Genomic DNA, 56,183 nt, shown 5'->3' on the forward strand with positions numbered 1-56,183 from the left:
TGCCCTGGATGCTGGACACCGTGTCGGTGATCTGGCTCAACGCATGCCCCGCCTTGCGGCTCAGCTCCACACTCTGCTCGGTCAGGTTCTTGCTGTTGTCCAGCAGGCGGGTCACTTCGTCGGTGCCGTTGTGCAGGCTGTCGATCAGTTGGCCGATTTCCTCGGTCGCCGTCGAGGTGCGCTGGGCCAGACCGCGCACTTCATCGGCCACCACGGCAAAACCACGCCCGGCTTCACCCGCCCGTGCTGCTTCGATCGCCGCGTTCAGGGCCAGCAGGTTGGTCTGCTCGGACACTGACTTGATCACATCGAGGATGCTGCCAATGCGCTGGCTCTCGCCCGCCAGGTGCTGCATGGCCGCCAGACAATGGTCCATCTGCCCGGCCAGCTGTTCGATACGGCCAATAGCTTCGGCCACCACCTGGTCGCCGACCTGCGCCTGCTGGTCGGCGTTGGTCGCCGCCAGCGAGGCCTGTTCAGCGTTCTGCGCCACTTCCTGCACGGTGGCGCTCATCTGGTTCATGGCTGTGGCCACCTGGTCGGTTTCCTCGCGTTGCTGGTTGATGCGCAGCTTGGTGTCTTCGCTGCTGGCCGCCAGCTGTGTGGCGGCCTGTGACAGGTGGCCGACGCCCTGGTCGATGCCACCGATCAGCTCGCGCAGGCTCAAGGTCATTTCGCGCATGCTGGTTTGCAACTGGCCCATCTCGTCGCGGCGTTGCACAGGTTCGACCTGGCTCAGGTCGCCCTTGGCGATGCGCCCGGCCACGGCCAGGGTCTGGCGCAAAGGCTGGGTGATCTGCAGGGTGATCAGCCAGCCGGCCACAACGCCTACGACCAACGCCAGCAGGGCTACAGTGGTCAGCAGCGAGCGGGCCTCAAGGGCTTCCCTGTCGCGCTGCTCGACCTTGCGTTTGCCAAGTTCCAGGCTGACCGCGCGCAGCTCGTTGCCCATGTTCTCCATATTGTTTTGCAGCTGTTCGACACGCACCGCAGCCCGACGATACTCATCCAGGCTGGCGCGGTACTTGGCCAGCTGCTCCCCGGGCTGCTGGGTGAGCGCACGGGGCAAGCCAAGTGGAGCAAGGCCTTTGAGCAGTTGCGCAAGGCTGCTGGCGGCGGCATCCAGGGAGCTGTCGCCGACCTTGGCGAAGCTTTCCACAGGGGAGAAGGTATAGGCCGGCACCAGGCTCTGCTGGTTGGCACCGTCGACATGTCGGCCAAGCGTGTCCATCAGCCCCAGCACACCGCCTTGCTGGCTGTCGGCAGGCATCCTCAGCAAGACCTGGGTCTGGAGATCGTCGATCACTTCGGTGAGCTTCTGCTCATGGGCCTGCATGGCCTGGCGCAGGGCGATACGCTTGGCGACAGTATTCTCCAGCTCGCTGAAATCGTCGCGCAGGCGCTGCAGCAACGTCAGCTTTTCGGTCAGCATCTGCCGGGATTCATCCACGCTGCTACGTTGTTGCAAGGTGCTCAGCATGCTGTTGAGCTGGTCGAGAATGTTGGCTATCCGCGTTCTGCTGGCGTTGTCGTTGAGTACGCGGTAAGTGATGCGCTCTGCGCGCAGGTCTTTGGTCAGGTCGTTGATCAGACCGATTTCGCTGAGTTGCTGCGAGCGCACAATGGCGTCATCCAGTGCACGCCAGCCACTGACGGTGGTGGCCAGGGTAAGCAGCAGGACTACGGCAAAGCCGAGGGCGAGCTTGGCTGCGACACTGATGTTGCCGAGCTTGCGGTTGAGGTAGCCGAGCATGAGGAATCTCCGTGCGATTGGGGGCGAGGATGCAGGCGCATTGCTGGCATCACACCTTTGCCAATCGGCAGCGGAGCTGTAGGACTTGACCTGATAATCAGGTAGGAAATTTCACTTCATTGGGTGGGATTTATTGCCTGTACCGGCCTCTTCGCGGGCTCGCCCGCTCCCACAGGGATCGCACAGGCTTCAAGGGCCATGCAGTGCCTGTGGGAGCGGGCAAGCCCGCGAAGAGGCCGGCACAGATGGCTCATGCTTCAGATCACAGCCTGAACCGCCCCACCAACCCTTGCAGGTGGGTGCCCAACCGCGCCAGCTCCACGCTGGAACTGGCCGTCTCTTCACTGGCCGCCGAGGTCTGGTCAGAAATATCCCGCACGTTCATCACGCTGCGGTTGATCTCTTCTGCCACGGCCGTCTGTTCTTCCGCTGCAGTGGCAATCTGCTGGTTCATGGCCTGGATCGACGATACGGTCCGGGTGATGGTTTCCAGCGAGCTGCCGGCACGGCGGGTCAGTTCGACGCTGCTGTCGGTCAACTGGCGGCTGCTGTCCATCACGCTGGCCACGCGCTGGGTGCCGCTCTGCAGACCGGCAATCAGTTCTTCGATCTCTTCGGTCGACTGCTGGGTGCGCTGCGCCAGGCTGCGCACCTCATCGGCCACCACGGCAAAGCCACGCCCGGCCTCGCCGGCACGGGCCGCCTCGATCGCCGCGTTGAGGGCCAGCAGGTTGGTCTGCTGGGCCACCGACTTGATCACGTCGAGCACGCTGCCGATCTTGTCGCTTTCGGCCTTGAGCTGGTTCATCGCTTCGCTGGAGTTGACCACTTCGCCGGCCAGGCGCTCGATCTGCGCCACCGCCTCGCCCACCACACGATCGCCTTCGCGGGCCTGCTGGTCGGCCATCAACGCAGCTTCCGAGGCTTGCTCGGCATTGCGCGCCACCTCATGCACGGTGGCGGTCATCTGGTTCATGGCGGTCGCCACCTGATCGGTCTCGACCTTCTGGTTGTTGACCCCGGCACTGGTCTGCTCGGTCACCGCCGACAGCTCCTCGGCAGCACTGGCGATCTGCGTGACGCCATCACCGATACCGCTGATCAGTTCGCGCAGGCCCTGGGTCATGCGATGCATGCTGGCCTGCAACTGGCCCAGTTCGTCGCGGCGTTGTACCTGCGGGTTCAGGGTCAGGTCGCCACTGGCCACGCGTTCGGCGGCGTGCAAGGTCTGGCGCAGCGGGACGATGATCTGCCGGGTGATGGCCCAGGCCGCCAGCAGGCCGAGGGCCAGCGCCAGCACGGTGGCCACGGCAAGCATGGTCTTGGCCTGGGCCGCCCCGGCGTCGCGCACAGCGGTTTGCGAGGTGGTCATCGCCTGGCTGGTCTGCAGCAGTACCGTGCCGTGCTCGACCATGCTCTGCAGGGCCTGCTCACTGGCGGCCTGGGCATTGCCGAACTGGGTGACCGCGTCGCGGTAGCCTGCCAGGGCGGTGGTGGCATCGTCCAGGCTGGCAGCGTGCTCCGCCGGCACTTTGGCCGGTAGCGCGCGTAGCTCGGCCAAGGCCTGGTCGATGGCCTTCAGCGCCGTTTGCTGGTAGTCGGCGTTGCCGCTGTAGGTGTAGCCGCGTACCTGGAAGCGCGCCTGTTGCAACAGGGCGCTGACTTCCACCGCGTGCTGGTACTGGCTGATATCGCCACCCTGCAGCAGGCCGCGTTGCACCCGGCCAATCAGCTCCGCGGCCTTGTCGGCAGTGTCGCCTAGCACGGCGCGGCTGGCCTCGCGGCGTTGGCCGGCCTGTTTCAGCTCGTTGAACGCCTGCTGGTAGCCGCGCACGGCCTCGCGCTGCTGCTCAAGGCGCTGGCTGTCAGCCGGCTGCTCGATCTGCCCGAGCATAAGCTGCACCTGGCGCTCGAGATTGCCCAGGGCTTTTTCCAGCTCTGCCACCGAGGCTTCGTCCGGCTGGCGCTGGTAATGCTGGCGAGCGATGCGCAGTTCCTGGGTGTACTGCTGGATGACCGAGATGTTTCCCAGCTTGTCGCCACGGTTGATGATGCTGTCCATGCCGTGCCAGCCGGCCAGGGTGATGGCCAGGGTCAACAGCAGCACCAGGCCGAAGCCCAGCCCCAGTTTGCGATTGACGCTCACATTGCCCAATGATTGGGCGAACCATTGATACATGTACGACTCCCCGGCGCCTTGGCAGCACGATTAATTGTTGTGTTGCCAAGACAATCGGCCTGGGGAAGGGAAACTTTATGGGTAAAAGTTGACTCTAGTGTCAGAAAATCCGTGAAAGCAGCGCTGTCACCGCGGTCTCGACCCGCAGGATGCGGTCGCCCAGCTGGACCGGAGCCAGGCCTGCCTTGCCCAGCAGGTCCACCTCGTAGGGGATCCAGCCGCCCTCAGGGCCGATGGCCAGGGTCACGGGCTGCTCCACGGCGCGCGGGCAGGCGGGGTAGGGGCCGGGGTGGCCGACCAGGCCCAGGGTGCCTGCGGCGATGGCCGGCAGGCGGTCTTCGACGAACGGCTTGAAGCGCTTCTCGATGATCACTTCGGGCAGCACGGTGTCGCGGGCTTGTTCCAGGCCCAGGATGAGGTTCTCGCGAATGCTGTCCGGGTGCAGGAACGGTGTTTGCCAGAAGCTTTTCTCGACCTTGTAGCTGTTCAGCAGGATCAGCCGCGGCACGCCAAGGGTGGCCACGGTCTGGAACAGCCGGCGCAGCATTTTCGGCCGAGGTACGGCCAGCACCAGGGTCAGCGGCAGCTTGGCCGGTGGCTGCTGGTCAAAGGCGACTTCCAGTTCGGCTTCGTGCTTTTCCAGGCGCAGCACCGTGGCCTTGCCCATCAGGCCGTTGATACGGCCCACGCGCAGGTTGTCGCCCACCGCCACACGGTGGATGTCCTGCATGTGGGTGAAGCGCCGGTCTGCGAGAACGACGCGGTCGGCCGAGACGAAGTCGGCCTCTTCAAGGAGCAACAGGTTCACGGTTGGGTCGCTGGTGGCTGGTCGTTGTGGTCGTTGGCGGTTTCGTCGTGGGTGCTGCGCTTGCGGATCAGGCTGCCGCACAGCACGCCGATCTCGAACAGCAGCCACATGGGTACGGCCAGCAGGGTCTGGGAGAAGATGTCCGGTGGGGTGAGGACCATGCCGACCACGAAGCAGCCGATGATCACGTAGGGGCGAATCTTCTTCAGGTACTTCACGTCGACCACGCCGATCCATACCAGCAGCACCACCGCCACCGGGATTTCGAAGGCCACGCCAAAGGCGAAGAACAGCGTCATCACGAAGTCGAGGTAGCTGGCGATGTCGGTCATCATCGACACGCCTTCCGGCGTGGCGCTGGCGAAGAAGCCGAAGATCAGCGGGAACACCAGGAAATAGGCGAAGGCCATGCCGGCGTAGAACAGGAAGATGCTCGACACCAATAGCGGAATGGCGATGCGCTTTTCATGGCGGTACAGCCCGGGTGCGATGAAGCCCCAGATCTGCTGGAGGATGAACGGTATCGCCAGGAACAGCGAGACGATCATGGTCAGCTTGAACGGCGTGAGGAACGGCGAGGCCACGTCGGTGGCGATCATCGTCGCATTGGCCGGCAGGTGCTCGCGCAGCGGCGCGGAGACCAAGGTGTAGATCTGCTGGGCGAAGGAGAACAGCCCGGCAAAGATCAGGAAAATGACGGCAACGCAGCGCAAAAGGCGGGTGCGCAGTTCGGTCAGGTGCGAAACCAGCGGCATTGGCTGGTCGTGTTCCGGATTTTCGCTCATGGGGCTCGCGGCGGTTGAGGCGGTTCAGAAGGCGTGGCCGGGGTGGCAGCGGTCTCGACCGGCCTGGCTTCGAGCCCGGCGGGGGGCTGAACGGTTGCGGTGGTGACAGGCGGCTGCGCCGGTGGCGCCATCGGGTTGAGGATGCGCTTGGCTTCCTCTTCCATCTGCAGGATGTGCTCATTGTGCAGCTGGCGGCGGATTTCGTCGGCGCCGATTTCGCGCTCCACTTCCATCTTGATGCTGTTGAAACTGCGCTTGAGCCGGCCGATCCACAGGCCTGCCGTGCGCGCGGCACCGGGCAGGCGCTCGGGGCCGAGCACCAGCAGGGCGACCAGGCCGACGAGCAGCAGCTCGCTGAAACTGATGCCGAACATGGGTCAGTCTTTCCGCTGCGGCTCTTGAGCCGGCTGGGCCTGGCCTTCGATGGTGTGGCCCTGGTTCTGCTGGGCAGTGTTCTGCACCGGTGGAACGGGTTGGGCAGGTGGCGGGGTCTGCTCGGCCGGCTTGTTCTCTTCGTCGCTCATGGCCTTGCGGAAGCCCTTGATCGACTCACCCAGGTCACTGCCGAAGTTCTTCAGCTTCTTGGTGCCAAACACCAGGACCACGACCACCAGCAGGACGATCCAGTGTTTCCAGTCAAAGATACCCATTTCGTACTCCTGAAAAATGTGTGTACAGCAAATCGATCCGGCAACGCGGCCCCTGTGGGAGCGGGCATGCCCGCGAACACCGGCGTAGCCGGTGCCATGCACCGCGTCGCATTCTTCGCGGGCACGCCCGCTCCGACAGGCGCCCCAAAATACGTCAGGCAGAAGGCGTTCGTGCGGCCTTCTCATCATGCCCGGAAAGCCCGAAGCGGCGTTCCAGCTCATCGAGCACGGCTTGCGGATGCTGGCCCAGCGCGCTGAGCATTACCAGGCTATGAAACCACAGGTCGGCGGTTTCGTAGATGACATCGCTGTAATCCTTGCTGACCGCGGCGTCCTTGGCGGCGATGATCGTCTCGACCGACTCTTCGCCGAGCTTTTCGAGGATCTTGTTCAGGCCCTTGTGGTACAGGCTGGCCACGTAGGAGCTGTCGGGCGCCGCTTGCTTGCGTTCTTCAAGCACTTCGGCCAGGCGGTTGAGGGTGTCGCTCATGTCAGTGTCCTGCGCTGTAGATGGCATCCGGGTCTTTCAGGACCGGGTCGACGGTTTTCCACTGGCCGTCTTCGAAGACGCGGTAGAAGCAGCTTTCACGGCCGGTATGGCAGGCGATATGGCCCAATTGCTCGACCATCAGGATGATCACGTCGGCATCGCAGTCCAGGCGCATTTCATGCAGCTTCTGCACATGCCCGGATTCCTCGCCCTTGCGCCACAGCTTGCCACGCGAACGCGACCAGTAGATGGCGCGTTGCTCGGCGGCGGTCAGGGCCAGCGATTCGCGGTTCATCCAGGCCATCATCAGCACGCGTCCGGTCTTGTGGTCCTGGGCGATCGCCGGTACCAGGCCCTCGCTGTTCCACTTGATCTCGTCCAGCCAGTCTTTCATCGTCGACTCCAAAGCGGGCCCGCTCCTGTGCCGGGCCCTTTGCGCTAGTGTGCCAGCCATGGGCGCGGCTGGCTATTGGCGCACGATCAGGTAAAGGCCGGCGGCCAGCATCAGCCAGGCCGGCCAGGCGGCAGGGGCGGCCAGGCTGGTGGCCGCGGCGGCACCAGCGGCCAGTACCGCACCACCGCCGAGCAGGCCGGCGCCGAGCAGGCGCAGCGCCCAGCGGTCGCCCTGGCGGCGCCGCTCCGGCAGTTGCGGATCGTGCAGGTGCGGTTGCGACAGGCGCTCGAGCAGGTCGCGGGCCATGTCGGCCAGGTGCGGCAGTTGCTCGACCTGGCTGTGGATGTTGCCGAGCACTGCCTTGGGGCTCATGCGGTCGCGCATCCAGCGTTCCAGGAACGGCTTGGCGGTGCTCCACAGGTCCAGGTCTGGGTACAACTGGCGGCCCAGGCCCTCGATGTTGAGCAGGGTCTTCTGCAGCAACACCAGCTGCGGCTGCACTTCCATGTTGAAGCGCCTGGCGGTCTGGAACAGGCGCATCAGCACCTGGCCGAAGGAAATATCCTTTAACGGTTTTTCGAAGATCGGCTCGCACACGGTGCGGATCGCCGCTTCGAACTCGTTCACCTTGGTGTGCGCCGGCACCCAGCCCGAGTCGATGTGCAACTGGGCGACGCGGCGGTAGTCACGCTTGAAGAAAGCGATCAGGTTGCGCGCCAGGTAGTCCTGGTCCTCGGCGGTCAGGCTGCCGACGATACCGCAGTCGATGGCGATGTACTGCGGGCTCCATGGTTTGACCGTGCTGACGAAGATGTTGCCGGGGTGCATGTCGGCATGGAAGAAGCTGTCGCGGAACACCTGGGTGAAGAACACCTCCACACCCCGTTCGGCCAGCAGCTTCATGTCGGTGCGCTGGTCGGCCAAGGTGGCCATGTCGGTCACCGGCACGCCGTAGATGCGCTCCATCACCAGCACCTTGGGGCGGCACAGGTCCCAGTACACCTGGGGCACGTACATCAGCTCGGAGCCTTCGAAGTTGCGCCGCAGCTGGCTGGCGTTGGCCGCTTCCCGCAGCAGGTCGAGCTCGTCGTAGATGGTTTTTTCGTAGTCGCCGACGATTTCCACCGGGTGCAGGCGACGGGCATCGGCCGAAGCGCGCTCGGCGGCCTTGGCGATCAGGAACAGCCAGGCCAGGTCCTGGGCGATCACCGGCTTCAGGCCCGGGCGCACCACCTTGACCACCACTTCCTCGCCACTTTTCAGGCGCGCAGCGTGCACCTGGGCCACCGAGGCCGAGGCCAGTGGCTCGACGTCGAAGCGGCTGAACAGTTGCGTTACCGGGGCGCCCAGCTGCGCCTCGATCAGTGCCACGGCCTGCTTGGGGTCGAACGGCGGCACGCGGTCCTGCAGCAGCATCAGCTCATCGGCAATGTCGTTGGGCAGCAGGTCGCGGCGTGTGGACAACAACTGGCCGAACTTGATGAAGATCGGCCCCAGGTCCTGCAGGGCCAGGCGCAGGCGCGCGCCACGGCTGAGCTCGGACGGCTTGCGCGGCAGCCAGCGCCACGGCATCAGCAGGCGCAGGCTCATCAGCCACCAGGGCAGCGGCAGGTCGAACAGCAGGTCATCGAGACGGTAGCGGATCACCACACGCTGGATGCGAAAAAGACGGCGGACGGCGAGCAGCTTCATGCGTTATCGCTGGTATCAAGGGATCGGGAGAGGCGCTTGAGGCGCGCCTCGAGGCGTTCTGTATCGAGCTTCAGGGCATCGAGCTCGCTGAAGGCGGCTTCGGCTTCGCGCTTGCCGACCAGGGTACGGGACTCTTCGGCCAGGTACTCGGAAAGGTTCTGGCTGAAGCGCGCCAGGCCCTGGCGGGTCCAGCGTGCACGCAGGCGGATGTGGCCCGCCAGCAGCGCCGTGGCGACCGGGCCGAGCCAGCGTTGCAGCTCGTGCTCCCAGTCCAGCTCCAGGTCCTGCAGCACACCGAACAGGTCGAGCAGCACGGCGCTGTCGCCATGCAGTTCGACTTGCGGGCTGTGCAGCACGGCGGTCTTGTCCCTGGCCAGGGCCAGCTGCGCCAGGCTGCCGGCCGGGGCGCGCAGGCTGCAGTCGACCTCGCCTTGCCAGTGGGCGGCGAGCATCAGGCCCTCTTCATCGGGCAGGATGAACACCTGCAAGGCTGGCTGGCGGCAGTCGATCTCGATGACCTTGCCCTCCAGCGCGGCCAGCCGCGGCAGGGCCGTGCTGTCCATGCGCAGGACGCGGTTCAGGCCATGTTCGGCGCTGGCGAGCAGCCCGGCCAGCAGCATCAGGGCTTGATCCCCCGGTGCACGGCAACGATGCCGCTGGTCATGTTGTGGTAGGTGACGCGGTCGAAACCGGCCTCGACCATCATGGCCTTCAGGGTTTCCTGATCGGGGTGCATGCGGATCGACTCGGCGAGGTAACGGTAGCTCTCCGAGTCGTTGGTGATCAGCTTGCCGGCCAGCGGCATGAAGGCGAACGAGTAGGCGTCGTAGGCCTTGGACATCAGCTTGTTGGTCGGCTTGGAGAACTCCAGCACCAGCAGGCGACCGCCCGGCTTGAGCACGCGCAGCATCGAGCGGATGGCTTCGTCCTTGTGGGTGACGTTGCGCAGGCCGAAGGCGATGGTCACGCAGTCGAAGTGGTTGTCCGGGAATGGCAGCTTCTCGGCGTCGGCCTGGACGAACTCGATGTTGCCGGCCACGCCACGGTCGAGCAGGCGGTCACGGCCGACCTTGAGCATCGACTCGTTGATGTCGGCCAGCACTACCTGGCCGGTCGGGCCGACCAGTCGCGAGAACTTGGCGGCCAGGTCGCCGGTACCGCCGGCGATGTCCAGTACACGGTTGCCGGCGCGTACGCCCGACAGCTCGATGGTGAAGCGCTTCCACAGGCGGTGCATGCCGCCGGAAAGCACGTCGTTCATCAGGTCGTACTTGGCCGCTACCGAGTGGAACACCTCGGCGACTTTCTTCGCCTTCTGGCTTTCAGGGACGTCCTGGTAACCGAAATGGGTGGTGGGTTCGGCGTGGTCGCCTTTGCGCTGGTCGTTCATATCGCTTCACCGGAAAAAATTACCGCCATTCTAGGGCGAACGGGCGGATTTGTCTTGGCGGGGTGTGCCAGTGGGCAGGGGCGGGCATAATGCCAATTATGTCTTCACTTTCAGGAACACCCGCATGACCCAGATCAGCGTCGAACGCAAACATTCCCTCGGCCGCGATGCCGCCCGTGCCAAGGCTGAAGCGCTGGTCGACAAACTGACCCGCGAATACGACCTCAAGGCCACCTGGAACGGTGACCGGGTCGACGTGGCGCGCAGCGGTGCCAACGGCAGCGTGCACATCTTCGATGACCGCATCCGCGTCGAATTGAAGCTGGGGATGATGCTGTCGATGATGAGCGGCACCATCAAGGGCGAGATCGAGCGGGCTCTGGACAAAGCCCTGGCCTGACACCCCTTCCCGGGGCCATGCTCGTTCACCTTAGGGTGAAGATTCTAATTTCCCTCTCTACCTTGTGCTCAAGCCCAACCTCCATGGGCGGTTCCTCCTCCACTCATGAGCATGAGGTACAGAGCATGGCCAAAGTGACTGTGAAGAAAAAGGACGACGCCCCGGGTACGCTGGGCGAGGTGCGCGGCTACGCGCGCAAGATCTGGCTGGCGGGCATCGGCGCCTATGCGCGCGTGGGCCAGGAAGGCTCCGACTACTTCAATGAGCTGGTCAAGGCCGGCGAAGGCGTCGAGAAGCGTGGCAAGAAGCGCATCGACAAGGAGCTCGATGCTGCCAACAACCAGATCGACGAAGCGACCCAGGAAGTCAGTCGCGTACGCGGCAAGGTCGAAGTTCAACTGGACAAGATCGAAAAAGCTTTCGACGCGCGGGTAGGTCGCGCCTTGAATCGCCTTGGCATTCCGTCTAAACATGACGTTGAGGCGTTGTCCATCAAGCTTGAACAGCTGCACGAGCTGCTCGAGCGCGTCGCGCACAAACCATAAGGAGAGCAGGATGGCTGGCAAGAAGAATTCCGAGAAAGAAGGCAGCTCCTGGGTCGGCGGGATCGAGAAGTACTCCCGCAAGATCTGGCTGGCGGGGCTTGGTATCTATTCGAAGATCGACCAGGACGGCCCGAAGCTGTTCGACTCGCTGGTGAAGGATGGCGAGAAGGCCGAGAAGCAGGCGAAGAAGACCGCAGAAGATGTTGCTGAAACTGCCAAGTCGTCGACCACTTCGCGTGTGTCGGGCGTGAAGGACCGTGCGCTGGGCAAGTGGAGCGAACTCGAAGAGGCCTTCGACAAGCGCCTGAACAGTGCCATCTCGCGCCTTGGCGTGCCGAGCCGCAACGAGATCAAGGCCCTGCACCAGCAGGTGGACAGCCTGACCAAGCAGATCGAGAAACTCACCGGCGCTTCGGTTACCCCGATTTCGTCGCGCACTGCAGCCAAACCGGCTGCGAGCAAGGCGGCGGCCAAGCCACTGGCCAAGACGGCAGCGGCCAAGCCTGCGGCAAAAACCGCGGCAGCCAAGCCGGCAGCCAAGGCCGCAGCGGCTAAACCTGCTGCCAAGACTGCGGCGGCCAAGCCTGCGGCGAAACCGGCAGCGGCCAAACCGGCTGTGGCGAAGAAGCCTGCAGTGAAGAAAGCACCGGCCAAGCCGGCAGCCGCCAAGCCGGCAGCTCCGGCGGCCAGCGCCGCTCCGGCCGCTAGTGCAGCTCCGGCGCCAACTGCGGCTCCGGCCGCTAGTGCAGCTCCGGCGCCAACTGCGGCTCCGGCCAGCAACCCACCTTCGGCACAGACAGGCACCGGTACCCTGATCTGATACCGCGTCGCCTTCTTCGCGGGCTTGCCCGCTCCCACAGGTCCTGTGTGCACTCGAGCACTGCATTTCACCTGTGGGAGCGGGCATGCCCGCGAAAGCCGCGACACCGAAACAACAGGCTTACCCCTCCAGATACCGCACCGCCAACTGCTCCGCCGCCCCCCGCGCCTGGGCCTGCAGATGCGGCGCCACCAGCATCATCACCTGGTACACCACAATCCCCACATCCCCCTCGCGCCCCAGTACCCGCTGATAATCCAGCGAGAACATCAGTGTCAGGGTGATCTGCTCCACCAGTTGCCCCAGCGCCTGGGTCTCGCTCTCTACCAACCCCTGGCCCTTGAGGCTGGCTAGCAACGCCGCCAGTGTGCGCTTGAGCGCGTTGATCAGGTTGCGCATGCCGCGGGCCAGTTTGGGCAGGCGCCCGGTCAGGTTCGACAGGTCCTGGAACAGGAAGCGGTACTGCGCCATGCGTTCGACGATCAGGTGCAGAAACAGCCAGTAATCCTCGGCGTCCAGGCGTACCTCCAGCGGCGGGTCGAGCAAGGGCATCAGCGCTTCTTCAAAGCGCTCGAACAGCCCCAGCACCAACGGCTCCTTGCCGTGGAAGTGGTAGTAGAGATTGCCAGGGCTGATGCCCAGTTCGTTGGCAATTTCCAGGGTGGATACGTTCGGTTCGCCCTGCTGGTTGAACAGCTGCAGGGCACATTCGAGGATACGGTCGCGAGTCTTCATCCAGTCGGCATGCTCATCGGGTCAGCACGTAGGTGCCCGGCGCGGGGCCCAGCGGTGGGTAGGTGGCATTGCCCAGTTCGCTGCGCGGTGCCTTGAGCGGGCCGGAGCGCGGGGTGATCCACTCCAGCCACAACGGCCACCAGCTGCCTTCGCTGCGCTTGGCGTCGTGGAACCAGGCACGCGGGTCGCTGGATAGCTTGGGGTTGGCCAGGTAGTAGGCCTTGGGGTTGCCGGGCGGGTTGATGATGCTCTGGATATGCCCGCTGTTGGCCAGCACGAAGCGCCGGTCGCCACCCAGCAGCAAGGCCGAGCGGTACACCGCATCCCACGGGGTGATGTGGTCGTTGCTGCCGGCCACGGTGAAACTGTCCAGCTCGACCTTCTGCAGGTCGATGGGGGTGCCGCATACCTCCAGGCCGGCGGGGTGGGTCAGCGGGTTGAGCTTGAAGAAGTCCAGCAGGTCGCCATGCAGCGCGGCGGGCAGGCGCGTGCTGTCGGCGTTCCAGTACAGGATGTCGAAGGCTGGTGGTGTCTTGCCGAGCAGGTAGTTGTTGACCCAGTAGTTCCAGATCAGGTCGTTGGGCCGCATCCAGGCGAAGATCCGCGCCACCTCGGCGCCATCCAGCACGCCGCGCTGGTAGGAGCGGCGCTTGGCGGCCTCGATGGTCTGCTCGTCGGCGAACAGGCTGGCGGGGCTTTCGAACTTGCTGTCCAGCAGGCTGACCAGGTAGGTGGCGCTGCGCACCCGGCGCAGCTGGTGCTTGGCCTGCAGGTGGCCCTGCAGCGCGGCCATGGTCAGGCCGCCGGCGCAGGCGCCCATCAGGTTGGGGTCGCGGTTGCCGCTGATGCTGCGGCAAGCGTTGAGCGCTTCTTCCAGGGCCTGAACGTAGCTGGACAGGCCCCATTCGCGGTGGCGCGGGTCGGGGTTGCGCCAGCTGACCATGAACACCTGCAGGCCATTCTTGAGCATGTACTGGACGAAGCTGTTGGTCGAGCTGAGGTCGAAGATGTAGAACTTGTTGATCTGTGGCGGCACCACCAGCAGTGGCCGGGCGTGCTGCTTTTCGCTCATCGGTTTGTACTGGATCAGCTCCAGCAGCTCGTTGCGAAACACCACGGCGCCGGCGGTCGCGGCCAGGTTGCCGCCCACTTCGAAGGCGCGCTCGTCGACCTGGCGTGGCAGGCCGTCATTGTGGCGCAGGTCATCGAGCAGGTGGGCCACACCGCGCACCAGGCTCTGGCCACCGCTGTTGAACAGTTCCTTGACTGCCAGCGGGTTGAGCAGCGAGTTGCTCGGCGCCAGGGCATCGTTGATCAGGTTGAACAGGAAGTGCGCACGGGCCCGGTCATCGTCGTCCAGGTGGCTTTCCTCGATCCACAGTCGGGTCTGCTTCTGCCAGGCCAGGTAGGCCTGCAGGCCGCGACGGTAGAACGGGTTCTGGCTCCATGTCGGGTCATTGAAGCGCGTATCGCGCGGGTTCGGCTGAAGCGGTGTGTCACCCAGCATCACCCGGCCCAGCTGGCCACCCAGGGCCAACAGGTGATGTGCGGTGTGCAGCGGGTGACGCAGGCTTTGGCGGCTGACATTGCGCAGCGTGGAAATCAGGTCACGGCCGCGCAGGCCGAGGATGGCGTTCTGCACGTTCATGCTGGTGGCGGGAAGCGTTGGCGTTCCTTTGGCCGGTTTGTCTTTCATGGCAACACTCCCTCGTCCTGACCTGGTGCCTCATGACTAAACATATTCACTGATCTAGCAGGGTCTCTGTGGGAGCGGGTTCACCCGCGAACACCGGCGAAGCCGGTGCCATACACCGAGTTAATTTCTTCGCGGGTGAACCCGCTCCCACAGGGTCCCAAATCGCCTTCACACACCCGAAGCCGGGCGAGGGTGCATGACGGCGCGCTGTCGTTCTTGCTGAAGGAACTTCATGATGATCGGGGCGACGGCCTCGGCCCGGGTGATCAGGAACAAATGACCGTCGTCGATAATGTGTAGCTGGGCATTGGGAATCCGCCAGGCCAGCAGGCGCATGTTGATCAGCGGGATCAGTGGGTCGTCGTCGCCGGCCAGCACCAGGGTCGGTTGCTGGATCTTGTGCAGCCAGTGGATGCTGGTCCAGCCGAGCCCGGCGAACAGCTGCCAGTAGTAGCCCATCTTGCCGCCGGAGCGCACCTTGGCGGCGTGCTGCATGGCCAGTTCGGGGTCACGCCGGAAGCCGCCGCCATAGATCGTCGGCGCAATGCGGATGACATGCGACGGCTGCACGTAACGCCGTGGGCTGGCCATCATCCACAACACCTTGGGCTTGCCTGGCACCATCACCGCACCGGCTGCGGTGGCGGCCAGCACCAGTTTCTTGCAGCGTTCGGGGTAATCGTGGGCGAACTGCTGGGCCAGGGCGCCGCCCCAGGACACACCGATGACATTGACCTGGCCGTAGTCGAGGTAGTCGAGCATGCGTGCCGTCAGCTTGGCCAACCCGGGGAAGCGGTACGGGTGGCGCGGCGTGGACGAGCCGCCGACCCCGGGTACGTCAAAGGCAATGACTTCCAGGTCCGGATCCAGTGCTTCGATGAACGGAAACACCAGCTCCAGGTTGGCACCGATGCCGTTGAAGATCAGCAGCGGCGTCAGGTGCGGTTTGCCCGGGCGGACGGCGGTGCGGATGGACTGGTTGTCCAGCTCGACGGTCCTGAAGATGTAGGGTTGCGGCATGCGCGTGACTCATGGGGTGAAATGAACACCGTGGCGCCCCGCAGGTGGCCACGGCGCTGCAGCTCAACGCTCGTGAACGTAGGTGCCCGGGGATGCCTCGCCAGCGGCATAGGCACGGTTGCCCAGGCGGGTCGGCGCCTTTTTCAGCTCGCCGGCACGCTCGCCCAGCCAGCTTTGCCAGTGCAGCCACCAGGAGTCGGCATGCTTGGTGGCGTTTTCCTGCCAGGCCACCGGGTCACCCGGGCGATCGGCACCGGTCATGAAGCGCGCCTTGGGGTTGCCTGGCGGGTTGAGGATGCTCTGGATGTGGCCGCTGTTGGACAGCACGAACTCGATCTTGCCGCCGAACAGATGCGCCGAGCGGTAGCACGACTGCCACGGGGTGATGTGGTCGTTGGTGCCGGCAAGGCTGTAGATGTCGCATTTGACCTGTTTCAGGTCGATCGGGGTGCCGCACACTTCCAGGGCGTCCGGCCGGGTCAGCGGGTTGCTCTTGAACATTTCGATCAGGTCGCCGTGGAAGGCGGCCGGCAGGCGCGTGGTGTCGTTGTTCCAGAACAGGATGTCGAACACCGGCGGCTCGTTGCCGAGCAGATAGTTGTTGACCCAGTAGTTCCAGATCAGGTCGTTGGGGCGCATCCAGGCGAACACCTTGGCCATCTCGCTGCCTTCGAGCACGCCGGCCTGGTAGGAGTGGCGCTTGGCGGCCTCCAAAGTCTGCTCGTCGACGAACAGGGCGACCTGGTTGTCCATGGTGGTGTCCAGCACGCTGACCAGCAGGGTCAGGGCATTGACCTTGTTTTCGCCGAGGGCGGCATAGTGGCCGACCAATGCCGTGCAGGTGATGCCGCCGGAGCAGGCACCGAGCATGTTCAGGTCCTTGCTGCCGGTAATCGCCAGCACCGCGTCGACCGCCTCCTTGAGCGCGTCGATGTAGGTGGACAGGCCCCATTCGCGCTGGGCTTTGGTCGGGTTGCGCCAGCTGATGATGAAGGTCTGCTGCTGCGAGCGCAGGCAGTAGCGCGCCAGGCTCTTTTCCGGGCTCAGGTCGAATACATAGAACTTGTTGATCTGCGGCGGCACCACCAGCAGCGGGCGGGCATGCACCTGCTCGGTGATGGGGCTGTACTGGATCAACTCCAGCACATCGTTGCGGTACACCACGGCGCCTTCACTGGTGCCCAGGTTCTTGCCCACCTCGAAGGCGTCCATGTTTACCTGGCTGGGCATGCCACCGTTGTTGACCAGGTCCTTGGCCAGGTTGGACAGGCCATCGAGCAGGCTCTTGCCGCCGGTTTCGAAGAAGCGTTTGACCGCTGCCGGGTTGGACAGGGTGTTGGTCGGAGCCATGGCTTCGGTCATCAGGTTGATGACGAACTGGCCGCGGCTGATGTCCTGGGGCGACAGGTCACTGTTGCCGATCCAGTCCTGCAGCTCCTTGCGCCAGGCCAGATAGGTTTGCAGGTAGCGGCGGTAAAGTGGGTTGTTGCTCCATGCCGGGTCATTGAAGCGACGGTCGTCGCTTTCCGGGGCAAGGCTGGACTTGCCCAGCAGCACGTTCTTCAGCTCCAGGCCAAAGTGGGCCACATGCTTGGCGCTGTGCAGCGGTTGGCGCACGGCCTGGCGCAGCACGGTGCGTGCCGAGCTCAACAGGTCTTTGCGGCGGATACCGATGACCGGGTTCAGCCCCAGGGTGTTTTCCGAGGCCTGCCGCTGCAGCTCATCGTTGTTCTTGTTACTCATCTACGACGCTCCGTTGTCCTGAGACGAGTACCGGTTGCTGTGGCGGGTGCACAGTTCTGAGCCCGGTACTGCTACTCGGGTGACCAGTGATAAGGAACAGCGGTGCTGCGAGGGTTCTGACTACCTGCAATTTGATGCAGGGAACTTGCCACCCCCATTGGTTACCCGACTTTCATGTAATGCGCAAGACAGCCCGTCACTGGGCTGTCTGTAAGTCATTCAAACAGATGATTTTAGAAAATGCGCTCTAAATCCTGCAGGCCTTGCGCTAGAGCATGAGTTTGACCACCGACTCGGCGGGGTCGCGGGATTTCCCGGCCTTGTGCAGTTCGTCGAGGTACTCGGCCCACAGCTGTTCCTGGCGCAGGCACAGCTGCTCGAGATATTCCCAGGTGAACAGGCCGCTGTCATGGCCGTCGTCGAAGGTCAGTTTCAGTGCGTATTGCCCGGCTGGCTCCAGGCCGCTGAGGCCGACGTTGATCTTGCCGAACTGGAGGATGGGGTTACCGTGGCCCTGGACCTCGGCGGAGGGGGAGTGCACGCGCAGGAATTCGGCGGGCAGGTGGTAGACCTCGCCGGGGGCGTAGGTGAGGCTGAGGGTTTTCGAAGCTTTGTGCAGGTTGATGGCGGTGGGCAGGCGGGCCATAGGCGGAATCTCTCGGGAGCTGATGAAGCAAGCTTCCAGCTTATGATGGAGGGATTCAAGGGCCTCTTCGCGGGCGCGCCCGCTCCCACAGGATCACCACATGCTTTGGGTCTGTGGTGATCCTGTGGGAGCGGGCGTGCCCGCGAAGCTGTCGACGCCGGTTTTACAGGATGTAACGCGACAGGTCTTCGTTCTGCGCCAGCTCACCCAGGTGGCTGTTCACATACGCCGCGTCGATCTGGATCGGCGCTTCGTCATGGGTGCTGGCCAGGTCGCCAGCGCTGAACGACACCTCTTCGAGCAAACGCTCGAGCAGGGTGTGCAGGCGGCGGGCGCCGATGTTCTCGGTCTTCTCGTTCACCTGGTAGGCAATCTCGGCCAGGCGCTTGATACCGTCGGCGAGGAACTCGATGTTCAGGCCTTCGGTCTTGAGCAGGGCCTGGTACTGTTCGGTCAGCGACGCGTGCGGCTCCTGCAGGATGCGCTCGAAGTCTTCCGGGGTCAGGGCCTTGAGTTCCACACGGATCGGCAGGCGGCCTTGCAGCTCGGGCACCAGGTCGCTCGGCTTGCTCAGGTGGAACGCACCCGAGGCAATGAACAGGATGTGGTCGGTCTTGACCATGCCCAGCTTGGTGTTGACGGTGCAGCCTTCGATCAGCGGCAGCAGGTCGCGCTGCACGCCTTCACGGGACACGTCGGCGCCGCCAACATTGCCGCGCTTGGCAACCTTGTCGATTTCGTCGATGAACACGATACCGTGCTGCTCGACAGCTTCCAGGGCCTTGGCCTTGAGCTCTTCCTCGTTGACCAGGCGGCTCGCTTCTTCATCGCGAACCATCTTCAGCGCCTCTTTAACCTTCAGCTTGCGCGCCTTGCGCTTGCCTTTGCCCATGTTGGCGAACAGGCTCTGCAGCTGGTTGGTCATTTCTTCCATGCCGGGCGGCGCGGCAATTTCGACGCCCACGGCATCGGCCACCTCGATCTCGATTTCCTTGTCGTCCAGCTGGCCTTCGCGCAGGCGCTTGCGGAACAGCTGGCGGGTGTTGGAGTCGGTGCTGGTCTGCGCGGCTTCCTCGGCGAAGCTGCTGACCCGCGCCTGCGGCAGCAGGGCGTCGAGGATGCGGTCTTCGGCGGCGTCTTCGGCGCGGTGGCGCACGCGGATGATCTCTTGCTCACGTAGCATCTTCAGCGCGGCATCGGCCAGGTCGCGGATGATCGACTCGACGTCGCGGCCCACGTAGCCCACTTCGGTGAACTTGGTGGCTTCGACCTTGAGGAACGGCGCGTTGGCCAGCTTGGCCAGGCGGCGGGCGATTTCGGTCTTGCCGACGCCGGTAGGGCCGATCATCAGGATGTTCTTCGGGGTCACTTCGGCGCGCAGCTCGGTGGGGAGCTGCATGCGCCGCCAGCGGTTGCGCAGGGCGATGGCCACGGCGCGCTTGGCGTCGTCCTGGCCGATGATGTGGCGGTTGAGTTCGTGGACGATCTCGCGGGGGGTCATGGACATGATGAAAATGGTCCTCGGGCGGAATGAATCAGCGTGGAAAAACCCCATCACCGGGATGAGGCGCCAGAACAGCTGATCAGTCGGCCAGGTCCTGCTCCTCGATGGTCAGGTTGTGGTTGGTGAACACGCAGATGTCGCCGGCGATGTTCAGGGCGGTCTCGGCGATTTCACGGGCCGAGAGGTCGGTCTTGTTCAGCAGGGCGCGGGCTGCGGCCTGGGCGTAGGCGCCGCCGGAACCCATCGCGATCAGGCCGTCTTCGGGTTCGACCACGTCGCCGTTGCCGGTGATGATCAGGGAGGCGTCCTTGTTGGCCACGGCCAGCATGGCCTCCAGGCGGCTCAGGGAGCGGTCGGTACGCCATTCCTTGGCCAGCTCCACGGCAGCGCGGACCAGGTGGCCCTGATGTTTCTCGAGCTGGCCTTCAAAGCGCTCGAAAAGGGTGAACGCATCGGCGGTGGCGCCGGCGAAGCCCGCGATGACCTGGCCGTGGTACAGGCGGCGCACCTTCTTGGCGTTGCCTTTCATCACGGTGTTGCCGAGGGATACCTGGCCGTCGCCGCCCATGACGACTTTGCCGTTACGGCGGACAGAAACGATGGTGGTCAAGGGGAGAGTCTCCACGCAGCGGGGCGAAAGTGCCTGATGCAGACTCATATGGGGGTGGGGGGAAGGATTTCAACCGTGGGGGATGAATGGTAGGTGTTCCCTTGCACTGGCCTCATCGCCGGCAAGCCAGCTCCCACAGGGATATCACAGGCCTTGAGGGCAGTGATTTCCTGTGGGAGCTGGCTTGCCGGCGATGAGGCCAGTGAGGGTTACTCAGGCCTCGTGGCAGACATGCCCATCGACCAAGGTATAACGCACCGCGCCCGGCAGGCAGTGGCCGATGAACGGGCAGTTCTCGCCGCGCGAGAACCACTGCTCGCCGGCCACGGTCGAGGCTTGCGGGTCGAACAGCACCAGGTCGGCCGCGCCACCCACTTTCAGCTCGCCGGCCGGCAGGCGCAGGGCCGCCGCCGGGCCGCTGCTCAGGCGGGCCAGCAAGGTTGGCAGGTCGAGCAGGCCGTCCTGCACCAGGGTCATGGCCAGCGGCAGCAGCAGCTCGACGCTGCTGATGCCCGGCTCGGTGGCGCCGAACGGGGCCAGCTTGGCGTCGCGCTCGTGCGGCTGGTGGTGGCTGGAAATCGCCTGGATCACCCCCGACTTCACCGCCTCGCGCAGGCCGTCGCGGTCAGCGGCGGTGCGCAGCGGCGGCTGCACGTGGTACAGGCTGGAGAACTCGCGCAGCGATTCGTCGGTGAGGATCAGCTGGTACAGCGCCACATCGGCGGTCACCGGCAGGCCCAGGGCCTGGGCCTGGGCGATCAGGCGCGCGCCGCGGGCGCTGGTGATCTGGGTGAAGTGCGCACGCACGCCGGTCTGTTCCACCAGCAGCAGATTGCGCGCCAGGGCCACGGTCTCGGCGGTTTCCGGAATGCCCGGCAGGCCGAGGAAGCTGGCCATGGCACCTTCGTGGGCCAGGCCACCCTGGGCCAGGTCGCGGTCCTGGGAGTGGAACACCACGGTCAGGTCGAAGGTGGCGGCGTATTCCAGGGCGCGGGCCAGGGTACGGTTGTTGGGGATCTCCTTCAGGCCATTGCCGAAGGCCACGCAGCCGGTGTCGCGCAGGGCCACCAGCTCGGCCAGTTGCTCGCCTTCCAGGCCCTTGGTCAGGGCGCCGATCGGGTAGACCTTGCTGTTGGCGGCCTCGCGGGCGCGGTCGAGGATCAGTTCGGCCACGGCCGAGGTGTCCAGCACCGGCTTGGTCTGCGGCGGGCAGCACAGGCTGGTGACACCGCCGGCGACGGCGGCGCGGGTCTCACTGGCGATGTTGCCTTTGCGGCTGTAGCCCGGCTCGCGCAGGGACACGCCGAGGTCGACCAGGCCGGGGGCGGCGACCAGGCCATCAGCCTGGATCGTGCGGCTGGCGCTGAAGCCGGCCGGGGCTGCACCGATGGCGGCAATGCGGCCGCCGTCCAGGTGCAGGTCGGTGACCTGGTCCAGGCCGCTGTTGGGGTCGATGACCCGGGCGCCGAGAATACTGATGGTCACTGGGCGTTCTCCTGGTCGAATTGACGTTGCGCGTTCTGCCCACTCATGGCCATGGACAGCACGGCCATGCGCACGGCGATGCCGTAGGTGACCTGGTTGAGGATCACCGAGTGCTTGCCGTCGGCCACCGCCGACTCGATTTCCACGCCGCGGTTGATCGGGCCCGGGTGCATGACGATGGCGTCGGGCTTGGCCCCGGCCAGGCGCGCGGTGGTCAGGCCGAACAGGCGGTAGAACTCGCCTTCGCTGGGCAGCAGGCCACCGGCCATGCGCTCACGCTGCAGGCGCAGCATGATCACCACGTCGACATCCTTCAGGCCTTCGGCGAGGTCGGTGTACACCTTCACGCCGTACTGCTCGATACCGATCGGGATCAGGGTTTTCGGGCCGATCACGCGGATGTCCGGGCAGCCCAGCGCTTTCAGCGCCAGCATGTCGGAGCGGGCCACGCGCGAGTGCAGGATGTCGCCGACGATGGCCACCGACAGGTTCTCGAAGCTGCCCTTGTGGCGGCGGATGGTGAGCATGTCGAGCATGCCCTGGGTCGGGTGCGCATGGCGGCCGTCACCGCCGTTGATCACGGCAACTTCCGGGCACACGTGCTCGGCGATGAAGTGCGCGGCCCCGGAGTCGGAGTGGCGCACCACGAACATGTCGGCGGCCATGGCTTCGAGGTTGCGCAGGGTGTCGAACAGGGTCTCGCCCTTGCTGGTCGAGGAGGTCGACACGTTCAGGCTGATCACGTCGGCCGACAGGCGCTGGGCCGCCAGTTCGAAGGTGGTACGGGTACGGGTGGAGTTCTCGAAGAACACGTTGCACACGGTCTTGCCGCGCAGCAACGGGACTTTCTTCACGGCCCGGGCACCGACTTCCAGGAAGGAGTCGGCGGTGTCGAGGATCTCGGTGAGCAGTTCGCGGGGCAAACCGTCGAGCGAGAGGAAGTGGCGCAGCTGGCCCTGATCATTGAGCTGCAGCGGGCGCTTGGCGTCGATTGGCGTCATCGCGGGGGACTCTTAAAGGGCGGAAGCGGAGGCGAGGTCCTGGCGCTCGAGGGCGAGCGGTGCGGGTCCGGTCAATTTTACCCGTTCATGGGCGGCCAGCGACAGGGTGGCGCCGAGTACATTCGGGCGGATTGGCAGTTCGCCGGCATCCAGGTCCAGCAGGCAGACCAGGGTGACGCTGGCCGGGCGGCCATAATCGAACAGTTCGTTGAGCGCGGCGCGCACCGTGCGGCCGCTCATCAGCACGTCATCCACCAGCACCAGGTGCTGGCCCTCGACCTCGAACGGCAGCTCGGACGGGCGCACTTGCGGGTGCAGGCCGTTCTGGCTGAAGTCGTCGCGATAGAACGACACGTCCAGAGTGCCCATGGGGCTGGTGTCGCCCATGGCTTCCTGCAGGGCCTGGGCAACCCAGACGCCGCCGGTGCGGATGCCGATGTAGCGTGGTTCGGTAATTGCCCGGCGGGCCAGGTGGGCGCGAAGGTCGACGGCCATCTGCCGAATCAGTTCGGCTGGATCGGGTAGGCTCATTGCAGGCTCCTCGGAAGGGTGCGCCGGGCGGGCCCGGCGGCAAAGATGATCAGGTATTGGCCTCCAGCCAGCCTTGCAGCAACAGGGCGGCGGCGATGGCATCGACCGGGTTGTCGCGGTAGCTGCCGCGCTGGCCGCCACGGGCCATGCGCTCGCCCTTGGCCTCGAAGGTGGTCAGGCGTTCGTCGTGGGTGTGCACGGGCAGGTTGAAGCGGCCGTTCAGGCGGCGGGCGAACTTTTCTGCGCGGGCGCTCATTTCGCTGGGGCTGCCGTCCATGTTCAGCGGCAGGCCGACGACGATGGCGTCGGGCTTCCATTCGGCAATCAGCTTTTCCACCTGGGCCCAGTCCGGCACGCCGTTCTGTGCCTTCAGGGTGCAAAGCTCGCGGGCCTGGCCGGTGACCACCTGGCCGACGGCTACGCCGATCTGTTTGCTGCCGTAGTCGAAGCCCAGCAGCAGACGCAGTTCAGGGTGCAGTTCGGCCATCAGGCGTGGCCCGCCTGGCTGGTCAGCAGGTTCAGGTTGATCCCCAGGCTGGCGGCGGCGGCTTCCAGGCGCAGGTCGCTGGTCAGGCCGAAGATGATTTCCGGGTCGAACGGGCAGTTGAGCCAGGCGTTGTCGGCAAGCTCCGCTTCCAGTTGGCCCGCTTCCCAGCCGGCATAGCCCAGGGTGATCAGGCTCTGTTTCGGGCCTACCCCGGCGGCGATGGCAAGCAATATATCCTGCGAAGTGGTCAGCGACAGCCCTTCCAGCGCCACGGTGGCCTGGAAACTGCATTCGCTGCTGTGCAGCACGAAGCCACGGTCGGTCTGTACCGGGCCACCTTGGTAGATCGGCACCTGCAAGGTGCTGGCCGGTGGCATTTCGTCCGGGCGCAGCTGCTCGAGGATGTCGGCCAGGTTCAGCTCCTGCGGCCGGTTGACCACCAGGCCCATGGCGCCATGGGCGTTGTGCTCGACGATGTACGTGAGGGTCTGGGCGAAGTTCGGATCGGCCATGTGCGGCATGGCGATCAGGAACTGATGCTTGAGGTAGCTCGGCGTGAGGGTTTTCATGGGGGATAGTGTGGCGCCAGGTGGCGAGGCTGACAAGGTGCTCGGCATGGCTGTTTTGGGGCTGCTGTGCAGCCCATCGCCGGCAAGCCAGCTCCCACACCGATCGCATTGATCTCAAGCCATGTGCTATCCCTGTGGGAGCTGGCTTGCCGGCGATGGGGCGCGAAGCGGCCCTGATTCAGTTACTGGACAGACGGTCCCCACGGGCAAAGCGCCAGGTGCGGATGATCTCCAGCCGGTCAAACTCGGCCAGGTCCCCGGTAAACGGCGCAAACGGCGCCGCCAGCCGCACGATGCGCTGCGCCGCCTGGTCCAGCACCGGTTGCCCGGACGACTCCAGCACCAGCACCTCGTACAGCGAGCCATCGCGGTTGATCGACACCATCATGCGCAGGTTGCCGTAGATCTGTTGCCGGCGCGCTTCATCGGGGTAGTTCAGGTTGCCCACCCGCTCGACCTTCTTGCGCCACTCTTCCTTGTACCAGGCCCCCTTGTCGCGCATGGTCGAGGCGGCATTGAGCCGGTGGATGCGCGGGCGCTTGGCGTACATCTGCTGTTCGTTGGACAGCTCCGCCTCCAGGCTGGCGATCTGGCTGGACAACTGCGAGCTGTCGAAGTCCGGTGCCGGGGCTGCCGGCTTGGGCTGTGGCTTGCTTTCCCTGGGCTTGGGCTCGACCTTCTGTTGCTTGGGCGCCGTGGTCACTACCGCCGACTTCTGCGGGACAGGGGGCGGTACCACCTCGGGCTTCGCGGCGGGTGGCGGGGTGATCTTGTTGATCTTGCTGTCCTGGAACGGTGCCAGTTCGGTGGTCCTGGGCACCGCTTTCTTGTCCAGGGTGCCGCTGCCCTGCTGGTTGTCCTGGGCCTGGAAATCGGCCTTCTCCGGCGGTTTCTCGCTCTTGAAGGTGGCCAGGGTGATGTCCATGGTGTGGCGGATTTCGGCAGGCTTGACCACGCTGAAGCCGACGCCGAGGATCAGCGCCAGGTGCACCAGGGCAGCCAGGAACAGGGTAAAGCCGAGCCGGTCCACCGGGCGAACACGGGGGGGCAGCAGGTCGGCGGGGATGTCAGCGGGCAGCGTCATCAGGTTTCCAGCAACCGCAGGGCGGGGTAGCAGGCCAGGCCAAAAGGACCCGCATCATACCCCACTCTGGGTTGTTGCCGTGCGTCGGCGGTCAGCGCGCCTTCAGCTGGCGATCAATGGCATCCATCAATTGCCCGCCGATATCGGTGTTGTAGGCGGCATCGATCTCGCGGATGCAGGTGGGGCTGGTGACGTTGATTTCGGTGAGGTAGTCGCCGATCACGTCCAGGCCTACGAACATCAGGCCCTTCTCGCGCAGGGTCGGGCCGACCTGGGCGGCGATCCAGCGGTCGCGGTCGGTCAGCGGGCGTGCTTCGCCACGGCCACCGGCGGCCAGGTTGCCACGGGTTTCGCCGCTGGCCGGGATACGCGCCAGGCAGTAGTCCACCGGCTCGCCGTCGATCATCAGGATGCGCTTGTCGCCGTCGACGATCTGCGGCAGGTATTCCTGCGCCATGATCTGCTGGTTGCCGTGCTGGGTCAGGGTTTCCAGGATCACCGACAGGTTAGGGTCGTCCTTGCGGTGGCGGAACACCGAGGCGCCGCCCATGCCGTCCAGCGGCTTGAGGATCACGTCACCACGGCTGTTGGCGAACTCGCGCAGGATGTCGACACGGCGGCTGACCAGGGTCGGCGCCATGCACTGCGGGAACTGGGTGGCGAACAGTTTTTCGTTGCAGTCGCGCAGGCTCTGCGGGCGGTTGACCACCAGCACGCCTTCGCGCTCGGCCTGCTCCAGCAGATAGGTGCTGTAGACGAACTCCATGTCGAAGGGCGGGTCCTTGCGCATCAGGATCACGTCCAGCTCGGCCAGTGCGCTGTCCTGCTCCTCGCCCAGCTCGAACCAGCGGGCCGGGTCGGCGAACACTTTCAGCGGGCGCATTTGCGCACGCGCCTGGCCGGCGCCCAGGTACATATCGCGCTGTTCCATGTAGAACAGGCTCCAGCCGCGTGCCTGGGCGGCCAGCAGCATGGCCAGCGAGCTGTCCTTCTTGTAGGAGATGGACGCGATGGGGTCCATGACAATGCCGAGGCGAACGCTCATGGGGGTGGTTCCTCTTGGCGGCGCGTGGCCGCGATGGATCGAAAGAAAAGTGGCTCAGGGTGGCGCCGTGAACGCCGCCGGTCAAGGGGCGCCGCAGATGGAACGGCCACCCGGAGTGTGCTAAAAATGCCAGTCATAGCGCTGAATGACAGGCCCATGGGGGCTGCTGCGCAGCCCTTTCGCGACGCAAGGCCGCTCCCACAACGGCCCCAGGATTTCGGCAAATGGTAGCCCAACAGATGGAACAACCCCTGAAGGTGATGGTGATCGACGATTCGCGCACGATCCGCCGCACCGCGCAGATGTTGCTCGGTGAAGCGGGCTGCGAGGTGATCACCGCCAGCGATGGCTTCGATGCCCTGGCCAAGATCGTCGACCACCAGCCCAGCATCATCTTCGTCGATGTGTTGATGCCGCGCCTGGACGGCTACCAGACCTGCGCGGTGATCAAGCACAACAGTGCCTTCAAGGACACCCCGGTCATTCTGCTGTCGTCACGTGACGGCCTGTTCGACAAGGCCCGCGGCCGGGTGGTCGGCTCCGACCAGTTCCTGACCAAACCGTTCAGCAAGGAAGAACTGCTCGACGCGATCCGCGCCCACGTGCCCGGTTTTGCCGCAGCCCAACAACACGCACCCTGACCGCGCCCCGCCATGGCACGGTCTTTCTTTCCTGATGGGGAACCAGCATGGCCCGAGTTCTGATTGTCGACGACTCGCCGACAGAGATGTACCGATTGACCGAATGGCTGGAAAAGCACGGCTACCAGGTGCTCAAGGCCAGCAACGGTGCCGATGGCGTGGCCCTGGCCCGGCAGGACAAGCCCGACGCGGTGCTGATGGACATCGTCATGCCCGGCATGAACGGCTTCCAGGCCACCCGCCAGCTCAGCAAGGACCCGGAAACCAGCGCCATCCCGGTGATCGTGGTCACCACCAAGGACCAGGAAACCGACCGTATCTGGGCCACGCGCCAGGGCGCTCGTGACTTCCTGACCAAACCGGTGGAAGAGGACGCGCTGATCGCCAAGCTCAAAGAAGTGCTGGGGGCTTGACCACCCGCCCGCAGGGCGCGTCGCTGACCGCCTTCGAGTTGTTGCTGGACATCGACCGGCGCTGCCGCCTGCTGGTCGCCGACCAGCCGCCGCAGGACAACCGCCTGCAACAGTGGAGCGGCATTGGCTTTCGCATTGCCGGGCAATGGTTCGTCGCGCCCATGGGCGAGGTGGCCGAGGTGCTGCGCGAGCCGCGCAGCAGCCGCGTCCCCGGTGTGCAGCCGTGGGTGTGCGGGGTAGCCAACCTGCGCGGCCGGCTGTTGCCGGTGATGGACCTGAGCAGCTTCTTCGGCCTGGGCCACGCCGCCCCGGGCAAGCAGCGGCGGGTGCTGGTGCTGGACCACGAGGACCTGTTCGTCGGCCTGCTGGTGGACGAGGTGCTGGGCCTGCAGCACTTTGCCCTGGACAGCCTGCAACTGTCGCCACCACAGCCCCTGATCCGCGCCGCTGCACGTTTCGTGCAGGGGCACTTCCCGCGTGAACGCAACTGGGCGATCTTCAGCCCCTTCGCCCTGGCCCAGGCGCCGGGCTTTCTCGATGTGGCGTTATAGGACCTGCGAACGTGAACAAGCCTGCCACCCCCGTCACCACCGTGACCCCACGTACCCGCAGCATCGCGCAGATCACCGTGCTGTTCCTGATCCTGATCCTGTCGATCATCCTGCTGTTCGCCAACTTTGCCTACCTGAACACCCAGTCCAACTACGACAAGCAGTACATCGGCCACGCCGGCGAGCTGCGGGTGCTGTCGCAGCGCATCGCCAAGAACGCCACCGAAGCCGCCACCGGCAAGGCCCTGGCCTTCAAGCTGCTGTCGGACGCGCGCAACGATTTCGAACGGCGCTGGGGCTACCTGCGTGAAGGTGACAAGTCCACCGGCCTGCCACCCGCGCCGCCCATGGTGCGTGACGAGATGGAAGCGGTACGCCGCGACTGGGAAAACCTGCGCAAGAACACCGATACCATCCTGGCAAGCGAGCAGACCGTGCTGTCGCTGCACCAGGTGGCGGCGACCCTGGCCGAGACCGTGCCGCAGTTGCAGGTGGAATACGAGAAAGTGGTCGAGATCCTGCTGCAGAGCGGCGCCCCGGCCAGCCAGGTGGCGGTGGCCCAGCGCCAGTTGCTGCTGGCCGAACGCATCCTCGGCTCGGTCAACACTGTGCTGGCCGGTGACGACACCGCGGCCCAGGCTGCGGATGCCTTTGGCCGTGATGCCGGGCGCTTCGGCCAAGTGCTGGAAGGCATGCTCAGTGGCAGCGCGGCGATCCAGGTGACCCGTGTCGAGGACGCCGACGCCCGTGCGCGCCTGGCTGAAATTGCCGAGCTGTTCCAGTTCGTTGCCGGCTCGGTGGATGAAATCCTCGAAACCTCGCCAGAACTGTTCCGCGTGCGCGAGGCTGCCGGCAACATCTTCAGCCTGTCGCAAACTTTGCTCGACGAGGCCTCGCACCTGGCCAACGGTTTCGAGAACCTGGCCGGCGGGCGCACCCTCGACACTGTCGGCGGCTATGTCCTGGGCCTGCTGGCGTTGGCTTCGATCATCCTCATCGGCCTGGTCATGGTGCGCACCACCAACCGCCAGCTGCGCGAGACGGCGGAAAAGAACGAACGCAACCAGCAGGCGATCATGCGCTTGCTCGACGAAATCGAAGAGCTGGCTGACGGCGACCTGACCGTGACCGTATCGGTGACCGAAGACTTCACCGGCGCCATTGCCGATTCGATCAACTATTCCGTGGACCAATTGCGCGACCTGGTCGCCACCATCAACCACAGCGCCGTGCAGGTCGCTGCCGCCGTACAGGACACACAGAACACCGCACGCCAGCTGGCCAAGGCCTCTGAACACCAGGCCGAGCAGATCAGCGAGGCATCCGAGGCGGTCGGCGACATGGTCGAGTCGATCGACCGGGTTTCGGCACATGCCTACGAGTCGGCCAAGGTTGCCGAGCGCTCGGTGGCGATCGCCAACAAGGGCAACGAGGTGGTGCACAACACCATCAACGGCATGGACAACATTCGCGAGCAGATCCAGGACACCGCCAAACGGATCAAGCGCCTCGGTGAGTCTTCCCAGGAAATCGGCGATATCGTCAGCCTGATCGACGACATTGCCGACCAGACCAACATCCTCGCCCTCAACGCGGCAATTCAGGCCTCGCTTGCCGGCGAGGCCGGCCGTGGGTTCGCCGTGGTCGCCGACGAAGTGCAGCGCCTGGCCGAGCGCTCGTCGTCGGCCACCCGGCAGATCGAAGCGCTGGTGCGCACCATCCAGGCCGACACCAACGAGGCGGTCATCTCCATGGAGCAGACCACCGCCGAAGTGGTGCGCGGTGCCCGCCTGGCCCAGGATGCCGGGGTGGCGCTGGCCGAAATCGAAGGCGTATCGCAGAACCTCGCCGACCTTATCCACAGCATCTCCGATGCCGCCCAGCTGCAGACTTCGTCTGCCGGGCAGATCTCCCACACCATGGCAGTCATCCAGCAGATTACCGCGCAGACCTCCGCCGGCTCCGGTGCCACCGCCGACAGCATCCGCCACCTGGCACGCATGGCCAGCGAGATGCGCCGTTCGGTGTCCGGGTTCACCCTGCCGCCACCAGCAGAGCCCAAGTGAAGAGCCCTACTGATGAGCTCTACTGAAAAGCCGCGCCGAGGAGTGCCCATGGCTGTAGCAGCTGTAAGCCCCGAGCGCCACGACACAGTGGCGCTGGCCTGGACCAAGGCCGCCATCCTCGACTGCCTGGGCCAGGCGCGCCAGGCGCTGGAGCGCTTTGCCGGCGAGCCTGGCGACCTGTCGATGCTGGCATTCGTGGTCGACAACCTGCACCAGGTGCACGGCTGCCTGCGCATGCTCGAACTGCGCGGCGCCACGCGCCTGGCCGAAGAACTGGAGCTGTTCGCCAGGGCCCTGGCCGATGGCCAGGTCAGCCCCCGCGGTGATTGCCTGGGCGCGTTGTTCCGCGGCCTGGAGCAATTGCCGTCGTATCTGGAGCGCCTGCGCGGCGCCCGCCACGACCTGCCACTGGTGATGCTGCCGCTGCTCAACCAGCTGCGTGCCTGCCGTGGCGAGGAGCCGTTGGCCCAGGCCAGCCTGATCAGCGGCGCCACCCAACGCTTTGCCGGTGCCGACGACCTGGCCAACCTCGACCTGTCGCTGGGCAACTGGCGCGAGCAGCTGCAGGCAGGGCCTGGCCGCGATGCCCTGCGCTCGGTGGTGACCGCGCTGTGCGACGACCTGATGCGCATCAAGGAGCGCCTGGACCAGTTCGTGCGTGGCGACCGCCAGCACAGCGAGCAGCTCGATGCCCTGCTGGCACCGCTGCGCCACGTGGCCGACACCCTGGCGGTGCTTGGCTTCCAGCAGCCACGCCGGGTGATCATCGACCAGGTGCTGGCGTTGCAGGCCCTGGCCCAGGGCGAGCGGGCCGTGGACGACGCGGTGTTGATGGATGTAGCGGGGGCCCTGCTGTACGTGGAGGCCACGCTCAATGGCATGGTCGGCCCGCTGGAGGAAAACGGCCAGGGCGGCCTGCCGGGCTCGGACCTGGCCGAAATCCGCCAGCTGGTGTTGAACGAGTCGCTGAACGTGCTGCAGCAGGCCAAGGACCTGATCGGCGATTGCCTGGAGTCCGGCTGGCCGCGGCAACGCCTGCAACCCTTGCCAGGGCTGTTGCAGCAGATTCGCGGTGCGCTGGCGATGTTGATGCTGCCGGCCGTGGCCGAGCTGTTTGCCGGTTGCGCCAGCTATGTACAGCGCTGGCTGCAGCACCTGGACGTGGAGCCGCCTGCCGATGAGCTGACGCACCTGGCCGAGGCCCTGAGCGCTGCCGAATGCTACCTGCAATGGCGGGTGGCGGACCCATTGGCGGATGGCCAGCCCTTCATCGACATGGCGCGCGCCAGCCTGGCGACGCTGGGTGTGCACTGCGCGCTGGTCGAGGCCACCGCGGGCCACGATGGCAGCGCTGATGGCATCGATGACGAGTTGCGTGAAGTGTTTCTCGACGAGGCCGGTGAGCTGCTGCCGGAAATCGAGCGCCACTGGCTGCGCTGGCGTGCCGACAACCAGCAGCGCGAGGCACTGGGAGAAGTGCGCCGCGCCTTGCATACGCTCAAGGGCAGCGGCCGCATGGTACATGCCGAGGCGGTGGCCGAGCTGGCCTGGGGCGCCGAGCACCTGCTGAACCGGGTACTCGAGGGCCGCAGCGTGCTCAGCCCGGAAGGCGTGGTGGCCCTGCAGCAGGCATTCGTCTACCTGCCCGACCTGTTGGCCGACTTTGCCGCCGGCCAGCTGCCACAACTGACGGAAATCGAGCAGCTGGCCGGGCACCTGCATGCCCTGGCCGAAAACGATGCCCCGGTGGCGGCCGACATCGACGGCCTCGACCCGCAATTGCTCGACATCTTCCGCAGCGAGGCGCAGGGCCACCTGGCCAGCCTGGATGCTTTCCTGCAGGGCGCCGACGGCCACGATACGCAGGTCAGCGATGGCCTGCAGCGCGCCCTGCATACGCTCAAGGGCAGTGCCGCCATGGCCGGGGTGATGCCGGTCGCCGAACTGGCCACCGCCTTCGACCGCCTGGCTCGTGAATACAAGGGCCACCAACTACCCCTGCAAATGGCCGAGATCGAATGGCTGGAAGCTGCTCGCTCGCTGTTCCACCTGGGCCTGGCGCAACTCGACAGCACGCCGCTGGCGGCCATCCCCGGTGCCGCGGAGCTGATCGAGCAGGTCGGCCAGGCTGTGGACGCGCACCTGGCCAGCTTGCATGGCGACCCGCAGCATGCGCGGCGCAGCAAGCGCGACCCGCAGTTGATCGCCAGTTTCCTGGCCCAGGCCATGGATATCCTGCTGGATGCCGAGTCGTTGCTGTCGCGCTGGCAGGAACAGCCCGGCCAGCGCGATGCACTGGACACCCTGCTCGACGAACTGACCACCCTGGGCCATGCCGCACACTTGGCCGACCTGTGGCAAATGGATGACGTGTGCGAGGCCTTGCTCGACCTGTATGGCGCCGTGGAGGAGGGCAGCCTGCCCGCCGATGCGCGCTTCTTCGCCCACGTGCAGCGGGCCCATGAAGCCCTGCTGGACATGCTCGACGAAGTGGCGGCCGGGCAGGACATCCCGCCAAGGCCGGAGCTGGTCGACAGCCTGCGCAACCTGCTGGGCCAGGCTCTGGCACCGGAGGCCACTGGCCTGGTGGGCATCGACACGGTCACGCCGCTGCACCCGGACATGGACCTGGCCGATACCCTTGGCCTGGGGGCGGCGCACAACCCTTTGCTGCCGGCTGTGGCCGAGCCGCTGGTCGAAGAGCCGGAAAGCCCAGGCGAAGAGCTGCTGGAAGTCTTCCTCGAAGAAAGCTCGGACATCGTCGAGAGTGCCGCCGCAGCCCTGGCGCGCTGGCAGGCCGACCCGCGCAACAGCGTGGAGGTGGACAACCTGATGCGCGACCTGCACACCCTCAAGGGTGTGGCGCGCATGGTCGAAATTGCGCCGATCGGCGATCTGGCCCACGAACTGGAGTTCCTCTACGAGCTGCTGGCCGCTGGCCGTATGCCGCCGAGCGCGCCACTGTTCGCCTTGCTGCAGAACTGCCATGACCGCCTGGCGCACATGCTCGATGCCGTGCGCCTGGGGCAGCCGTTGCATGCCGCCACTGCGCTGATCGACTACATCCGCAACTTCAGCTTCTCGGCCCTGGCCGACAGCGCCGCTGGCCAGGGGCCTGTCGAGGCCGCGACCAGTGAGGCGCCGGCGGCGGCGCCGGAGCGGGCGCCGGGCGACATGGTGAAGGTCGATGCCGAGTTGCTCGACGAGCTGGGCAACCTGGCCGGTGAGCACTCGATCATCCGTGGGCGCATCGAGCAGCAGGTAAACGATGCGCAGTTCACCCTCAACGAGATGGAAACCACCCTCGAACGCATGCGCGACCAGTTGCTGCGCCTGGATATCGAGACCCAAGGGCGGATGTCCAGCCGGCAGCAGTTCGAAGGCGATGCCTATGACGACTTCGACCCGCTGGAAATGGACCGCCACTCGCAACTGCAGCAGCTGTCGCGGGCCCTGTTCGAGTCTGCCTCGGACTTGCTCGACCTCAAGGAAACCCTGGCACAGCGCGCCCAGGAGGCCTACAGCCTGCTGCAGCAGCAGGCGCGGGTGAACAGCCAGTTGCAGGAAGGCCTGACCGCGACCCTGATGGTGCCCTTCGAGCGCCTGGTGCCACGCTTGCAGCGCGTGGTACGGCAGGTGGCCAGCGAATTGGGCAAGCAGGTGGAGCTGGTGGTGGGCAATGCCGAGGGCGAACTGGACCGCAGCGTGCTCGAACGTATGGTGGCGCCGCTGGAGCACATGCTGCGCAACGCCGTCGACCATGGCCTGGAAAGCCGCGAAATGCGCCTGGCCGCCGGCAAGCCGGAGCAGGGCACCATTCACCTGAATCTGCTGCACGAAGGCGCGGACATCGTTATCGAAATGACCGACGACGGTGCCGGCGTGCCACTCGAAGCGGTGCGCCGCAAGGCCATCAAGCGCGGCCTGCTGGACCCGCAGGCGCAGTTGAGCGATCACGAGATCCTCCAGTTCATCCTGCGCCCGGGCTTTTCCACTGCCGAGAAGATCACCCAGATTTCCGGGCGTGGCCTGGGCATGGACGTGGTACACGAAGAGGTCAAGCAACTGGGGGGCTCGATGAGTATCGAGTCGGCCCAGGGCAAGGGCGCGCGCTTCCTGATCCGCCTGCCGTTCACCGTGTCGGTCAACCGTGCGCTGATGGTGCATCTGGGCGAAGAGCAGTACGCCATTCCGCTGAACACCATCGAGGGCATCGTCCGCGTGCCGCCGGCCGAACTGGCGGCGTGCTACCAGCTGGACGCCCCGCGTTATGTGTACGCCGGCCACGAATACGAGCTGCGCTACCTGGGTGAACTGCTACAGGGCATGCCGCGCCCGGCATTGCTCGGGCAGAGCGTGCCGCTGCCGGTGCTGCTGGTGCATTCCCAGGAGCAGTCGTTCGCCATCCAGGCCGACAGCCTGTCGCCCAGCCGCGAGATCGTGGTGAAGAGCCTGGGGCCGCAGTTTGCCGCGGTTGCCGGGTTGTCGGGGGCGACGCTGCTGGGCGATGGCCGGGTGGTACTGATTCTCGACCTGCTGGGTCAGTTGCGTGGCCAGCAGCGGCGCCTGGCGCGCCTGCCGGGCGGCGGTGCGGCCCGGCGCCAGGTGTTCGGCCCGGCGCCACGGCGGGCGTTGCTGGTAATGGTGGTGGACGACTCGGTGACTGTGCGCAAGGTCACCAGCCGCCTGCTGGAACGCCACGGCATGAGTGTGCTGACGGCCAAGGACGGGGTCGATGCCATGGCCCTGCTGGAAGAACACCGCCCCGATGTGTTGCTGCTGGACATCGAGATGCCGCGCATGGACGGCTTCGAGGTGGCCACACGTATCCGCCGTGACGAGCGGCTGAAAGACTTGCCGATCATCATGATTACCTCGCGCACCGGGCAGAAGCACCGCGACCGTGCCATGGCCATCGGCGTCAACGAATACCTGGGCAAGCCGTACCAGGAGTCGGTCCTGTTGCAGAGCATTGCCCACTGGAGCCAGACCCATGCTTGAACTGATCGCCGGCCAGCGCAGCAGCCTGACCGGGCTTTTGCTGCCGTTGGGCGACCGTACCCTGGTGTTGCCCAACGTGGCGGTGGCCGAACTGAGTGGCCAGCGCAACCTGGTGTGCCAACGCGGCGAGCCGGCCTGGCACCTGGGCTGGATCGACTGGCGCCAGCAGCGCCTGCCGCTGATCGGCTTCGAAGCCGCGTGCGGTGGCGAGACACCCTGCGGCGAGCGGGCACGCGTGGTGGTGCTCAATGCCCTGGGTGATACCGGCCTGCGTTACCTGGCGTTGTTGCTGCAGGACATACCGCGCTCGTGCAAGCTCGACAGCCAGCTGAACTACGTGGACGTGGCGCTGGGCCGCCTGGAGCTGGCGGCGGTGCAGGTGGGTGAGCAGGTGGCACGGGTGCCGGACCTGGTCGGGCTGGAACGGCTGGTGCGTGACGCGGAACTGCAACCTGAGCTTGGTTAGGATGCAAGGCACAGGGCCCTTTCGCGGGCACGCCCGCTCCCACAGGAAAATCATACACTTCAAGGCAAGTAGATAACCTGTGGGAGCGGGCATGCCCGCGAAGAGGCCATCAGCATCACATCAGGAACCCAGCCCACCTCAGGAGGTCTGTGTTTGCATGTACTACGGTGAACGCTTCAACGCCTGGACCCACCTGGTCGGTGCCGTCCTGGCCTGTATCGGTGCCATCTGGCTGATCGTGGTCGCGGGCCTGCAGGGCGACCCGTGGAAGATCGTCAGTTTCTCCATCTACGGCAGCACCTTGCTGTTGCTGTACAGCATTTCTACCCTGTACCACAGCACTCGCGGGCGGGCGAAGGTGATCATGCGCAAGCTCGATCACCTGTCGATCTACCTGCTGATCGCCGGCAGCTACACGCCGTTCTGCCTGGTCAGCCTGCGCGGGCCCTGGGGCTGGAGCCTGTTCGGGGTGGTCTGGGGGCTGGCGGTGATCGGCATGCTGCAGGAGATCAAGCCGCGATCCGAGGCGCGCATCCTGTCGATCATCATCTATGCGGTGATGGGCTGGATCGTGCTGGTGGCGGTCAAACCATTGCTGCACTCGCTCGGCAGCGCAGGCTTTGCCTGGCTGGCCGCTGGCGGGGTGTTCTACACCGTCGGCATCATCTTCTTCGCTTTCGACAGCCGCTTCCGCCACTGGCATGGCATCTGGCACCTGTTCGTGATCGCCGGCAGCCTCATGCACTTCGTGGCGGTGTCGTTCTACGTGCGCTAGTTAAAAGTCGCCCCACAGTTGCTGTGCCACCGACAGTGCCACCACCGGTGCGGTTTCGGTGCGCAGCACGCGTGGGCCCAAGCGTGCTGCGTGGAAACCGGCAGCCTTGGCCTGGTCGACCTCCGCTTCGCTCAGGCCGCCTTCGGGGCCGATCAGGAAGGCCAGGGTGGCAGGCTTGGCATGGCTGGTGAGCGGTTCGGCCACCGGGTGCAGGACCAGTTTCAAGTCGGCCTTGGCACTGTTCAGCCATTCAACCAGGGTCACTGGCGGGTGGATGACCGGCAAGGTCGAGCGGCCGCATTGTTCGCAGGCGCTGATCGCCACCTGGCGCCAGTGGGCCAGGCGCTTGTCGGCGCGCTCGTCCTTCAGCCGCACTTCGCAGCGTTCGCTGACGATCGGGGTGATTTCGTTGGCGCCCAGTTCGGTGGCTTTCTGGATCGCCCAGTCCATGCGCTCGCCACGGGACAGGCCTTGGCCGAGGTGCACGTGCAGTGGTGAGTCGGCCTGGCCGGCGAGGGCCTGGTCGAGGCTGACGCGCACGGTTTTCTTGCCCACTTCGAGCAACTGGCCGCGGTATTCCTGGCCACTGCCGTCGAACAGCTGCACGGCGTCGCCGGGGGCCATGCGCAGTACGCGGCCGATGTAGTGGGCCTGGGCTTCGGGCAGGTCATGCTCGCCAAGGCTCAGGGGGGCGTCGATGAAAAAGCGGGACAGTCTCATGGGTTTGCTCGGTAGAAGAGAGACGCAGATTCCCTGTGGGAGCGGGCGTGCCCGCGAAGCAGGCACCGCGGTGCATGGCAAGGGCTTCGCCCTTGTTCGCGGGCATGCCCGCTCCCACAGGGAACGTGGTATGGCTAACTGTCCGGGCTTAGCCCGGGTCGCGGAAGTCGGGGTGGAAGTTGGCCGGTACGGCCACGCTGACGCTATCGCGGGTGGCAATGTCGATGCCTTCGCTGGCCACTTCTGCCAGGAAGTCGATCTGCTCTGGCGTAATCACATACGGCGGCAGGAAGTACACCACGCTGCCCAGCGGGCGCAGCAGGGCGCCACGCGTCAGGGCATGCTCGAACACTTTCAGGCCACGACGCTCTTGCCACGGGTAGGCAACCTTGCCGGCCTTGTCCTGGACCATCTCGATGGCCAGGGCCATGCCGGTCTGGCGAATCTCGGCCACATGCGCGTGGTCGGCCAGGTGCGCGGTGGCGCTGGCCATGCGGGTGGCCAAGGCCTTGTTGGCCTCGATCACGTTGTCCTGCTCGAAGATGTCCAGGGTCGCCAGCGCCGCGGCGCAGGCCAGCGGGTTGCCAGTGTAGCTGTGCGAGTGGAGGAATGCGCGCAGGGTCGGGTAGTCGTCGTAGAACGCCTGGTACACCTTGTCGGTGGTCAGGCAGGCGGCCAGCGGCAGGTAGCCGCCGGTCAGGGCCTTGGACAGGCACAGGAAGTCCGGGCGAATGCCGGCCTGTTCACAGGCGAACATGGTGCCGGTGCGGCCGAAGCCCACGGCGATCTCGTCGTGGATCAGGTGCACGTCGTAGCGGTCGCAGGCCTCGCGCAGCAGCTTGAGGTACACCGGGTGGTACATGCGCATGCCGCCGGCACCCTGGATCAGCGGTTCGACGATCACCGCGCTGATCGAGGCGTGGTGCTCGGCCAGGGTCTGTTCCATGGCCTGGAACATGGTGCGCGAGTGCTCTTCCCAGCTCGTGCCCTCGGGGCGCAGGTAGCAGTCGGGGCTGGGCACCTTGAGGGTATCGAGCAGCAGCGCCTTGTAGGTTTCGGTAAACAGCGGCACATCACCGACCGACATGGCGGCGATGGTTTCGCCGTGGTAGCTGTTGGTCAGGGTGACGAAGCGCTTCTTGCCCGGCTTGCCGACGTTCTGCCAGTAGTGGAAGCTCATCTTCAGCGCCACTTCGATGCACGACGAACCGTTGTCGGCATAGAACACCCGGTCGAGGCCGGCGGGGGTCATGGCTACAAGGCGCTCGGACAGCTCGATCACCGGCTGGTGGCTGAAACCGGCCAGGATCACGTGCTCCAGCTGGTCGACCTGGTCCTTGATGCGCTGGTTGATACGCGGGTTGGCGTGGCCAAACACGTTGACCCACCAGCTGCTCACCGCATCCAGGTAGCGCTTGCCTTCGAAGTCTTCCAGCCACACGCCTTCGCCGCGCCTGATCGGGATCAGCGGCAGCTGCTCGTGGTCTTTCATCTGGGTGCAGGGGTGCCACAGGACCTTTAGGTCGCGTTGCATCCACTGATCATTGAGGCCCATGGGCACTTCTCCTGGCTTTGCGGCTTGGTTCGACCGCGTAAGCCTAAGCAATGCCGCAGGGCAGGACAACCGCCGCTTTTCATCGGCTTGCCAGCTGAGCTTGCCACCGCGTGGAATCGCTGCAGGCAAAAATGTCAGTGGCGAAAAGGACTTGATGTCACTGCGCTGGCAGGGTCGGCGGACCTGACGTATTCTTAACGCATCTCTCCCGGGGCATTCCTGCCTCTCCCCATTTCTGTAACCCCCTGACTCGGAGTTCGCCGACATGGCTGCTGCTTGGGTGCGCCTGTGCGCGTTGGTATTGATTGGTGTGTCCAGCGGCGCCGCGCTGGCAAAGGACAAGACACCTTCGGCGATCGTAGTGGGTGGCGGCCTGGCGGGCCTGACGGCCGCCTACGAGCTGCAGAACAAAGGCTGGCAGGTGACGCTGCTGGAGGCCAAGGCGGGCATGGGCGGGCGCTCGGGCCTGGCCACCAGCGAGTGGATTGGCAACGCCAAGGCGCAGCCGGTGCTCAACCAGTACCTCGACCGTTTCAAACTTGAAACACTGCCGGCACCAGAGTTCGTGCGTACCCCCGGTTACCTGATCGATGGCGAGTATTTCAGCGCCACCGACCTGGCCACCAAGCAGCCGGCTACTGCCGATGCGCTCAAACGTTACGAGAAAACCCTCGATGACCTGGCCCGTTCGATCGACGATCCGCTGAACCCGCAAGCCAACAGCACGCTGTTCGCCCTCGACCAGATCAACGTCTCTAGCTGGCTGGACAAGCTGCAACTGCCGACCACCGCCCGTCAGCTGGTCAACCAGCAGATCCGTACCCGCTACGATGAGCCATCGCGCCTTTCGCTGCTGTACTTTGCCCAGCAGAACCGCGTGTATCGCGGGGTCAGCGACCGTGACCTGCGTGCCGCGCGCCTGCCCGGCGGCAGCCCAGTGCTGGCCCAGGCGTTCGTCAAGCAACTGAAGACCATCAAGACCAGTTCGCCGGTGACCTCCATCGTCCAGGACAAGGACGGTGTCACGGTCAAGGTCGGCAGCGTCGGCTACCAGGCGGATTACCTGGTCATGGCCGTGCCCCTGCGCGCCCTGGCCAAGATCCAGATGACCCCGGGCCTGGACAGCCAGCACCTGGCGGCATTGAAGGGCACCAACTATGGCTGGCGCGACCAGCTGATGCTCAAGTTCAAGAAGCCGGTGTGGGAAAGCCGCGCGCGCATGTCGGGCGAAATCTTCAGTAACGCAGGCTTGGGCATGCTGTGGATCGAACCCGCGCTCAAGGGTGGCGCCAACGTGGTGATCAACCTGTCGGGCGACAACGCCCGTCTGCTGCAGGCGTTCGGCGACAAGCAGATGGTCGATCAGGTGCTGATCCGCCTGCATGCGTTCTACCCACAGGCCCGTGGCTCGTTCACCGGCTACGAGGTCAAGCGCTACAGCACCGACGCCGGTACCGGCGGCGCCTACCTGGCCTATGGCCCGGGCCAGATCAGCAAGTACTGGCGCCTGTGGGAGCGCCCGGTGCAGCGCATCACCTTTGCCGGTGAGCATACCGACGCCCTCTACCCAGGCACCCTGGAAGGCGCCCTGCGCAGTGGCCAGCGCGCGGCCAGCCAGGTGCAGGACCTGCTGGCCGGCAAGTCGTTCGACCCGGCCAAGTCGGCACCGGTGGCGGCGGCAGCAGCTGCAGGCGCCGTAGCGGCCAAGGAGAGCAAGGGCGGGTTCTTCTCCAACATGTTCGGTGGTTCTTCCGACAAGGGCGACAAGGCTGACAAGGCCCCGGTCAAGGCCGAGCCGAAGCCGGTCGATGAGGCCAAGCAGGACAAGCCGGGCTTCTTCAAGCGCCTGTTTGGTGGGGCGGACAAGCCTGAGGTGAAGGCCGAGCCGATTGCCAAGGCCGAGGAAGTGGCGCCAGCACCTGTGCCAGCCCCGCAAGCTGCGCCGGCCCCGGTTGCACCAGCACCAGTGGTCAAGGAAGCGGCGGCCAAGCCTGCTGCTACCAAGGCTGCACCTGCCAAGCGTGCACCGGCGCACAAGCCAGCCCAGACCAAAAAGGCGACTGCCAAGTCCGAACCGGCCAAGAAAGCTGTGGCCAATACCCAGGCCAAAGCGGGTTGATTTGTTGACTTTGCTGGCCCTATCGCCGGCAAGCCAGCTCCCACAGGATCATCATAGGTTCGAAGGCCTGTGCAATACCTGTGGGAGCTGGCTTGCCGGCGATGAGGCCAGTACAGGCAGTACAAGACTGCTCCCACAGGTTGGCCTGCTCCTGAGCTTGATGCTGGCCTTGTGGGAGCTGGCTTGCCGGCGATAGGGCCGGCACTGGCATCCGCTGATTACCCAACTATCGTTAATGTTTCCTTAATGGGAAGCTTACAGAATACATATCGGATTTCTCGATAATCCAAAGCAATTTTTTACGCTTTTATTCGATGCGTTACGCGTTAGTCTGTGCACAGCTTTCACGGGGAAACACGTCAACATGCAACTGCGCAATTCATCTTCTCGCTACGGCGTGGTCAGCATCGTCCTGCACTGGGGCGTGGCTCTGGCAGTCTTCGGCCTGTTCGGCCTGGGCCTGTGGATGGTCGGCCTCGACTACTACAGCCCTTGGCGCAAGGCCGGCCCGGACCTGCACAAGAGCATCGGCCTGGTGCTGCTGGCGGTGATGCTGCTGCGGGTGGTCTGGCGCTTCATCAGCCCGCCACCACCGGCACCGGCCAACCACGGCGCACTTACCCGCCTGGCAGCCAAGTTGGGCCACCTGGCCCTGTACCTGGGGCTGTTCGCGGTAATGATTGCCGGTTACCTGATTTCTACCGCCGACGGTGTCGGCATTCCGGTGTTCGGCCTGTTCGAAGTGCCGGCACTGGTCAGCGACCTGCCCGACCAGGCAGACCTGGCTGGCGTGATTCATCTCTGGCTGGCCTGGGGCTTGGTGATTTTTGCCGTGCTGCATGGCTTGGCAGCGCTCAAGCACCATTTCATCGACCGTGACGCGACCCTGACCCGCATGCTGGGCCGCAAAGCTTGACTCTCAACCTCAATTGCATAGGAAGGAAGTAAGGATGTTGAAAAAGACTTTTGCCGCTCTGGCGCTCGGTACCGCTCTGCTCTCCGCCGGCCAGGCCATGGCTGCCGAGTACAAGATCGACAAGGAAGGCCAGCACGCGTTCGTTGACTGGAAGATCAGCCACCTGGGCTACAGCTTCATTCACGGTACCTTCAAGGATTTCGACGGCAACTTCACCTGGGACAGCGCCAAGCCTGAAGCCAGCAAGATCAACGTCGACCTGAAAACCGCCAGCCTGTGGTCGAACCACGCCGAGCGTGACAAGCACATTTCCAGCGCCGACTTCCTCGATGTGAAGAAGTACCCGGAAGCCAAGTTCGTCTCCACCAGCGTCAAGTCGACTGGCGACAAGACCGCTGACGTGACTGGCGACCTGACCATGCACGGTGTGACCAAGCCGGTCACCTTCAAGGCCACCTTCAACGGTGAAGGCAAGGACCCATGGGGCGGCGAGCGCGCTGGTTTCAACGCCACCACCACGCTGAACCTGAACGACTTCGGCATCAAGGGCCCGGGCGCTACCTCGCAGACCCTGGACCTGGATATCAGTGTTGAAGGTGTGAAGCAGAAGTAATTCTTACCTGCTGAAAACTGAGGGGGCCGCTTTGCGGCCCTATCGCGACACAAGGCCGCTCCTACAGGGAATTACGTAACCCTGTAGGAGCGGCCTTGTGTCGCGATAGGGCTGCGAAGCAGCCCCCTCGGTGCTTCTGTCAGCCCTTGCGGGTCAACAGCGCCGGGCGCTCGCCGCGCGGGCGGCTCGGCAGGTCATCCAGTTGCTCTGGCGTCGGATAACGGTCGAGCTTGGATTCCTTGCGGATGATCACTGGCTGTTTTTCCGGCTGGCGCGGGTTGCGCACGGCCGGTTCCTGCCGGGCAGCATCGTCACGGGCCGGGCGACCACGGCCACCACCATCACGACGGGCGCCGCCACCATTGTTGGCGCGGGCCGGACGTTTCTCGCCGCCACCGCCGCCGCTGCGCGGCTGGCCGCTATTGCGACCCTGGCCACCGGCGTTGCTGCGCTGGCCATTACCCTGGGCCTGACCTTGGCCGGCATTGCCACCCGGGCGGCGATTGCGGCCCTGGTTCTTGCCCTGGTACGGGCTGACATAGTCGGCACGGTTGCCGAAGTTGTCGATATCGTCGTCCAGGAACTCTTCAGGATCACGGTCGGCAGGCACTTTCGGCACGCTGCCGTTGCTGGCCTGCTGTTGCTGCTGGCGCGGCTTCTTGTCACGCGGCTTGCGTTGCTGCTGTTGCTTGTCGCCGCTCTTTTCCTTGTCGGCCGGCTTGTCAGCAGCCTGTTGCTTGGCCTTGCCTTTATCCTTGCCCTTGTCCTTGCGGCCGCCGTTGGCGTCTTTGCCGCCTTCGCCGCGGGCCTGCTGGTTGCGGCCACCACGGCCGTTGTTCTGCTGGCGTTCGCGTACTTCAGGCTTTTCGGCCTCTACCTGGCTGGCGTCGAAGCCCATCAGGTCGCCGTCCGGGATCTTCTGCCTGGTCACCCGCTCGATGCTCTTGAGCAGCTTCTCTTCATCCGGCGCGACCATGGAAATGGCCTCGCCCGAACGCCCGGCACGGCCGGTACGGCCGATACGGTGGACGTAGTCTTCCTCGACGTTCGGCAGCTCGAAGTTGACCACGTGCGGCAACTGGTCGATGTCCAGGCCACGGGCGGCGATGTCGGTGGCGACCAGCACGCGCACGCTGTTGGCCTTGAAGTCGGCCAGAGCCTTGGTGCGGGCGTTCTGGCTCTTGTTGCCGTGGATCGCGGCGGCGGTCAGGCCGTGCTTTTCCAGGTACTCGGCCAGGCGGTTGGCGCCGTGCTTGGTGCGGGTGAACACCAGTACCTGTTCCCAGGCACCCTGGGTGATCAGGTGCGCCAGCAGCGCGCGCTTGTGGCTGGCGGGCAGGCGGTAGACGCGCTGCTCGATACGCTCGACGGTAGTGTTCGGCGGGGTGACCTCGATACGCTCCGGGTTGTGCAGGAGCTTGTCGGCGAGGTCGGTGATGTCCTTGGAGAAGGTGGCTGAGAACAACAGGTTCTGGCGCTTGGCCGGCAGGCGGGCGAGGACCTTCTTGACGTCATGGATGAAGCCCATGTCGAGCATGCGGTCGGCTTCGTCCAGCACCAGGATTTCCACGTGGGCCAGGTCAACCTTGCCTTGGCCGGCCAGGTCGAGCAGGCGGCCCGGGCAGGCGACCAGCACGTCCACACCCTTGGCAATGGCCTGGATCTGCGGGTTCATGCCGACACCGCCGAAAATGCAGGCGCTGACCAGTGGCAGGTCACGGGCATAGACCTTGAAGCTGTCATGCACCTGGGCTGCCAGTTCGCGGGTCGGGGTCAGGACCAGCACGCGAGGTTGGCGCGGGCCATGGCGCTGCGACTTGTCGGGGTGGCCGGCCGGGAACAGGCGCTCGAGGATCGGCAGGGCGAAACCGCCGGTTTTACCAGTACCTGTCTGTGCGGCGACCATCAGGTCGCGGCCTTGCAACACGGCGGGAATCGCCCGCTGTTGCACGGGGGTCGGCTGGGTGTAGCCCGCAGCCTCGATAGCGCGGACAAGAGCCTCGGAGAGACCGAGGGAAGCAAAGGACATGGGCAATCCTGTTCTCGTGTGGGCTGGGCCCGTTTGGGATGTTCTGCCTGGCGCGACGGGCATCGGAGGGATGCGATCGCGTCCGGTCCAGCTGGGCTTTCACTGCACATCCGGTTAGCGGAGGGTGGACGCGAAGGCGCGTCGATGCCGATCGGGATGCCTGTTGCGAGGCCGAGCGTCCGGGCGTGAGCCGGGCGGGAAGGCCCGAGTATAACAGAGCTATCGCGCTGTGCTGCTTTCCTGCTGCTCAACGGCGTTGAGAATGTTTCCGATGTCGCCTGTGTAGCGGTTGCTGATCGCTGCATAGGCCGGTTCCTGCTTGAAGCGCCGCAGTTCCGCGGCGAAGGCCTGGGCCAATGCCTCCCGCCCCGGCTTGCGCGCCAGCCCCAGGTACTGCGCCTGGCGGCTTATCACCAGCGGCAGCTCCTCGACCTGCTGTTGCAGGCCCAGATGCCGCAGCAGGTATTGGCCGACCCTGCGGTCGGTGATTGCCAGGTCGATGCGGCCCAGCATCAGTTTGCCGAAGTTGGCTTCATGGGTAGGCGCGGCTTCGCGCCTGAAATGTACGGCCTCGTTGAACGCGGCACCATAGGCGTAGCCGGGTGAGGTGCCGACGGTGAGGCCGGCAAGGTCATCCAGCGCCTTGACGGCATGGCGACGTGCGCTGGCCTGGAACAGGACGAACTCGACCTCCGACATGGGCTCGGGGGCGTACACCAGGTAAGGCTGGCGTGACTCGGTCTGGAAGATGTCCATGATGCCGTCGGCCAAGCCCTGCTCGATCATTGCCAGGCAGCGCTTCCATGGCAGGAACTCCCACTCCACCTCGACGCCAAGGCGTTCGAACACCTGGGTGGTGACTTCGTAGTCGATGCCGCGCGGCTGGCCGTCGTGCTGGTACGCATAGGGTGCCCAGTCGTCGGTCACCAGGCGCAGGCGCTCGCCCTGGGCCAGCGGGCTCAGGCAGGCGAGCAACAGGATCCAGAACAGACGGGCGACGTGTGGCATGGCCGGAGATTACGCGCTCGGCCGTTGCATGGCCAGAGCCCCGAAATTGAACGCGGCAATTGCCATAATCGAGTACTTAAAGGCATGCGCGATCCCTGTGGGAGCGGGCATGCCTGCGAACACCGGCGAAGCCGGTGCCATCCACCGCGTCGCCTGATTCGCGGGCATGCCCGCTCCCACAGGGGTTGCGCAAGGCAGTGGTTCTGGGTGCCTCAGCCGTGGGAGGTGCGCAGCAGATGCGCTTCGATATCCTTGCGCCGCTCGCCCAGTGACAGGCGCAACCCCGGGTGACGCAGGCACTGGCGCAGTTGCTCGGGCTCCATGTGGCCATGGCGGGCGTTGAGGTTTTCCAGGGCCTTGTCCCACCAGGCCGGCGCGCAGGCACGGTCGAACTCATTGGGGTAGGGGTAGCAGCCATACAGCAGCTCGCGGGCGAACTGGCGCTCGTGGCTGGGCAGGGTCATGCTCAGCGCCTTGTAACCCAGGCGTTGCAGGGCCGGCGGCCGTGGCAGCTGGTCATTGACCAGGGACACGTCGGCCAGCGCCGCGTGGCTCAGCGGATCATGGCCGTGCTTGCGCAGCCAGGCCTGGATCTTGGCGCGGAACTGCGCCTTTCGGCTCCAGTAGTGGTGGATGACATCTGTGCATTCGGCCAGCTCCAGCGTGCGGTAGGCTGCCACCGCCAGGCAGAACTCCTCGAGGGTATAGGCCTCGCGAGCCAGGGGGTGGAACTCGTCCATCATGGCGATGGAGCGGTCCAGGGTGCCGGCGTCTTCGGCGCTGAGGCCGATGACCCCGGAGTTGACCAGTGGCATCTGGCAATCGGCCAGGCCCCTGGACTCAAGGATGGCCAGCAGGTTCTTGTACAGCAGGCACTTCTGGTTGCTGCCGTAGCGCGCACCGATGGCATTGCACAGCAGGCGGCCTGGGGCCACCCGGGCAAACAGCTCCAGCGGCGATTTGCGGAAGAAGGTGTCGGTGTCGATCAGCACTGCCAGCGGGTGTTGCTGCAGCACCTGACGCAACAGCACATGCTTGCTGCGAAAGTGATAACCGTGAGGGGCGTTCCATGCCTGACGCGTGGCTTCGTCCAGCAGGTGTACGGTGACCGGCAGGCCGGCATAGGGCTGCGGGTTGTCGGTGTAGACCTGGATGTCCATGGCTTCGCCTGCTGCCGTGCCCAGATGGGCGAGGGCGCTGACGATGCTGAAGCAGGCTTCCTGATGGTAGGTTGCCGGGCCAAAAGCCAGGTAGACGAGCTGTGGACGCGATGGCTGGAGGGGCTGCATGGCAGGCAAGACCTGTGTAACCGGAAAATGAATAAGGCTTTAGTCTATGACCAAAGCCTTAATCAAATCTTAAACAGATTTTGCAAAAAATTTCAGCGCGGCAGCTTCAGATTGTTCCAGATCGCCAGGCTCGGCTCGGCCTGGTTCAAGGTGTAGAAGTGCAGGCCCGGTGCGCCGCCTTGCAGCAGCTGTTCGCACATGCGGGTGATCACTTCTTCGCCGAATGCCTGGATGCTGGCGGTGTCGTCGGCATAGGCTTCCAGCTGCTTGCGGATCCAGCGCGGGATCTCGGCGCCACAGGCGTCGGAGAAGCGCGCCAGCTTGCTGTAGTTGGTGATCGGCATGATGCCGGGTACCACCGGGATGTCCACGCCCAGCTTCTGCGCGCGCTCGACGAAGTAGAAGTAGCTGTCGGCGTTGAAGAAGTACTGGGTGATGGCGCTGTCGGCACCGGCCTTGACCTTGTGCACGAAGTTGGCCAGGTCAGCCTCGAAGTTGCGGGCCTGGGGGTGCATCTCCGGGTAGGCGGCCACTTCCAGGTGGAAGTGATCGGCGGTTTCTTGGCGAATGAATTCGACCAGGTCGCTGGCGTAGCGCAGTTCGCCACTGGCCATGCCCATACCCGATGGCAGGTCGCCACGCAGGGCGACGATGCGCTTGATGCCTGCAGCCTTGTATTCGGCCAGCAGGGCGCGCAGTTCGGCCTTGGTGTCGCCTACGCACGACAGGTGCGGTGCGGCAGGTACCTTCACTTCGCTTTCCAGCTGCAGCACGGTGTTCAGCGTGCGGTCGCGGGTCGAGCCACCGGCACCGTAGGTGCAGGAGAAGAAGTCCGGGTTGTAGGCGGCCAGCTGGCGGGCGACGCCCATCAGCTTTTCATGACCGGCATCGGTCTTGGTCGGGAAGAACTCGAAACTGTAACGGCGTTCCTGGGACATCAGGCGTTCCTCTGGCAGCAAGCTTCAAGCGGCAGGCTGCAAGTAAAAGCCAGATCGGTTATGGCCGGCCTGGCTTGGGCATCGTTCAAGATCCTTTATGCTTGAGCTGCAAGCGGCAACGGCATGGTCTGCCTTTGATTGCCGCTTGAAGCTTCAAGCTGGCCGCTTAGTAGCGGTAGGCGTGCGGCTTGAACGGGCCTTCGACGGTGACACCGATGTAGTCGGCCTGCTGCTTGGTCAGCTGGGTCACCACGCCGCCGAAGCCGCGGACCATTTCCAGGGCCACTTCTTCGTCGAGCTTCTTCGGCAGTACTTCAACGGTCAGGCGCTCGGCTTTCTTCTCGGCCGACAGGTCGGCGAACTTCTGCTCGAACAGGAAGATCTGCGCCAGTACCTGGTTGGCGAACGAACCGTCCATGATGCGGCTTGGGTGGCCAGTGGCGTTACCCAGGTTTACCAGGCGGCCTTCGGCCAGCAGGATCAGGTAGTCGTCGTTCTGCGGGTCGAAGCTGCCAGCGCCGGTGCGGTGGATCTTGTGCACCTGCGGCTTGACCTCTTCCCAGGCCCAGTTCTTGCGCATGAAGGCGGTGTCGATCTCGTTGTCGAAGTGGCCGATGTTGCACACCACGGCACGCTTCTTCAGCGCCTTGAGCATGTTGGCGTCGCAGACGTTGACGTTACCGGTGGTGGTCACGATCAGGTCGATCTTGCCCAGCAGGGCCTTGTCGATGCTGGCTTCGGTGCCGTTGTTGATACCGTCGATGAACGGCGAAACCACTTCGAAACCGTCCATGCAGGCCTGCATGGCGCAGATCGGGTCGACTTCGGTGACCTTGACGATCATGCCTTCCTGACGCAGGGACTGGGCCGAGCCCTTGCCCACGTCACCGTAGCCGATAACCAGGGCCTGCTTGCCCGACAGCAGGTGGTCGGTACCACGCTTGATGGCGTCGTTCAGGCTGTGACGGCAGCCGTACTTGTTGTCGTTCTTGCTCTTGGTAACCGAGTCGTTGACGTTGATCGCCGGGACTTTCAGCTCGCCCTTGGCCAGCATGTCCAGCAGGCGGTGCACGCCGGTGGTGGTCTCTTCGGTCACGCCGTGCACGCGCTCCAGCACTTGCGGGTACTTCTTGTGCAGCAGCTCGGTCAGGTCGCCACCGTCGTCGAGGACCATGTTGGCGTCCCATGGCTGGCCATCCTTGAGGATGGTCTGCTCCAGGCACCACTCGTACTCTTGCTCGGTTTCACCTTTCCAGGCGAACACCGGGATACCGGCGGCGGCGATGGACGCGGCGGCCTGGTCCTGGGTGGAGAAGATGTTGCAGGACGACCAGCGCACTTCGGCACCCAGGGCAACCAGGGTTTCGATCAGCACGGCGGTCTGGATGGTCATGTGGATGCAGCCCAGGATCTTCGCACCCTTGAGCGGTTGCTCGGCCAGGTACTTGCGACGCAGGCCCATCAGTGCAGGCATTTCCGATTCGGCGATGATGGTTTCGCGACGACCCCAGGCGGCCAGGGAGATGTCGGCGACTTTGTAATCGGTAAAACCAGCAGGCATGTTTGCAGCGCTCATGAGAGCCTCCATTCGTAGTGTGCGAATGGGCGCCGTTGTGCGTTAAGCGCCCGCGAGAGCGAGCAACGCCCCATCCGAGCCTGACAGGCCTAGCCTGCTGCAGCGCCCCTCGGACGGGTGGCGGGCATGGCGCCGCTGTGGGCGGCCATGTGAAGCGGCGGAGATTATAGCCGCGCCCGCCGGCTTGCCCAAGGTTTTCTGTCGATTAATCGCGACGATAGTCGATGTTCAATGGAGCGACAGCGGCCGCTCTGCCATCATTGCTACACGTTAGCCAAGCAGGTCAGGAGTACAGATGAACTTTCATACCCGCAAGTGGGTTAAACCCGAAGACCTCAACCCAAACGGCACTTTGTTCGGTGGCAGCCTGTTGCGCTGGATCGATGAAGAGGCGGCGATCTACGCCATCGTCCAGCTGGGCAACCAGCGCGTGGTGACCAAGTACATATCGGAAATCAACTTCGTCAGTGCCTCGCGCCAGGGCGACATCATCGAGCTGGGCATCACCGCCACCGAGTTCGGCCGCACCTCTATCACCCTCAAGTGCGAAGTGCGCAACAAGATCACCCGCAAGGCCATCCTCACGGTCGACAAGATGGTCTTCGTCAACCTTGGCGAGGACGGGCTGCCGGCGGCGCATGGGCGGACCGAGATCAAGTACATCCAGGACCAGTTCCCGGATTCTGCAGTGGAATGAACATTCTGGGGCTGCTTTGCAGCCCATCGCGACACAAGGCCGCTCCTAAAGGGGAATGCAATCTCCTGTAGGAGCGGCCTTGTGTCGCGATGGGTCGCAAAGCGGCCCCTGCATTCTCAAGGCTGGACGCTGACCTTGCGCACCACCCGCCCGATGCTCAACCCCTGCACCAGGATCGATGACAGCACCACGATGTAGGTGATCGACAGCAGCAGGTCACGCTCCTCGCCCAGTGGCAGCGACAGTGCCAGGGCAACCGACACCCCACCGCGCAGGCCACCCCAGGTCAGCACCCGTACCGTGCCCTTGGGCACCGGGCGCCAGCGCCGCAGCAGCACGATCGCCGGGGCCACGGTCAGCAGCCGCGACAGCAGCACCGCCAGTGCCAGCACGCTGCCGGCCGCCAGGTGCATCCAGTTGAATGGCAGCAGCAACAGTTCCAGGCCGATCAACGCGAACAGCAGGGCGTTGAGCATGTCGTCGATCAGTTCCCAGAAACCGTCCATGTAGCGACGGGTCATGTCGTTCATGGCCAGGTTGCGCCCCAGGTTGCCGATGATCAGCCCGGCCACCACCATGGCGATCGGTGCCGAAACGTGCAGTTCGTAGCACATCGCCGAGCCGCCGATGACCAGCGCCAGGGTCAGCATCACTTCCACCTGATATTGCTCGACGCTCTTGATCATGCGGTAGGTGGCGTAGCCGATCAGGCCGCCGAACACCACGCCGCCGATGGCCTCGCGGGCGAACAGGATCGCGGTGTCGGTCATGCTCGGCGTCTCGCCCAGCTGGATGATGCCCAGCAACACGGTGAACACCACCACCGCGGTGCCGTCGTTGAACAGCGACTCGCCGACGATAGTGGTTTTCAGCGGTTTGGAGGCATTGGCGGTACGTAGCGCGCCCAGCACGGCAATCGGGTCCGTGGGCGAGATCAGCGCACCGAACAGCAGACAGTAGATCAGCGGCACCTGCCAGCCGAACAGGGCGAACACCCAGTGCGACAGGTAGCCGATGACCACGGTGGCAATCAGTACGCCGACGGTGGCCAGCAGGCCGATGGGCCAGCGGTAGCTGCGCAGGTCGGAGAGGTTGACGTGCAAGGCGCCGGCGAACAGCAGGAACGCCAGCATCCAGTGCATCAGCAGGTCGTTGAAGTCGATCTGGTTCATCAGCCCTTCGACGCGCGCTTCCAGGCCAGGGAAGCCGATCAGGCTCAAGCCCTGCAGCATCAGGGAAAACAGCAGCGCCGTGACCATCACGCCGATGGCAGGGGGCAGGCCGATGAAACGGTAATTTACATAGGTGAGGAGGGTGGTAAGGCAGATAAACGCGGCAACTAGTTCAAGCATCCCGAATCCTGTAACAGTGGCTTCCAAGTCGTAACCCGAATGGCTCGGGCAGTTCTTTGATGACCTGGCGCGGGGTTCGGGACACAGGGTTTGACCGGATTCGTTTGAAACGTTCCCATCCAAGGGGGCTGCTACGCAGCCCTATCGCCGGCAAGCCAGCTCCCACATGTACTGCATCAACCTTGAAAGCGACGCGGTCGAGGTGGGAGCTGGCTTGCCGGCGATTGGGCCGCACAGCGGCCCTCGAACGCTATATAGTCCCAGCCATAAAAAGCCACAAGGATAAGAAGGCGTGCTGGCAACTTCCCTGGTGTTGGTCGCTGCCCTGCTGCATGCGACCTGGAATACCCTGATCAAATTCAGCGGCGAGCGCCTGCTGGTGATCGCCAGCATGGATACGGTGGCGTTGGCCTTCGCGGTGCTGGCGGTGCCCTTCGTCGAGGTACCGCCGGCCAACATCTGGCCCTGGCTGCTGGCGTCGGCGCTGGCCGAGCAGCTGTACCGCTTCCTGTTGATCCAGGCCTACCGCGTGGGCGACCTGGGGCTGGTCTATCCTCTGATGCGCGGGCTGTCGCCGCTGGTGGTGCTGGGGCTGACCCTGGCCTTTGCCGGCGAATCGCTGAGCCAGCAGCAGATCATCGGTATCCTGCTGATCCCCTGTGGCATGGCCTGCCTGTTGTGGCAGGGCGGTGGCGGTGACCGGCTGCCCTGGTCGATGCTGCCGGTGGTTGCCCTGATCGGCCTGTGCATTGGTTGCTACACCTGGTTCGACGGCCAGGCCGTGCGCCTGTGGGGCAAACCCTGGGATTACCTGGTGTGGCTGACCTTGCTCAGTGCCTGGCCGTTCCCGTTGCTGGCCAGCGTCGCGCGGCGTGCGCCGTTCGTGTTGTTCTGGCGCCTGCAGTGGCGCCTGGGGCTGGCAGTGGGGCTGTGTGTATTGCTCAGTTACGCGCTGGTGCTGTGGGCCATGCACCTGGGGTCGGTGGCCGAAGCGGCGGCGTTGAGGGAGTTGAGCGTGATCCTGGTGGTGCTGCTGGGCATGCGCTACCTGAAAGAACCTTTTGGCGGACCGAGACTCCTAGCTTGCGGGCTGGTGTTGGCCGGCATGCTGGTAATGAAGCTTTGACCCGAAGACTGAACAAGGAGTCCTGTCCATGACTGTTGCCCTGTGGTGCATCCTGATCGCGCTGCTCTTGCCGCCACTGTGCGCGTTGATCGCCAAGGCCGGTAGTGGCCGCTTCCGACTGCGCGACAACCACGACCCGCGTGCCTTCCTGGATACCCTGTCCGGGTTGCCGCGGCGCGCGCATGCTGCCCAGCAGAACAGTTTCGAGGCCTTCCCGGCATTTGCCGCGGCGGTGCTGGTGGCGGATATCGTCGGCAATGCCGAGCAGGTGACCCAGGATGTGCTGGGGGTGATGTACATCACCAGCCGGCTGCTCTACATCATCTGTTACCTGGCCGACTGGGCCATGCTGCGATCGCTGGTGTGGTTTGCCGGGATGGCGATGATCGTGGCCTTCTTCGTGTTTTCCATCTGAGACCGCGTCGCCTTCTTCGCGGGCATGTCGGACCGCCGCACCGCCGCTCTCACAGGTACATCACAGCCCTTGAATCCTGTGGTGTACCTGTGGGAGCGGCGGTGCGGCGGTCCGACGAGCCCGCGAAGAATCCACCGCCGATCAAGGCACTTTCGGCACCTCAGGCAGCGGCTTGCCCTTGGGCCACAGCATCCAGATCTGCCCCTGTTGCTTCATGTTCCCGGCCAGTTCTCCGGCTTGCGGCCCGGTGCCCCAGAACAGGTCCGCGCGCACCTCGCCGGTAATTGCCCCACCGGTATCCTGAGCCCCCACCGGGCGTACCACCGGCGTACCGTCCGGGCGAGTGGTGGATAGCCACAGCAAGCTGCCCAGCGGAATCACCTTGCGGTCGATGGCCACGCTGTAGCCAGCGGTCAGCGGCACGTTCAGCGAACCCCGCGGCCCTTCGTTGCTGTCCGGGCGGGTGCTGAAGAACACGTAGCTGGGGTTGCTGGCGAGCAGTTCCGGCACCCGCTGCGGGTTGGCCTGGGCCCAGGCATGAATGGCGCCCATGCTCACCTCTTCCTTTTTCAACTGGCCCTGTTCCACCAGCCAGCGCCCGATCGGTCGGTAGGGGTGGCCGTTCTGGTCGGCGTAACCCAGGCGCAGTTGGCGGCCATCTTCCAGTTGTACCCGGCCGGAACCTTGGATCTGCAGGAACTGCAGGTCCATCGGGTCGGTCAGCCAGGCCAGCACCGGTGCCTTGACGCCGTCACGGTTGATCACCTCGGCGGTGTCGTAAGGCTTTAGCACCCGGCCATCGAGGCGACCGCGCAGGCGCTTGCCCTTGAGTTCGGGGTACACGCTGGCCAGGTCGACCACGATCATGTCGTCGGGGATGCCGTAGACCGCCACGTGGTTGGTTGCCGATTGGCTCAGGCTGCCAGGGTAGACCGGTTCGTAGTAACCGGTGATCAGGCCGTTGGCATTGTTTTCGGCCGAACGCAGGCCGTATACCTGCAGGTTCTGTTGCAGGAAGGCGCGCACCTGCAAGGCATTGTCGGGCACGCTGGTGGCTGCTTCGCAGGTGCTGGCCCAGACGGTGTCGCGCTTGAGCTTTTCACAGCCGTTGCGCCAGGCCTGGAAGCCCGCCACCAGGTCGCTGTCGCTGACGGCAGGCAGGTCCTGCCAGGTGGCATTGGCGTAGGTGGCGATGGCATGGGGCTCAGGTTTGGCGCTTTCGCCACCGTTGCAGCCGGCCAGCAGGGCCAGCGCCGGGAGTGTCCAGGCCAGATGGCGCAGGGCAGATTTCATGAGTACGTTCCTGTCATGGGTGAACACGGATATTCGCCCCTGTTTTTATGTGGCTATTGGTCTTTGGCCGCTGGGCAGCGATACTGGCCGCCCATTTGCGTAGGCCGAAGTGACCGTGATGTTGAAGCGATTGACCGTTGTTCTGCTGGCAGCACTGGCCCTGGGTGGTTGTGATCGGGTTGACCCGAACTCCCCGCTGGGCAAGCGCAAGGTGATCTTCAAGGACATGCTCAAGACCAGCGAAGACCTGGGCGGCATGTTGCGTGGGCGGTTGCCGTTCGACGGGGTGAAGTTTGCCGACGGTGCGCTGAAGCTGGACAACCTTTCGCACCAGCCCTGGCAGCACTTCCCACAGGCGCGTGATGGTGGCGACAGTAGCGCGCGTGCCGAGGTATGGGAGCGTCAGGCACGCTTTCATGACCTGGCCCGGCAGCTGGAAGGCGTCACTGGCGAACTGGTCGATGTCACCCGCAGCCAGCCGCTGGACGCTGCTCAGCTGAAGGTGCCGATGGACAAGGTCGAAGCGGCTTGCAAGGCCTGTCATTCCGAGTTTCGTAATCATTGATGGCCTGTTGCGGCCTCATCGCCGGCAAGCCAGCTCCCACAGGTATCACGCTGCCCTTGAGTGCAATGCAGTACCTGTGGGAGCCGGCTTGCCGGCGATGAGGCCAGTAAAGGCAACGCAGTATTCGAATCTCTGTCAGCGATCCAGATCTTCCACCGCTTCCTGCAGTTCCTTGCGCGACTCTGCCAGCTTGTCCTTGCGCTTGTTGATCTTCTCCGAATCGCCTTTCTTCTCGGCTTTCTTCAAGTCCTTTTCCCGCTGCGCCACTTCGTGACGGGCGTCGAGCACCTTCTGCTCACGTTCCTTGCGCAGGCCGGCATCGGTGCAGTTGTCGACCCCTCGCAGTGCCTCTTCAAGCCCCGCGGCCTGATCGTTGTTGCCGTGGTCACGGGCAATCTTCAACTGGTTCTCGATGGCGCTACGCTTGGCGGCGCAACCGGTCAGGCCGGCATCCGGCTGGGCGGCTGGTACGGCGCCAGCGGCCAGGCCCAGTGTCGCGAGCAGGAAAAGGGTCGAAATACGTTTCATGAAAAGCCTCCTTGACGGGGCGGGGCAGCAAAAGTTGGGGGAAATCCTGCCTTGGTTTTGCCCATTTAGAAACCCTTGTTGGGGTTTTCCGGCTTAATCTCGGGATTTTCCTACGGGTAAATTGGTAAATAATCATTGCTCGATGCTTTGCCTGTCGATCCGGAATCCGTCGATCCCTGCCTTGGCCAGCTGCGTTGCAATGGCTTGAACCTCGGTGGTCGCAAAAAATCCTGCAAGCTGTTGACCGCGCTTTTCGCCGATACCGGGCATGGCTTGCCATTCAAGGTTTGTGCGGGCAGCAAGCTCCAGCCAGTCGCCTGTCACCTGCATGCCGGTGGGGGTGGGCGCACCCAGCCCGCGCAGCCATTGGGCAAAGGGCCGTGAGCGGGCTTGGTCGAAACTGCCCAGCAACTGCGCAGCCGTTGCGTCACTGATACCGGCTACCTGGCCCAGGCGCTCGGCATCCAGATGCAGCCAGTCGGTCATCGAGGTCACCAGCCCGGCAGCCACCAGTCGGCGCCAGGTGCCGGGGCCGGTGCGCGGCAGGGCCAGCCCCTGCTTGCCGCTGAGCCAGGTGAGGCGGGCAATGAACTGGTCCTCGCAGCCTTCGCTGGCCTGCCAGCAACTGTGGGCATGATGTTGGCCGGGCGCTGGTGCGGTTACCGGTTGGCGCTCGGCGGCGCGGTGCACCACTTGCTCCAGGCGCGGGATGGTCAGCCCGGCAAGGCTGACGGCCACCTGGTCACCGGGGCGGATGTCGAGCTTGAGCCAGCGTGCCAGCGAGCCCAGGCTCACCTGGGTGATTCGCCGGTCGTCCAGGGTAACCGGCAGCACGTGCAACACTGGCGTGACCCTGCCTGTGCGGCCAACGCGGAAGCGTACTTCGCGCACTTCGGCCAGGGCCTGCGTGTACGGGTGCTTCCACGCCGCGATCCAGTAGGGTGCCTTGGCCTGCCAGCGCTCGGCCGGCGGCCGGACGCCTTGGCGCAACACCACGCCATCGGTGGCGAAGGGCAGGGGTGAGCGGTACCAGTACTCACGCCAGTGCGCGGCATCGTCCGCTGTTTCTATGGCGACGCTGTAATCCTGGCTGTGCGCAAAACCCAGTTCCGCCAGCTTCGCGAGGCGTTCGGCCTGCTGCTCGGGGCCTTGCGGCCAGTCCCACACGAACAGGCCGATGCGCTCGCCTTGCTCACGGCCCAGCTGCTTGCGAGCCAGCAGCCCGGCTACCGTCCCTCGGGCGTTGGCGCTGCCTGCCTGGGCTTGCACATGCGCATCCAGGCGCAGGTAAAGTTCGCCCTGCAGTTGCAGGTCGATGGCCTGGGGCAGCTGCCGGTTGATTGCGTCGAGCAGGGGGATGTGGCGGCTCCAGTCGTGCCCCTGCACGCCGTCCCCCCGGCTGATCAACTGCACCAGCCGGCCCTGTCGGTAGATGAGGGAGACTGCTACGCCATCGACCTTTGGCTGCA

The 56,183-nt window shown here is 64.8% G+C and carries 53 protein-coding genes, 1 pseudogene and 1 riboswitch (2 of these 55 cut by a window edge); of the genes and pseudogenes, 17 read left to right on the forward strand and 37 right to left on the reverse strand.

The features are described from left to right. The 12 genes and pseudogenes from CAG34_RS29350 to ubiE form a co-directional block, all read right to left on the reverse strand. Positions 1–682, reverse strand: partial view of a methyl-accepting chemotaxis protein gene (locus CAG34_RS29350; RefSeq protein ID WP_371858031.1) — the 5' portion only. 191 nt of this gene lie to the left of the window's left edge; 682 of the gene's 873 nt are visible here — the first part of the coding sequence; the start codon lies at positions 680–682; its stop codon lies beyond the left edge, outside the window. Continuing rightward, positions 665–1,753 (reverse strand): annotated as a pseudogene (locus CAG34_RS29355) (methyl-accepting chemotaxis protein); the annotation flags it as partial. The pseudogene CAG34_RS29355 and the gene CAG34_RS29350, both read right to left, overlap by 18 nt. A gap of 262 nt (positions 1,754–2,015) precedes the next feature. Further along, positions 2,016–3,932: a methyl-accepting chemotaxis protein gene (locus CAG34_RS02445; RefSeq protein ID WP_085587786.1), complete on the reverse strand. Its 1,917-nt coding sequence runs from the start codon at positions 3,930–3,932 to the stop codon at positions 2,016–2,018. A 100-nt stretch (positions 3,933–4,032) separates the two neighbouring features. After that, on the reverse strand, positions 4,033–4,740 hold the full coding sequence (locus CAG34_RS02450) for a 16S rRNA (uracil(1498)-N(3))-methyltransferase (protein WP_025340919.1): 708 nt from the start codon (positions 4,738–4,740) through the stop codon (positions 4,033–4,035). Beyond that, positions 4,737–5,525, reverse strand: a complete 789-nt coding sequence (tatC, locus tag CAG34_RS02455) for a twin-arginine translocase subunit TatC (RefSeq protein ID WP_085587788.1) — start codon at positions 5,523–5,525, stop codon at positions 4,737–4,739. Before tatC ends, CAG34_RS02450 begins: the two co-directional genes overlap by 4 nt. Next, on the reverse strand, positions 5,522–5,899 hold the full coding sequence (gene tatB / locus CAG34_RS02460) for a Sec-independent protein translocase protein TatB (protein WP_085587790.1): 378 nt from the start codon (positions 5,897–5,899) through the stop codon (positions 5,522–5,524). Before tatB ends, tatC begins: the two co-directional genes overlap by 4 nt. 3 nt (positions 5,900–5,902) lie before the next feature. Next, positions 5,903–6,175: a twin-arginine translocase TatA/TatE family subunit gene (locus CAG34_RS02465; RefSeq protein WP_025340917.1), complete on the reverse strand. Its 273-nt coding sequence runs from the start codon at positions 6,173–6,175 to the stop codon at positions 5,903–5,905. Between the two features lie 154 nt (positions 6,176–6,329). Next, positions 6,330–6,665, reverse strand: coding sequence for a phosphoribosyl-ATP diphosphatase (locus CAG34_RS02475; RefSeq protein ID WP_046613456.1), 336 nt, complete (start codon positions 6,663–6,665; stop codon positions 6,330–6,332). A 1-nt stretch (position 6,666) separates the two neighbouring features. Continuing rightward, positions 6,667–7,059: a phosphoribosyl-AMP cyclohydrolase gene (gene hisI / locus CAG34_RS02480; RefSeq protein WP_013974544.1), complete on the reverse strand. Its 393-nt coding sequence runs from the start codon at positions 7,057–7,059 to the stop codon at positions 6,667–6,669. 72 nt (positions 7,060–7,131) lie between these two features. Beyond that, positions 7,132–8,751, reverse strand: coding sequence for a ubiquinone biosynthesis regulatory protein kinase UbiB (ubiB, locus tag CAG34_RS02485; RefSeq protein ID WP_085587792.1), 1,620 nt, complete (start codon positions 8,749–8,751; stop codon positions 7,132–7,134). Then, positions 8,748–9,371, reverse strand: a complete 624-nt coding sequence (locus CAG34_RS02490; RefSeq protein ID WP_085587794.1) for an SCP2 domain-containing protein — start codon at positions 9,369–9,371, stop codon at positions 8,748–8,750. The genes ubiB and CAG34_RS02490 overlap by 4 nt, the downstream gene beginning before the upstream one ends. Next, a complete protein-coding gene (gene ubiE, locus CAG34_RS02495) occupies positions 9,371–10,141 on the reverse strand; it encodes a bifunctional demethylmenaquinone methyltransferase/2-methoxy-6-polyprenyl-1,4-benzoquinol methylase UbiE (protein ID WP_013974541.1) in 771 nt (256 codons plus the stop codon). Before ubiE ends, CAG34_RS02490 begins: the two co-directional genes overlap by 1 nt. A 124-nt stretch (positions 10,142–10,265) precedes the next feature. Between ubiE and CAG34_RS02500 the strand changes: the two genes are divergently transcribed. From CAG34_RS02500 to CAG34_RS02510, 3 genes are all read left to right on the forward strand, one after another. Next, positions 10,266–10,541 carry a polyhydroxyalkanoic acid system family protein gene (locus CAG34_RS02500; RefSeq protein WP_015272091.1) on the forward strand — a complete coding sequence of 92 codons (276 nt, stop codon included), beginning with the start codon at positions 10,266–10,268 and terminating at the stop codon, positions 10,539–10,541. Between the two features lie 125 nt (positions 10,542–10,666). Then, positions 10,667–11,086, forward strand: a complete 420-nt coding sequence (locus CAG34_RS02505; protein ID WP_023663112.1) for a phasin family protein — start codon at positions 10,667–10,669, stop codon at positions 11,084–11,086. Positions 11,087–11,096: 10 nt separating this feature from the next. Continuing rightward, entirely contained in the window at positions 11,097–11,906 is an 810-nt protein-coding gene (locus CAG34_RS02510; protein ID WP_085587796.1) for a phasin family protein, read from the forward strand. A gap of 120 nt (positions 11,907–12,026) precedes the next feature. Here CAG34_RS02510 and CAG34_RS02515 read toward each other — a convergent pair whose 3' ends face one another. The 14 genes from CAG34_RS02515 to gshB form a co-directional block, all read right to left on the reverse strand. Then, positions 12,027–12,641, reverse strand: a complete 615-nt coding sequence (locus CAG34_RS02515) for a TetR/AcrR family transcriptional regulator (RefSeq protein ID WP_075046596.1) — start codon at positions 12,639–12,641, stop codon at positions 12,027–12,029. Between the two features lie 13 nt (positions 12,642–12,654). Next, the gene (phaC, locus tag CAG34_RS02520; protein ID WP_085587798.1) at positions 12,655–14,337 is read right to left on the reverse strand and encodes a class II poly(R)-hydroxyalkanoic acid synthase; all 1,683 of its coding nucleotides are present in this window, start codon (positions 14,335–14,337) and stop codon (positions 12,655–12,657) included. A gap of 168 nt (positions 14,338–14,505) precedes the next feature. Further along, positions 14,506–15,357: a poly(3-hydroxyalkanoate) depolymerase gene (gene phaZ, locus CAG34_RS02530; protein WP_085587802.1), complete on the reverse strand. Its 852-nt coding sequence runs from the start codon at positions 15,355–15,357 to the stop codon at positions 14,506–14,508. A gap of 63 nt (positions 15,358–15,420) precedes the next feature. Continuing rightward, a complete protein-coding gene (phaC, locus tag CAG34_RS02535) occupies positions 15,421–17,100 on the reverse strand; it encodes a class II poly(R)-hydroxyalkanoic acid synthase (RefSeq protein ID WP_025340910.1) in 1,680 nt (559 codons plus the stop codon). Between the two features lie 268 nt (positions 17,101–17,368). After that, positions 17,369–17,746, reverse strand: coding sequence for a gamma-butyrobetaine hydroxylase-like domain-containing protein (locus CAG34_RS02540; RefSeq protein ID WP_003249306.1), 378 nt, complete (start codon positions 17,744–17,746; stop codon positions 17,369–17,371). A gap of 163 nt (positions 17,747–17,909) precedes the next feature. Then, positions 17,910–19,253 carry an ATP-dependent protease ATPase subunit HslU gene (hslU, locus tag CAG34_RS02545; protein WP_085587805.1) on the reverse strand — a complete coding sequence of 448 codons (1,344 nt, stop codon included), beginning with the start codon at positions 19,251–19,253 and terminating at the stop codon, positions 17,910–17,912. 76 nt (positions 19,254–19,329) lie between these two features. Then, entirely contained in the window at positions 19,330–19,860 is a 531-nt protein-coding gene (gene hslV / locus CAG34_RS02550) for an ATP-dependent protease subunit HslV (protein WP_003249309.1), read from the reverse strand. Positions 19,861–20,073: 213 nt separating this feature from the next. Then, positions 20,074–21,345: a dihydroorotase gene (locus CAG34_RS02555; RefSeq protein ID WP_075046592.1), complete on the reverse strand. Its 1,272-nt coding sequence runs from the start codon at positions 21,343–21,345 to the stop codon at positions 20,074–20,076. Further along, a complete protein-coding gene (locus CAG34_RS02560; protein ID WP_003257774.1) occupies positions 21,342–22,346 on the reverse strand; it encodes an aspartate carbamoyltransferase catalytic subunit in 1,005 nt (334 codons plus the stop codon). Before CAG34_RS02560 ends, CAG34_RS02555 begins: the two co-directional genes overlap by 4 nt. Positions 22,347–22,358: 12 nt before the next feature. Next, positions 22,359–22,877 carry a bifunctional pyr operon transcriptional regulator/uracil phosphoribosyltransferase PyrR gene (gene pyrR, locus CAG34_RS02565; protein WP_025340908.1) on the reverse strand — a complete coding sequence of 173 codons (519 nt, stop codon included), beginning with the start codon at positions 22,875–22,877 and terminating at the stop codon, positions 22,359–22,361. 49 nt (positions 22,878–22,926) lie between these two features. Next, the gene (ruvX, locus tag CAG34_RS02570) at positions 22,927–23,364 is read right to left on the reverse strand and encodes a Holliday junction resolvase RuvX (RefSeq protein WP_085587807.1); all 438 of its coding nucleotides are present in this window, start codon (positions 23,362–23,364) and stop codon (positions 22,927–22,929) included. Beyond that, the gene (locus CAG34_RS02575) at positions 23,364–23,933 is read right to left on the reverse strand and encodes a YqgE/AlgH family protein (RefSeq protein WP_015272081.1); all 570 of its coding nucleotides are present in this window, start codon (positions 23,931–23,933) and stop codon (positions 23,364–23,366) included. Before CAG34_RS02575 ends, ruvX begins: the two co-directional genes overlap by 1 nt. A gap of 178 nt (positions 23,934–24,111) precedes the next feature. Further along, entirely contained in the window at positions 24,112–25,017 is a 906-nt protein-coding gene (locus CAG34_RS02580; protein WP_085587809.1) for an energy transducer TonB, read from the reverse strand. Positions 25,018–25,108: 91 nt separating this feature from the next. Further along, entirely contained in the window at positions 25,109–26,062 is a 954-nt protein-coding gene (gene gshB / locus CAG34_RS02585) for a glutathione synthase (RefSeq protein WP_085587811.1), read from the reverse strand. Positions 26,063–26,301: 239 nt separating this feature from the next. Between gshB and CAG34_RS02590 the strand changes: the two genes are divergently transcribed. From CAG34_RS02590 to CAG34_RS02620, 7 genes are all read left to right on the forward strand, one after another. After that, positions 26,302–26,703 (forward strand): PleD family two-component system response regulator, encoded by a 402-nt coding sequence (locus tag CAG34_RS02590; RefSeq protein ID WP_003257770.1) that lies wholly within the window; start codon positions 26,302–26,304, stop codon positions 26,701–26,703. Positions 26,704–26,750: 47 nt separating this feature from the next. Next, positions 26,751–27,116 (forward strand): twitching motility response regulator PilH, encoded by a 366-nt coding sequence (pilH, locus tag CAG34_RS02595; protein WP_012274551.1) that lies wholly within the window; start codon positions 26,751–26,753, stop codon positions 27,114–27,116. Further along, positions 27,113–27,667, forward strand: a complete 555-nt coding sequence (locus CAG34_RS02600) for a chemotaxis protein CheW (RefSeq protein ID WP_025340905.1) — start codon at positions 27,113–27,115, stop codon at positions 27,665–27,667. Before pilH ends, CAG34_RS02600 begins: the two co-directional genes overlap by 4 nt. An 11-nt stretch (positions 27,668–27,678) precedes the next feature. Beyond that, positions 27,679–29,733: a methyl-accepting chemotaxis protein gene (locus CAG34_RS02605; RefSeq protein ID WP_025340904.1), complete on the forward strand. Its 2,055-nt coding sequence runs from the start codon at positions 27,679–27,681 to the stop codon at positions 29,731–29,733. A gap of 48 nt (positions 29,734–29,781) precedes the next feature. Then, on the forward strand, positions 29,782–34,734 hold the full coding sequence (locus tag CAG34_RS02610; protein WP_085587813.1) for an Hpt domain-containing protein: 4,953 nt from the start codon (positions 29,782–29,784) through the stop codon (positions 34,732–34,734). Continuing rightward, a complete protein-coding gene (locus CAG34_RS02615; protein ID WP_039612487.1) occupies positions 34,727–35,200 on the forward strand; it encodes a chemotaxis protein CheW in 474 nt (157 codons plus the stop codon). The genes CAG34_RS02610 and CAG34_RS02615 overlap by 8 nt, the downstream gene beginning before the upstream one ends. A gap of 157 nt (positions 35,201–35,357) precedes the next feature. Continuing rightward, positions 35,358–35,975 (forward strand): hemolysin III family protein, encoded by a 618-nt coding sequence (locus tag CAG34_RS02620; RefSeq protein WP_013974522.1) that lies wholly within the window; start codon positions 35,358–35,360, stop codon positions 35,973–35,975. On the opposite strand, the gene CAG34_RS02625 is transcribed toward CAG34_RS02620, so the two are convergent. Both CAG34_RS02625 and CAG34_RS02630 read right to left on the reverse strand, forming a co-directional pair. Beyond that, positions 35,976–36,695: a 16S rRNA (uracil(1498)-N(3))-methyltransferase gene (locus CAG34_RS02625; RefSeq protein ID WP_061550440.1), complete on the reverse strand. Its 720-nt coding sequence runs from the start codon at positions 36,693–36,695 to the stop codon at positions 35,976–35,978. Between the two features lie 148 nt (positions 36,696–36,843). Further along, the gene (locus CAG34_RS02630; protein ID WP_025340900.1) at positions 36,844–38,250 is read right to left on the reverse strand and encodes an adenosylmethionine--8-amino-7-oxononanoate transaminase; all 1,407 of its coding nucleotides are present in this window, start codon (positions 38,248–38,250) and stop codon (positions 36,844–36,846) included. 265 nt (positions 38,251–38,515) lie between these two features. Here CAG34_RS02630 and CAG34_RS02635 point away from each other — a divergent pair, with 265 nt between their 5' ends. From CAG34_RS02635 to CAG34_RS02645, 3 genes are all read left to right on the forward strand, one after another. Further along, positions 38,516–40,369, forward strand: coding sequence for a flavin monoamine oxidase family protein (locus tag CAG34_RS02635; protein ID WP_085587815.1), 1,854 nt, complete (start codon positions 38,516–38,518; stop codon positions 40,367–40,369). Between the two features lie 364 nt (positions 40,370–40,733). Then, on the forward strand, positions 40,734–41,285 hold the full coding sequence (locus CAG34_RS02640) for a cytochrome b (protein ID WP_025340898.1): 552 nt from the start codon (positions 40,734–40,736) through the stop codon (positions 41,283–41,285). Positions 41,286–41,319: 34 nt separating this feature from the next. After that, positions 41,320–41,898: a YceI family protein gene (locus CAG34_RS02645; RefSeq protein WP_075046586.1), complete on the forward strand. Its 579-nt coding sequence runs from the start codon at positions 41,320–41,322 to the stop codon at positions 41,896–41,898. A 139-nt stretch (positions 41,899–42,037) separates the two neighbouring features. Here CAG34_RS02645 and CAG34_RS02650 read toward each other — a convergent pair whose 3' ends face one another. From CAG34_RS02650 to ahcY, 5 genes are all read right to left on the reverse strand, one after another. Further along, entirely contained in the window at positions 42,038–43,927 is a 1,890-nt protein-coding gene (locus CAG34_RS02650; protein ID WP_170929253.1) for a DEAD/DEAH box helicase, read from the reverse strand. A 219-nt stretch (positions 43,928–44,146) separates the two neighbouring features. Next, positions 44,147–44,935 (reverse strand): ABC transporter substrate-binding protein, encoded by a 789-nt coding sequence (locus tag CAG34_RS02655; RefSeq protein ID WP_085587817.1) that lies wholly within the window; start codon positions 44,933–44,935, stop codon positions 44,147–44,149. Positions 44,936–45,147: 212 nt separating this feature from the next. Then, entirely contained in the window at positions 45,148–46,224 is a 1,077-nt protein-coding gene (locus CAG34_RS02665) for a hypothetical protein (RefSeq protein WP_085587821.1), read from the reverse strand. Positions 46,225–46,316: 92 nt separating this feature from the next. Continuing rightward, positions 46,317–47,162 (reverse strand): methylenetetrahydrofolate reductase [NAD(P)H], encoded by an 846-nt coding sequence (gene metF, locus CAG34_RS02670; protein ID WP_025340893.1) that lies wholly within the window; start codon positions 47,160–47,162, stop codon positions 46,317–46,319. 166 nt (positions 47,163–47,328) lie between these two features. Continuing rightward, the gene (gene ahcY / locus CAG34_RS02675; protein WP_025340892.1) at positions 47,329–48,738 is read right to left on the reverse strand and encodes an adenosylhomocysteinase; all 1,410 of its coding nucleotides are present in this window, start codon (positions 48,736–48,738) and stop codon (positions 47,329–47,331) included. A 20-nt stretch (positions 48,739–48,758) separates the two neighbouring features. Next, positions 48,759–48,855: riboswitch (S-adenosyl-L-homocysteine riboswitch) on the reverse strand. Between the two features lie 178 nt (positions 48,856–49,033). On the opposite strand from ahcY, the gene CAG34_RS02680 reads away from it, so the two are divergent. Continuing rightward, entirely contained in the window at positions 49,034–49,435 is a 402-nt protein-coding gene (locus CAG34_RS02680; RefSeq protein WP_003257757.1) for an acyl-CoA thioesterase, read from the forward strand. Positions 49,436–49,551: 116 nt separating this feature from the next. Here CAG34_RS02680 and CAG34_RS02685 read toward each other — a convergent pair whose 3' ends face one another. After that, positions 49,552–50,787 carry a sodium:proton antiporter gene (locus CAG34_RS02685; RefSeq protein WP_085587823.1) on the reverse strand — a complete coding sequence of 412 codons (1,236 nt, stop codon included), beginning with the start codon at positions 50,785–50,787 and terminating at the stop codon, positions 49,552–49,554. 292 nt (positions 50,788–51,079) lie between these two features. Between CAG34_RS02685 and CAG34_RS02690 the strand changes: the two genes are divergently transcribed. Both CAG34_RS02690 and CAG34_RS02695 read left to right on the forward strand, forming a co-directional pair. After that, entirely contained in the window at positions 51,080–51,913 is an 834-nt protein-coding gene (locus CAG34_RS02690; protein ID WP_025340890.1) for an EamA family transporter, read from the forward strand. A 28-nt stretch (positions 51,914–51,941) separates the two neighbouring features. Further along, entirely contained in the window at positions 51,942–52,328 is a 387-nt protein-coding gene (locus CAG34_RS02695) for an MAPEG family protein (RefSeq protein ID WP_085587825.1), read from the forward strand. A gap of 141 nt (positions 52,329–52,469) precedes the next feature. On the opposite strand, the gene CAG34_RS02700 is transcribed toward CAG34_RS02695, so the two are convergent. Beyond that, the gene (locus CAG34_RS02700) at positions 52,470–53,621 is read right to left on the reverse strand and encodes a murein transglycosylase A (protein ID WP_085587827.1); all 1,152 of its coding nucleotides are present in this window, start codon (positions 53,619–53,621) and stop codon (positions 52,470–52,472) included. A gap of 118 nt (positions 53,622–53,739) precedes the next feature. On the opposite strand from CAG34_RS02700, the gene CAG34_RS02705 reads away from it, so the two are divergent. Beyond that, a complete protein-coding gene (locus tag CAG34_RS02705) occupies positions 53,740–54,186 on the forward strand; it encodes a cytochrome c (RefSeq protein ID WP_085587830.1) in 447 nt (148 codons plus the stop codon). 135 nt (positions 54,187–54,321) lie between these two features. Here CAG34_RS02705 and CAG34_RS02710 read toward each other — a convergent pair whose 3' ends face one another. Together CAG34_RS02710 and ligB are read right to left on the reverse strand one after the other, a co-directional pair. After that, positions 54,322–54,714: a DUF1090 domain-containing protein gene (locus CAG34_RS02710; RefSeq protein ID WP_085587832.1), complete on the reverse strand. Its 393-nt coding sequence runs from the start codon at positions 54,712–54,714 to the stop codon at positions 54,322–54,324. A 132-nt stretch (positions 54,715–54,846) separates the two neighbouring features. Beyond that, positions 54,847–56,183, reverse strand: partial view of an NAD-dependent DNA ligase LigB gene (ligB, locus tag CAG34_RS02715; RefSeq protein WP_085587834.1) — the 3' portion only. The gene runs 364 nt beyond the window's last position; only the last 1,337 of its 1,701 coding nucleotides appear in the window; its start codon lies off the right edge, out of view; the stop codon is at positions 54,847–54,849.

The organism is Pseudomonas sp. B14(2017) (assembly GCF_002113255.1).
Classification (GTDB): domain Bacteria; phylum Pseudomonadota; class Gammaproteobacteria; order Pseudomonadales; family Pseudomonadaceae; genus Aquipseudomonas; species Aquipseudomonas putida_Z.

Bases quoted from the DNA above. Each gene is read 5' to 3' on its own strand.
- ubiE (WP_013974541.1), bottom strand. From the start codon at position 10,141: ATGAACGACCAGCGCAAAGGCGACCACGCCGAACCCACCACCCATTTC.
- CAG34_RS02680 (WP_003257757.1), top strand. From the start codon at position 49,034: ATGAACTTTCATACCCGCAAGTGGGTTAAACCCGAAGACCTCAACCCA.
- CAG34_RS02665 (WP_085587821.1), bottom strand. From the start codon at position 46,224: ATGCAGCCCCTCCAGCCATCGCGTCCACAGCTCGTCTACCTGGCTTTT.
- CAG34_RS02510 (WP_085587796.1), top strand. From the start codon at position 11,097: ATGGCTGGCAAGAAGAATTCCGAGAAAGAAGGCAGCTCCTGGGTCGGC.
- CAG34_RS02465 (WP_025340917.1), bottom strand. From the start codon at position 6,175: ATGGGTATCTTTGACTGGAAACACTGGATCGTCCTGCTGGTGGTCGTG.
- hisI (WP_013974544.1), bottom strand. From the start codon at position 7,059: ATGAAAGACTGGCTGGACGAGATCAAGTGGAACAGCGAGGGCCTGGTA.
- CAG34_RS02515 (WP_075046596.1), bottom strand. From the start codon at position 12,641: ATGAAGACTCGCGACCGTATCCTCGAATGTGCCCTGCAGCTGTTCAAC.
- CAG34_RS02640 (WP_025340898.1), top strand. From the start codon at position 40,734: ATGCAACTGCGCAATTCATCTTCTCGCTACGGCGTGGTCAGCATCGTC.
- CAG34_RS02685 (WP_085587823.1), bottom strand. From the start codon at position 50,787: ATGCTTGAACTAGTTGCCGCGTTTATCTGCCTTACCACCCTCCTCACC.
- CAG34_RS02705 (WP_085587830.1), top strand. From the start codon at position 53,740: ATGTTGAAGCGATTGACCGTTGTTCTGCTGGCAGCACTGGCCCTGGGT.
- hslU (WP_085587805.1), bottom strand. From the start codon at position 19,253: ATGTCCATGACCCCCCGCGAGATCGTCCACGAACTCAACCGCCACATC.
- CAG34_RS02610 (WP_085587813.1), top strand. From the start codon at position 29,782: ATGGCTGTAGCAGCTGTAAGCCCCGAGCGCCACGACACAGTGGCGCTG.
- tatC (WP_085587788.1), bottom strand. From the start codon at position 5,525: ATGAGCGAAAATCCGGAACACGACCAGCCAATGCCGCTGGTTTCGCAC.
- phaZ (WP_085587802.1), bottom strand. From the start codon at position 15,357: ATGCCGCAACCCTACATCTTCAGGACCGTCGAGCTGGACAACCAGTCC.
- CAG34_RS02645 (WP_075046586.1), top strand. From the start codon at position 41,320: ATGTTGAAAAAGACTTTTGCCGCTCTGGCGCTCGGTACCGCTCTGCTC.
- CAG34_RS02695 (WP_085587825.1), top strand. From the start codon at position 51,942: ATGACTGTTGCCCTGTGGTGCATCCTGATCGCGCTGCTCTTGCCGCCA.
- ubiB (WP_085587792.1), bottom strand. From the start codon at position 8,751: ATGAAGCTGCTCGCCGTCCGCCGTCTTTTTCGCATCCAGCGTGTGGTG.
- CAG34_RS02700 (WP_085587827.1), bottom strand. From the start codon at position 53,621: ATGAAATCTGCCCTGCGCCATCTGGCCTGGACACTCCCGGCGCTGGCC.
- CAG34_RS02560 (WP_003257774.1), bottom strand. From the start codon at position 22,346: ATGACGCCAATCGACGCCAAGCGCCCGCTGCAGCTCAATGATCAGGGC.
- tatB (WP_085587790.1), bottom strand. From the start codon at position 5,899: ATGTTCGGCATCAGTTTCAGCGAGCTGCTGCTCGTCGGCCTGGTCGCC.
- phaC (WP_085587798.1), bottom strand. From the start codon at position 14,337: ATGAAAGACAAACCGGCCAAAGGAACGCCAACGCTTCCCGCCACCAGC.
- CAG34_RS02500 (WP_015272091.1), top strand. From the start codon at position 10,266: ATGACCCAGATCAGCGTCGAACGCAAACATTCCCTCGGCCGCGATGCC.
- CAG34_RS02650 (WP_170929253.1), bottom strand. From the start codon at position 43,927: ATGTCCTTTGCTTCCCTCGGTCTCTCCGAGGCTCTTGTCCGCGCTATC.
- CAG34_RS02505 (WP_023663112.1), top strand. From the start codon at position 10,667: ATGGCCAAAGTGACTGTGAAGAAAAAGGACGACGCCCCGGGTACGCTG.
- CAG34_RS02575 (WP_015272081.1), bottom strand. From the start codon at position 23,933: ATGAAAACCCTCACGCCGAGCTACCTCAAGCATCAGTTCCTGATCGCC.
- CAG34_RS02620 (WP_013974522.1), top strand. From the start codon at position 35,358: ATGTACTACGGTGAACGCTTCAACGCCTGGACCCACCTGGTCGGTGCC.
- CAG34_RS02475 (WP_046613456.1), bottom strand. From the start codon at position 6,665: ATGAGCGACACCCTCAACCGCCTGGCCGAAGTGCTTGAAGAACGCAAG.
- CAG34_RS02625 (WP_061550440.1), bottom strand. From the start codon at position 36,695: ATGAGACTGTCCCGCTTTTTCATCGACGCCCCCCTGAGCCTTGGCGAG.
- CAG34_RS02590 (WP_003257770.1), top strand. From the start codon at position 26,302: ATGGAACAACCCCTGAAGGTGATGGTGATCGACGATTCGCGCACGATC.
- CAG34_RS02635 (WP_085587815.1), top strand. From the start codon at position 38,516: ATGGCTGCTGCTTGGGTGCGCCTGTGCGCGTTGGTATTGATTGGTGTG.
- CAG34_RS02580 (WP_085587809.1), bottom strand. From the start codon at position 25,017: ATGACGCTGCCCGCTGACATCCCCGCCGACCTGCTGCCCCCCCGTGTT.
- pilH (WP_012274551.1), top strand. From the start codon at position 26,751: ATGGCCCGAGTTCTGATTGTCGACGACTCGCCGACAGAGATGTACCGA.
- metF (WP_025340893.1), bottom strand. From the start codon at position 47,162: ATGTCCCAGGAACGCCGTTACAGTTTCGAGTTCTTCCCGACCAAGACC.
- pyrR (WP_025340908.1), bottom strand. From the start codon at position 22,877: ATGAGCCTACCCGATCCAGCCGAACTGATTCGGCAGATGGCCGTCGAC.
- CAG34_RS02615 (WP_039612487.1), top strand. From the start codon at position 34,727: ATGCTTGAACTGATCGCCGGCCAGCGCAGCAGCCTGACCGGGCTTTTG.
- phaC (WP_025340910.1), bottom strand. From the start codon at position 17,100: ATGAGTAACAAGAACAACGATGAGCTGCAGCGGCAGGCCTCGGAAAAC.
- gshB (WP_085587811.1), bottom strand. From the start codon at position 26,062: ATGAGCGTTCGCCTCGGCATTGTCATGGACCCCATCGCGTCCATCTCC.
- CAG34_RS02710 (WP_085587832.1), bottom strand. From the start codon at position 54,714: ATGAAACGTATTTCGACCCTTTTCCTGCTCGCGACACTGGGCCTGGCC.
- ahcY (WP_025340892.1), bottom strand. From the start codon at position 48,738: ATGAGCGCTGCAAACATGCCTGCTGGTTTTACCGATTACAAAGTCGCC.
- CAG34_RS02630 (WP_025340900.1), bottom strand. From the start codon at position 38,250: ATGGGCCTCAATGATCAGTGGATGCAACGCGACCTAAAGGTCCTGTGG.
- ruvX (WP_085587807.1), bottom strand. From the start codon at position 23,364: ATGGCCGAACTGCACCCTGAACTGCGTCTGCTGCTGGGCTTCGACTAC.
- CAG34_RS02655 (WP_085587817.1), bottom strand. From the start codon at position 44,935: ATGCCACACGTCGCCCGTCTGTTCTGGATCCTGTTGCTCGCCTGCCTG.
- CAG34_RS02445 (WP_085587786.1), bottom strand. From the start codon at position 3,932: ATGTATCAATGGTTCGCCCAATCATTGGGCAATGTGAGCGTCAATCGC.
- CAG34_RS02540 (WP_003249306.1), bottom strand. From the start codon at position 17,746: ATGGCCCGCCTGCCCACCGCCATCAACCTGCACAAAGCTTCGAAAACC.
- CAG34_RS02490 (WP_085587794.1), bottom strand. From the start codon at position 9,371: ATGCTGCTGGCCGGGCTGCTCGCCAGCGCCGAACATGGCCTGAACCGC.